This window comes from Streptomyces sp. NPDC030165 (genome assembly GCF_055573595.1).
The window spans coordinates 114,651-170,909 of sequence record NZ_JBVIBD010000011.1 but is presented as its reverse complement, the minus strand read 5'-3'; the positions used below and the strand labels follow the sequence as shown (position 1 = coordinate 170,909).

General features: G+C 73.1%; 48 protein-coding genes and 3 pseudogenes (2 of these 51 running past the window's edge). 27 read left to right on the top strand and 24 right to left on the bottom strand.

Annotation, left to right across the window (positions count from 1 at the left end):
- On the top strand, positions 1-959 hold the 3' portion of the coding sequence (locus ACZ4Z1_RS22165; protein ID WP_468488316.1) for a carboxylesterase/lipase family protein. The gene continues 634 nt to the left of window position 1, outside the view; the window shows 959 of its 1,593 coding nt (coding positions 635-1,593); its start codon lies beyond the left edge, outside the window; its stop codon occupies positions 957-959.
- A 226-nt stretch (positions 960-1,185) separates the two neighbouring features.
- Positions 1,186-2,055, top strand: a pseudogene (locus ACZ4Z1_RS22160) (alpha/beta fold hydrolase).
- 55 nt (positions 2,056-2,110) lie between these two features.
- On the opposite strand, the gene ACZ4Z1_RS22155 reads toward ACZ4Z1_RS22160, so the two are convergent.
- On the bottom strand, positions 2,111-2,854 hold the full coding sequence (locus tag ACZ4Z1_RS22155; RefSeq protein WP_468488315.1) for a hypothetical protein: 744 nt from the start codon (positions 2,852-2,854) through the stop codon (positions 2,111-2,113).
- Between the two features lie 249 nt (positions 2,855-3,103).
- Here ACZ4Z1_RS22155 and ggt point away from each other — a divergent pair, with 249 nt between their 5' ends.
- From ggt to ACZ4Z1_RS22130, 5 genes are all read left to right on the top strand, one after another.
- Positions 3,104-4,936, top strand: a complete 1,833-nt coding sequence (gene ggt / locus ACZ4Z1_RS22150; RefSeq protein ID WP_468488314.1) for a gamma-glutamyltransferase — start codon at positions 3,104-3,106, stop codon at positions 4,934-4,936.
- A gap of 142 nt (positions 4,937-5,078) precedes the next feature.
- Entirely contained in the window at positions 5,079-5,552 is a 474-nt protein-coding gene (locus tag ACZ4Z1_RS22145) for a MarR family winged helix-turn-helix transcriptional regulator (protein WP_468488313.1), read from the top strand.
- Positions 5,553-5,641: 89 nt separating this feature from the next.
- Entirely contained in the window at positions 5,642-7,210 is a 1,569-nt protein-coding gene (locus tag ACZ4Z1_RS22140) for an amidase (RefSeq protein WP_468488312.1), read from the top strand.
- 134 nt (positions 7,211-7,344) lie between these two features.
- A complete protein-coding gene (locus ACZ4Z1_RS22135; RefSeq protein ID WP_468488446.1) occupies positions 7,345-7,893 on the top strand; it encodes a TetR/AcrR family transcriptional regulator in 549 nt (182 codons plus the stop codon).
- A gap of 98 nt (positions 7,894-7,991) precedes the next feature.
- Positions 7,992-8,600 carry a hypothetical protein gene (locus tag ACZ4Z1_RS22130; RefSeq protein ID WP_468488311.1) on the top strand — a complete coding sequence of 203 codons (609 nt, stop codon included), beginning with the start codon at positions 7,992-7,994 and terminating at the stop codon, positions 8,598-8,600.
- Between the two features lie 218 nt (positions 8,601-8,818).
- On the opposite strand, the gene ACZ4Z1_RS22125 is transcribed toward ACZ4Z1_RS22130, so the two are convergent.
- On the bottom strand, positions 8,819-9,523 hold the full coding sequence (locus ACZ4Z1_RS22125; protein ID WP_468488310.1) for a beta-ketoacyl-ACP reductase: 705 nt from the start codon (positions 9,521-9,523) through the stop codon (positions 8,819-8,821).
- A gap of 333 nt (positions 9,524-9,856) precedes the next feature.
- Here ACZ4Z1_RS22125 and ACZ4Z1_RS22120 point away from each other — a divergent pair, with 333 nt between their 5' ends.
- On the top strand, positions 9,857-10,657 hold the full coding sequence (locus tag ACZ4Z1_RS22120) for an MmyB family transcriptional regulator (protein WP_468488309.1): 801 nt from the start codon (positions 9,857-9,859) through the stop codon (positions 10,655-10,657).
- Here the strand turns inward: ACZ4Z1_RS22120 and ACZ4Z1_RS22115 are convergent.
- The 4 genes from ACZ4Z1_RS22115 to ACZ4Z1_RS22100 form a co-directional block, all read right to left on the bottom strand.
- Positions 10,639-11,571: an MBL fold metallo-hydrolase gene (locus tag ACZ4Z1_RS22115; protein ID WP_468488308.1), complete on the bottom strand. Its 933-nt coding sequence runs from the start codon at positions 11,569-11,571 to the stop codon at positions 10,639-10,641. The two genes, ACZ4Z1_RS22120 and ACZ4Z1_RS22115, sit on opposite strands and share 19 nt — an antisense overlap.
- Positions 11,572-11,872: 301 nt before the next feature.
- Positions 11,873-13,492 carry a VWA domain-containing protein gene (locus ACZ4Z1_RS22110; protein WP_468488307.1) on the bottom strand — a complete coding sequence of 540 codons (1,620 nt, stop codon included), beginning with the start codon at positions 13,490-13,492 and terminating at the stop codon, positions 11,873-11,875.
- 12 nt (positions 13,493-13,504) lie between these two features.
- Entirely contained in the window at positions 13,505-14,704 is a 1,200-nt protein-coding gene (locus ACZ4Z1_RS22105) for an AAA family ATPase (protein ID WP_468488306.1), read from the bottom strand.
- 210 nt (positions 14,705-14,914) lie between these two features.
- Positions 14,915-16,450 carry an FAD-dependent oxidoreductase gene (locus ACZ4Z1_RS22100; protein WP_468488305.1) on the bottom strand — a complete coding sequence of 512 codons (1,536 nt, stop codon included), beginning with the start codon at positions 16,448-16,450 and terminating at the stop codon, positions 14,915-14,917.
- A 350-nt stretch (positions 16,451-16,800) separates the two neighbouring features.
- Here ACZ4Z1_RS22100 and ACZ4Z1_RS22095 point away from each other — a divergent pair, with 350 nt between their 5' ends.
- The 3 genes from ACZ4Z1_RS22095 to ACZ4Z1_RS22085 all read left to right on the top strand — a co-directional run bounded on the left by ACZ4Z1_RS22095 (position 16,801) and on the right by ACZ4Z1_RS22085 (position 20,607).
- A complete protein-coding gene (locus ACZ4Z1_RS22095) occupies positions 16,801-18,264 on the top strand; it encodes a hypothetical protein (RefSeq protein ID WP_468488304.1) in 1,464 nt (487 codons plus the stop codon).
- Positions 18,265-18,412: 148 nt separating this feature from the next.
- Positions 18,413-19,267, top strand: a complete 855-nt coding sequence (locus ACZ4Z1_RS22090) for a nitrilase-related carbon-nitrogen hydrolase (protein ID WP_468488303.1) — start codon at positions 18,413-18,415, stop codon at positions 19,265-19,267.
- Positions 19,264-20,607: an aspartate aminotransferase family protein gene (locus tag ACZ4Z1_RS22085; protein ID WP_468488302.1), complete on the top strand. Its 1,344-nt coding sequence runs from the start codon at positions 19,264-19,266 to the stop codon at positions 20,605-20,607. The genes ACZ4Z1_RS22090 and ACZ4Z1_RS22085 overlap by 4 nt, the downstream gene beginning before the upstream one ends.
- 247 nt (positions 20,608-20,854) lie before the next feature.
- On the opposite strand, the gene ACZ4Z1_RS22080 is transcribed toward ACZ4Z1_RS22085, so the two are convergent.
- Together ACZ4Z1_RS22080 and ACZ4Z1_RS22075 are read right to left on the bottom strand one after the other, a co-directional pair.
- A complete protein-coding gene (locus ACZ4Z1_RS22080; protein WP_030020385.1) occupies positions 20,855-21,058 on the bottom strand; it encodes a cold-shock protein in 204 nt (67 codons plus the stop codon).
- Positions 21,059-21,342: 284 nt separating this feature from the next.
- Positions 21,343-22,398: an NAD(P)-dependent alcohol dehydrogenase gene (locus ACZ4Z1_RS22075; RefSeq protein WP_468488301.1), complete on the bottom strand. Its 1,056-nt coding sequence runs from the start codon at positions 22,396-22,398 to the stop codon at positions 21,343-21,345.
- Positions 22,399-22,602: 204 nt separating this feature from the next.
- On the opposite strand from ACZ4Z1_RS22075, the gene ACZ4Z1_RS22070 reads away from it, so the two are divergent.
- Positions 22,603-23,526 (top strand): helix-turn-helix domain-containing protein, encoded by a 924-nt coding sequence (locus ACZ4Z1_RS22070; protein ID WP_468488300.1) that lies wholly within the window; start codon positions 22,603-22,605, stop codon positions 23,524-23,526.
- A 268-nt stretch (positions 23,527-23,794) separates the two neighbouring features.
- Positions 23,795-24,376 carry a TerD family protein gene (locus ACZ4Z1_RS22065; protein WP_468488299.1) on the top strand — a complete coding sequence of 194 codons (582 nt, stop codon included), beginning with the start codon at positions 23,795-23,797 and terminating at the stop codon, positions 24,374-24,376.
- 76 nt (positions 24,377-24,452) lie between these two features.
- Here ACZ4Z1_RS22065 and ACZ4Z1_RS22060 read toward each other — a convergent pair whose 3' ends face one another.
- Positions 24,453-25,031, bottom strand: a complete 579-nt coding sequence (locus ACZ4Z1_RS22060) for a TerD family protein (RefSeq protein WP_468488298.1) — start codon at positions 25,029-25,031, stop codon at positions 24,453-24,455.
- 342 nt (positions 25,032-25,373) lie between these two features.
- Here ACZ4Z1_RS22060 and hydA point away from each other — a divergent pair, with 342 nt between their 5' ends.
- The 4 genes from hydA to ACZ4Z1_RS22040 all read left to right on the top strand — a co-directional run bounded on the left by hydA (position 25,374) and on the right by ACZ4Z1_RS22040 (position 29,823).
- Positions 25,374-26,780, top strand: coding sequence for a dihydropyrimidinase (gene hydA, locus ACZ4Z1_RS22055; RefSeq protein ID WP_468488297.1), 1,407 nt, complete (start codon positions 25,374-25,376; stop codon positions 26,778-26,780).
- A 10-nt stretch (positions 26,781-26,790) separates the two neighbouring features.
- A complete protein-coding gene (locus ACZ4Z1_RS22050) occupies positions 26,791-27,792 on the top strand; it encodes a TIGR03842 family LLM class F420-dependent oxidoreductase (RefSeq protein WP_468488296.1) in 1,002 nt (333 codons plus the stop codon).
- Between the two features lie 25 nt (positions 27,793-27,817).
- Complete coding sequence (locus ACZ4Z1_RS22045; protein ID WP_468488295.1) at positions 27,818-28,924, top strand: NAD(P)/FAD-dependent oxidoreductase; 1,107 nt, start codon at positions 27,818-27,820, stop codon at positions 28,922-28,924.
- Positions 28,925-29,121: 197 nt separating this feature from the next.
- The gene (locus ACZ4Z1_RS22040; RefSeq protein WP_468488294.1) at positions 29,122-29,823 is read left to right on the top strand and encodes a hypothetical protein; all 702 of its coding nucleotides are present in this window, start codon (positions 29,122-29,124) and stop codon (positions 29,821-29,823) included.
- Positions 29,824-29,889: 66 nt separating this feature from the next.
- On the opposite strand, the gene ACZ4Z1_RS22035 is transcribed toward ACZ4Z1_RS22040, so the two are convergent.
- Together ACZ4Z1_RS22035 and ACZ4Z1_RS22030 are read right to left on the bottom strand one after the other, a co-directional pair.
- Entirely contained in the window at positions 29,890-30,957 is a 1,068-nt protein-coding gene (locus tag ACZ4Z1_RS22035) for a lipoate--protein ligase family protein (RefSeq protein ID WP_468488293.1), read from the bottom strand.
- 153 nt (positions 30,958-31,110) lie between these two features.
- A complete protein-coding gene (locus ACZ4Z1_RS22030; RefSeq protein WP_468488292.1) occupies positions 31,111-31,878 on the bottom strand; it encodes an SIR2 family NAD-dependent protein deacylase in 768 nt (255 codons plus the stop codon).
- A 166-nt stretch (positions 31,879-32,044) separates the two neighbouring features.
- Between ACZ4Z1_RS22030 and ACZ4Z1_RS22025 the strand changes: the two genes are divergently transcribed.
- The 4 genes from ACZ4Z1_RS22025 (at position 32,045) to ACZ4Z1_RS22010 (ending at position 37,306) form a co-directional block, all read left to right on the top strand.
- Entirely contained in the window at positions 32,045-33,895 is a 1,851-nt protein-coding gene (locus ACZ4Z1_RS22025; protein WP_468488291.1) for a gamma-glutamyltransferase family protein, read from the top strand.
- An 88-nt stretch (positions 33,896-33,983) separates the two neighbouring features.
- Positions 33,984-34,889, top strand: coding sequence for an inositol monophosphatase family protein (locus tag ACZ4Z1_RS22020; protein WP_468488290.1), 906 nt, complete (start codon positions 33,984-33,986; stop codon positions 34,887-34,889).
- A gap of 49 nt (positions 34,890-34,938) precedes the next feature.
- Positions 34,939-36,348, top strand: coding sequence for a phytoene desaturase family protein (locus tag ACZ4Z1_RS22015; protein WP_468488289.1), 1,410 nt, complete (start codon positions 34,939-34,941; stop codon positions 36,346-36,348).
- Positions 36,349-36,520: 172 nt separating this feature from the next.
- Positions 36,521-37,306, top strand: coding sequence for an ArsR/SmtB family transcription factor (locus ACZ4Z1_RS22010; protein WP_468488445.1), 786 nt, complete (start codon positions 36,521-36,523; stop codon positions 37,304-37,306).
- Positions 37,307-37,334: 28 nt separating this feature from the next.
- On the opposite strand, the gene ACZ4Z1_RS22005 is transcribed toward ACZ4Z1_RS22010, so the two are convergent.
- Together ACZ4Z1_RS22005 and ACZ4Z1_RS22000 are read right to left on the bottom strand one after the other, a co-directional pair.
- Positions 37,335-38,243, bottom strand: coding sequence for a PDR/VanB family oxidoreductase (locus ACZ4Z1_RS22005; RefSeq protein WP_468488288.1), 909 nt, complete (start codon positions 38,241-38,243; stop codon positions 37,335-37,337).
- Positions 38,244-38,266: 23 nt separating this feature from the next.
- On the bottom strand, positions 38,267-38,896 hold the full coding sequence (locus ACZ4Z1_RS22000; protein WP_468488287.1) for an MSMEG_1061 family FMN-dependent PPOX-type flavoprotein: 630 nt from the start codon (positions 38,894-38,896) through the stop codon (positions 38,267-38,269).
- A 173-nt stretch (positions 38,897-39,069) separates the two neighbouring features.
- Between ACZ4Z1_RS22000 and ACZ4Z1_RS21995 the strand changes: the two genes are divergently transcribed.
- The 3 genes and pseudogenes from ACZ4Z1_RS21995 to ACZ4Z1_RS21985 all read left to right on the top strand — a co-directional run bounded on the left by ACZ4Z1_RS21995 (position 39,070) and on the right by ACZ4Z1_RS21985 (position 40,843).
- Complete coding sequence (locus ACZ4Z1_RS21995; RefSeq protein WP_468488286.1) at positions 39,070-39,693, top strand: TetR/AcrR family transcriptional regulator; 624 nt, start codon at positions 39,070-39,072, stop codon at positions 39,691-39,693.
- A gap of 82 nt (positions 39,694-39,775) precedes the next feature.
- A pseudogene (locus tag ACZ4Z1_RS21990) lies at positions 39,776-40,204 on the top strand (GNAT family N-acetyltransferase); the annotation flags it as partial.
- A 105-nt stretch (positions 40,205-40,309) separates the two neighbouring features.
- Positions 40,310-40,843 (top strand): O-acetyl-ADP-ribose deacetylase, encoded by a 534-nt coding sequence (locus ACZ4Z1_RS21985; protein WP_468488444.1) that lies wholly within the window; start codon positions 40,310-40,312, stop codon positions 40,841-40,843.
- A 37-nt stretch (positions 40,844-40,880) separates the two neighbouring features.
- Here the strand turns inward: ACZ4Z1_RS21985 and ACZ4Z1_RS21980 are convergent, their stop codons facing one another.
- Positions 40,881-41,642, bottom strand: coding sequence for a GNAT family N-acetyltransferase (locus ACZ4Z1_RS21980; RefSeq protein WP_468488285.1), 762 nt, complete (start codon positions 41,640-41,642; stop codon positions 40,881-40,883).
- 358 nt (positions 41,643-42,000) lie between these two features.
- On the opposite strand from ACZ4Z1_RS21980, the gene ACZ4Z1_RS21975 reads away from it, so the two are divergent.
- Together ACZ4Z1_RS21975 and ACZ4Z1_RS21970 are read left to right on the top strand one after the other, a co-directional pair.
- Entirely contained in the window at positions 42,001-43,473 is a 1,473-nt protein-coding gene (locus tag ACZ4Z1_RS21975; RefSeq protein ID WP_468488284.1) for an AlkA N-terminal domain-containing protein, read from the top strand.
- 7 nt (positions 43,474-43,480) lie between these two features.
- Positions 43,481-44,053 carry a methylated-DNA--[protein]-cysteine S-methyltransferase gene (locus ACZ4Z1_RS21970; RefSeq protein ID WP_468488283.1) on the top strand — a complete coding sequence of 191 codons (573 nt, stop codon included), beginning with the start codon at positions 43,481-43,483 and terminating at the stop codon, positions 44,051-44,053.
- Between the two features lie 77 nt (positions 44,054-44,130).
- Here ACZ4Z1_RS21970 and ACZ4Z1_RS21965 read toward each other — a convergent pair whose 3' ends face one another.
- From ACZ4Z1_RS21965 to ACZ4Z1_RS21950, 4 genes are all read right to left on the bottom strand, one after another.
- Positions 44,131-44,997, bottom strand: a complete 867-nt coding sequence (locus tag ACZ4Z1_RS21965; protein WP_468488282.1) for a nucleotidyltransferase domain-containing protein — start codon at positions 44,995-44,997, stop codon at positions 44,131-44,133.
- A gap of 55 nt (positions 44,998-45,052) precedes the next feature.
- Positions 45,053-45,976 carry an LLM class flavin-dependent oxidoreductase gene (locus ACZ4Z1_RS21960; RefSeq protein ID WP_468488281.1) on the bottom strand — a complete coding sequence of 308 codons (924 nt, stop codon included), beginning with the start codon at positions 45,974-45,976 and terminating at the stop codon, positions 45,053-45,055.
- 65 nt (positions 45,977-46,041) lie between these two features.
- Entirely contained in the window at positions 46,042-47,316 is a 1,275-nt protein-coding gene (locus ACZ4Z1_RS21955; protein ID WP_468488280.1) for a tyrosinase family oxidase copper chaperone, read from the bottom strand.
- A gap of 146 nt (positions 47,317-47,462) precedes the next feature.
- A complete protein-coding gene (locus tag ACZ4Z1_RS21950; RefSeq protein WP_468488279.1) occupies positions 47,463-49,184 on the bottom strand; it encodes a BCCT family transporter in 1,722 nt (573 codons plus the stop codon).
- A gap of 188 nt (positions 49,185-49,372) precedes the next feature.
- On the opposite strand from ACZ4Z1_RS21950, the gene ACZ4Z1_RS21945 reads away from it, so the two are divergent.
- Positions 49,373-50,497, top strand: a complete 1,125-nt coding sequence (locus ACZ4Z1_RS21945; RefSeq protein ID WP_468488443.1) for a glycerate kinase — start codon at positions 49,373-49,375, stop codon at positions 50,495-50,497.
- 138 nt (positions 50,498-50,635) lie between these two features.
- On the opposite strand, the gene pssA is transcribed toward ACZ4Z1_RS21945, so the two are convergent.
- The 6 genes and pseudogenes from pssA to ACZ4Z1_RS21915 all read right to left on the bottom strand — a co-directional run.
- A complete protein-coding gene (pssA, locus tag ACZ4Z1_RS21940; protein ID WP_468488278.1) occupies positions 50,636-51,499 on the bottom strand; it encodes a CDP-diacylglycerol--serine O-phosphatidyltransferase in 864 nt (287 codons plus the stop codon).
- Complete coding sequence (locus ACZ4Z1_RS21935) at positions 51,486-52,133, bottom strand: phosphatidylserine decarboxylase (protein ID WP_468488277.1); 648 nt, start codon at positions 52,131-52,133, stop codon at positions 51,486-51,488. The genes pssA and ACZ4Z1_RS21935 overlap by 14 nt, the downstream gene beginning before the upstream one ends.
- Before the next feature lie 169 nt (positions 52,134-52,302).
- Positions 52,303-53,511: an acyl-CoA dehydrogenase family protein gene (locus ACZ4Z1_RS21930; RefSeq protein ID WP_468488276.1), complete on the bottom strand. Its 1,209-nt coding sequence runs from the start codon at positions 53,509-53,511 to the stop codon at positions 52,303-52,305.
- A gap of 1 nt (position 53,512) precedes the next feature.
- The gene (locus tag ACZ4Z1_RS21925; protein WP_468488442.1) at positions 53,513-54,034 is read right to left on the bottom strand and encodes a MaoC family dehydratase; all 522 of its coding nucleotides are present in this window, start codon (positions 54,032-54,034) and stop codon (positions 53,513-53,515) included.
- Positions 54,035-54,039: 5 nt separating this feature from the next.
- Positions 54,040-55,002, bottom strand: coding sequence for an HpcH/HpaI aldolase/citrate lyase family protein (locus ACZ4Z1_RS21920; protein ID WP_468488275.1), 963 nt, complete (start codon positions 55,000-55,002; stop codon positions 54,040-54,042).
- A pseudogene (locus ACZ4Z1_RS21915) lies at positions 54,999-56,259 on the bottom strand (protein meaA) (its annotated part continues 770 nt past the right edge of the window); the annotation flags it as partial. The pseudogene ACZ4Z1_RS21915 and the gene ACZ4Z1_RS21920, both read right to left, overlap by 4 nt.

Sequence of the window (56,259 nt, the reverse complement as noted above, 5' to 3'; positions counted from 1 at the left end):
CCGGCCGGGTCACCGTCGGCGGCCAGTCGGCGGGCGCGTACACGGCTCTGTCCCTCGCGGTCGCCCCCGGGACCCGCGGGCTGGTGCGCCGGGTCGTCGCGCAGAGCGGGCCGTGGGGGCTGCCGCCCCAGGACCCGGCCGCGGCCGCCGAGAGCACGGCGGACTTCCTGCGCCTGCTGGACGTGCCGGACAAGGCGGCCGTCCCCGGCAACGAGGCCGCCGTGCTGCGGGAGTTGCGCGCCCTGCCGGTGGAGCGGCTGCTCGCCGCGTACGCCCGGCTGGCGGCGGACCGCGCGCGCCCGGGCCGCCTCGCGCCGCCCCTGTACCCGGTGCTCGGCGGCGCCGCTCTGCCGGTCCCTCCCCGGCAGGCCGTGGCGGAAGGCGCCCTGGGAGGAACCGAGTTGCTGATCGGCACGGTACGGGACGAGATGACCGCGTTCCTGGCGTTCGACGCACGGGCCCGGGCGTGCACCCGGGACGACGTCCTGCGGATCATGCGCGAGGACGCCGGCGGCGACTTCCGGAGCGGCGGCCGGGACGAAGCGGCCGCCGCGTACGACGACCTGGCGCGCCTGCGGCCGGACGCGTCACCGGCGGACCTGCTGACCGAGGCGGCCACCGGCTGGATGTTCCGGGACGGCGCCACCCGCATCGCGGAGCAGCGCGCCGCGCAGGGGACACCCGCGTACGTCTACCGCTTCGACCGGTCTCCGGACGGCGACGACGGCAGGCTGGGCGCCACCCACTGCGCGGAGCTGCCGTTCCTCTTCGGGACGTTCGACGCCTACCCGGAGAGCCCGATGCTGGGACGCACCGGCCCGGAGGACCGCGGCCTGGCGCGCGCGTTCGGCGGCGCGCTGGCCGCCTTCGCGGCCACCGGCACACCCAACGGGCCGGGGCTCGCGGGCTGGCGGCCGTACCTCGGCGGACCCGCGCCCGAGGTGATGTACTTCGGGTGAGGCCGGGCGCGGGGCCGGGGCTCCGCGCGGCTGCTGCCGCCGTTCGGCTGTTCAGCGTGTCGGTTCCGTACGGCGTCGCGGGTGCCGGGGAGGAGCGGCGTACGGCCGCGTCCTCGGCGAAGCCGCTGAGCAGGCCCAGGACTGCGCGATCAGCGGACCGCGGTGTCTCGGGCCCAGGGGGCGGCCCGGCGTGCCGAGAGAAGCATGCCGAGTGGGGGAGGGGGCGGTGCACGAGGGCGCGAGGGGCGGGGCGTTCAACGAGGCGTACGAGGGGCTGCTCGCCGAGTGGGGCGGGCGCGTCGAACACCTCGACGTCCCCACGCCGTACGGCATCACCCGCGTCAACTGCGCCGGGCCGGAAGGAGCCCCGCCCCTGCTCCTGCTGCCCGGTGGCGGGGACACCTCCGCCAGTTGGTTCGCCGACGTCCCCGCGTAGTCCCGCACGCACCGGGTGCTCGCTGCCGGCCTGATCGGCGACCCAGGCCGCAGCCTCCCGGCCGAAGGGCGGCGGATCGGCAGCGTCGCCGGCCTCGGCCGGTGGCTCGACGCGCTGCTGGACGGCCTCGGGGTCGGACAGGCCGCCCTCGCCGGACACTCCTACGGTGCCTGGATCGCCCTCCACCACGCCCTGGCCTCGTCCCGGATCAGCCGCCTCGTCCTCATCGACCCGACCGGCTGCTTCGCCGGGTACCGGCCCGGATACCCGCTGCGGGCGCTGCCGACGCTGCTCGCGCCGAGCCCCGCACGCGTGCGCTCGTTCCTGCGCTGGGAGAGCGGCGGCGCGCCGCTCGACCCGGCCTGGCCGCGGTTGCAGGAGGCGGCGGCCGGTGTGGAGAAGGCCCGGCCCGTCACGGGCCCGCGACCTTCGGCGGCCGCTCTGCGCGCGCTCCGGACACCGGCGCTGATCCTGCCGGCCGGTCGCAGCCGCCCCCACGACGCCGGGCGGGTGGCGAGGGCCGCCGCGGCGCTGCTACCCGGTGCCGAGATCGCGGTGCTGCCCGGCAGCAGCCACCACGGGATGCAGCACCAGGCGGCAAGGGAACTCAACGACAGGGTGGGCGCGTTCATCGGCCGAGGGGCCCCGCCGCCCGGCTGACCACGGGGGCGGAACCGGCTCGCGTCCGCGCCCGACGGGACGGGCCCCGCCCGCCCTACACGCCGGCGCGGTGCCCCTTCGGCTCGGCCGGCGCCAGCGCGGCCTTCGTCACGTCCGCGACCAGTTCCATCACGTCGGGCCCGTACGCCTGCGAGTTGACGACCTTGAGCAGCAGGCAGAACTGCCCGTCGGTGCCGTACTTGCGGGCCAGCCGCGCCCGGTTGCGCACCAGGTGGCGTACGGCGGCGCGGTGGGTCACCGGGCGCTGCCCGGCCGCGAGGAAGACCGGCCGGCCGCTCTCGACGGCGGTGAGCCGGGCCAGCAGCACGTACTCCACCGCGCCGGGCTCCATCCGGTACGTCGAACCGCCCACGGCGAACGTCCCGCGCCCGATGCCGTGTTCGTCGCCGGGGTGGACGGCGACGCCCGGCAGCAGGTTCGCCAGGTGTGCCGCGAGGCGCCGGTGCGCGGTCGGGTCGCCCACGCAGAACTCGGTGCGGGCGCCGAACCCCTGGAGCCCGGTGTCGTGCGGCGCGACCTCCGCGTGCGCGCCGCAGGTCTCCACCACCGAGGCCAGTCCGAGCAGGGCGAGCGCGTCGTGCCGCGGGATGCTCCAGTGGGCCGACGTGCTGTCCCGGTGGGTGACCAGCACGCATTCCGATCCGTCGGGCAGCCCGAAGAAGCTCTGCTCGCGGCTCAGCTTGCGGCGCGCCACGGCGGTGTGCGCGGCCCAGCCGGCCGCGGCGCCCACGGCGAGGGCAGCCGCCGCCACGATCACGAGGAGCAGGGAGTCGTCCATGGCGGGGGAGCGTAGCGGCTGTCCGGGAGTGTGTTCGAACGCGGGGCGGGTGGTTGGGCTGCTCTGCCCGGGTCCGTACGGACATGGGAGCGGCGCCCGCGGTGCGGTGGCCCGTACCGTTGCGCCCCGGCGGGCCGCTCCGCCGTTCGCGCCCCTTTCGCGCCCCGCCCTCGCGCCCCCTGTCGCCCCCGTGATCACGCAGGTAGGCTCCGGCCCCTGCCGCCCGAACAGGCCAGGAGGGAACGCCGCATGACACCTGCCCGACGCCTTTCCGTGCTGGGGGTGGTCGCCGCACTCGCCGGTTCGCTGACCGCCGTCCCGGCCTCGGCCCAGTCACCGGCCGCCGCTCCGCCGTCCGCCCCGGCCGGGCCGCCCGCGAAGACCCCGCCGAAGGTGCCGGTCGCGACCGGATACGGCGGCGCGGTCTCCAGCGTGGACGCCGACGCCTCGGCCGCCGGTATCGAGGTGCTGCGCAAGGGCGGCAACGCGGTGGACGCCGCGGTCGCCACCGCGGCGGCCCTCGGCGTCACCGAGCCGTACTCCGCCGGTGTCGGAGGCGGCGGTTACTTCGTCTCGTACGACGCCAAGTCCCGCACCATACGCACGCTCGACGGCCGCGAGACCGCGCCGCTCAGCGCGGACAGCGGCCTCTTCCTGGAGAACGGCAAGCCGGTCCCGTTCGCCGAGGCGGTCACCAGCGGCCTGTCCGTCGGCACCCCCGGCACGCCCGCGACCTGGGACACCGCGCTGGAACGGTGGGGCACCCGCCCGCTGCGCGAACTCCTGGAGCCGGCGGAGAAACTGGCCCGCAACGGCTTCACGGTCGACGAGACGTTCCGCTCGCAGACCGCCGCCAACGAGGCGCGCTTCCGTGACTTCCCGGCCACCGCCCGTCTGTTCCTCCCCGGCGGCAAGCTGCCGGTCGTCGGCTCCACCCTCAAGAACCCCGACCTGGCCCGTACGTACAAGGAGCTGGGGGACAAGGGCGTCGACGCGCTGTACCACGGGCGGCTCGGCAAGGACGTCGTACGGACCGTCCAGCAGCCGCCGGTACGCCCCGGCTCCCCGCGCAAGGTGCGCCCCGGCGACCTGACGGCCAAGGACCTGCGGGAGTACGAGGTGCGCCGCCAGGCGCCGACCAGGACCCGCTACCGCGGCCTGGACGTGTACGGCATGGCGCCCTCCTCCTCCGGCGGCACCAGCATCGCCGAGGCGCTCAACATCCTGGAGCACAGCGACCTGTCGGAACTGAGCGAGAAGGACTACCTGCACCGCTACATCGAGGCCAGCCGCATCGCCTTCGCCGACCGCGGGCGCTGGGTCGGCGACCCGGAGTTCGAGGACGTGCCGACGCGCGGCCTGACCTCACAGCGCTTCGCCGACTCCCGGGCCTGCCTGATCAAGGACGACGCGGTGCTCACCAGCCCGCTGGCGCCCGGTGATCCGCGCGATCCGCAGCCCTGCGGGGCCGGTGGCCGGGCCGCCCCGACGACGTACGAGGGGGAGAACACCACCCACCTGACCGTCGCCGACAAGTGGGGCAACGTCGTCGCCTACACCCTCACCATCGAGCAGACCGGCGGCAGCGGCATCGTCGTACCGGGCCGCGGCTTCCTGCTCAACAACGAGCTGACGGACTTCTCCTTCGCCCCGGCGAACCCGGCCGTGCACGACCCGAACCTGCCGGGCCCCGGCAAGCGCCCGCGGTCCTCGATGTCCCCGACGGTCGTGCTGCGGGACGGCCGCCCGGTCGTGGCGATGGGCTCGCCCGGCGGCGCAACGATCATCACCACCGTCCTGCAGAGCCTGCTGAACCACCTCGACCGCGGAATGCCGCTGGTCGACGCCATCGCCGCGCCCCGTGCCAGCCAGCGCAACGCGGCCGCCACCGAGCTGGAACCCGGCCTGTGGGACAGCCCGGTCCGGGCACAGCTGGAGGCCATCGGCCACAAGTTCACCCGCAACCCGGAGATCGGCGCCGCGACCGGCGTGCAACGCCTCCCGGACGGCCGCTGGCTGGCGGCGGCGGAGAAGCAGCGGCGGGGAGGCGGGTCGGCGATGGTGGTACGGCCCAAGGGGTGAGGCCGCTGCCGTGAGCGGGAGGTACCGGGTCCGGTGGGTGACGCGTGGCTGCGCGTCGCCCACCGGACGCGGTCGCGTCCGCTCGAATCCGGACACAGCGGGAGCATAAGTGCATTAAATAACCGTACGATATGTTTTGCGGGTGAACGACGACCTGAACGACCACCCGCCACCCTCCCCGGACGGCGACCTGGACGTGGACGCCTTCGCCACCGCGGTCGAACACTTCAACCGCTTCTACGTCCGGCTGCCCACGCCGGAGAAACTGTCCCTCACCACCCTGTCGGTGCTGGACACCCTCGCGTACGCCGAAGGGCCCATGCGGCTCACCGAACTGACCAGGACCGAGCAGGTCAGCCAGCCCGGCATCACCCAACTGGTCACCCGGCTGGAGCGCGACGGACTCGTCGAACGCCGCCCCGACCCCAGTGACGGGCGCGCCGTCCTGGTCCGCATCACCGAGGCGGGACGGCGGATCGGCCGCTCCCGCCACACGCACCGGACGCGCCACCTGGAACCGCTGGTGGCCCAGCTGACCTCCGGGCAGCGGCAGGCGCTCGCCGACGCGCTGCCCGCCCTGACCCGCCTCGCGGAACTCGGCCGGCACCGGCCGTGACGCCTCGGGCGCGCCATTGAAGCGCGCGCGGCCCCCGGTTACCGTCGAAGTCGTTCGTTCGAACGAACAAGTGCCGGTGAGGGGGAGCCATGGGCCTACGGGACGACGGCACCAGGGAGTACGAAGGGCTGGCCGAGCAGGCCGCCGCGCTGGCGGCGGGACAGGTGTCCTCGGCCGAGCTGGTACGGCGGTCGCTGGAGCGCATCGAGGCCACCCAGGGCACGGTCAACGCCTTCCGGCGGGTACGCGCCGCGGCCGCGCCCGCCGAAGCCGCCGCGGCCGACCGGCGCCTGGCCGCGGGCGAGCGGCTGCCGCTGCTCGGCGTGCCGGTCGCCGTCAAGGACGACACCGACGTGGCCGGCGAGCCCACCGCCTTCGGATGCGCCGGGGAGTTCCCGCCCAAGCGGACGGACGCCGAGGCCGTACGGCGGCTGCGCGCGGCCGGTGCGGTCGTCGTCGGCAAGACCAACGCCTGCGAGCTGGGACAGTGGCCGTTCACCGAGGGCCCCGCCTTCGGCGACACCCGCAACCCCTGGAACCCCGGCCACACGCCCGGCGGTTCGTCGGGCGGCTCGGCCGCCGCCGTCGCCGCCGGCCTGGTGCCGGCCGCCCTCGGCACGGACGGCGCCGGCTCGGTCCGCATCCCCGCCGCCTGGACCCACCTCGTCGGCATCAAACCCCAGCGCGGCCGCATCTCCACCTGGCCCGACGCGGAGGCGTTCCAAGGCATCACGGTGCTGGGCCCGCTGGCCCGTACGGTCCGCGACGCGGCGCTGCTGCTCGACGCCGCCGCCGGCAACCACGACGGCGACCTGCACCGGCCCCGCCCGGTCGCGGCACGCGCCGCGGCCGACCGCGACCCGGGACGGCTGCGGATCGCCCTCTCCTGGAAACCGGCCTTCACCGGTACGCCCAAACCCCTCCATCCGGAGGTACGGTCCGCCGTCACCGCCCTCGCCCGCACCCTCGCCGGCCTCGGCCACCACGTCGAGGAGGCCGAACCGGACTACCGGCTCATCGGCCTCGCTTTCGTGCCCCGGGCGACGGCCGGCGTACGGGAATGGGCGGCGCGGGCGCCCGACCGCGCGCTGCTGGACCGCCGTACGCGCGCTGCGGCCCGGCTGGGACGGCTGCTCGGCGGCCCCGTGCTGCGCCGGGCGCGGGCGGCGGAGCGGCGGCAACACGGGCGCGTGGGCGCGCTGTTCGGCTCGTACGACGTCGTCCTGACGCCGACCACGGCCGCTCCGCCGCCGCGCATCGGCACGCTCGCGCGGATGAACGGCTGGCAGACGGACCGGGCGATGATCGCCGCGTGCCCGTACGCCTGGCCGTGGAACGTCCTCGGGTGGCCGGGCATCAGCGTCCCCGCCGGTTTCACCACGGGCGGGCTCCCCTTGGGCGCCCAACTCCTGGGCCCCTCCCACTCGGAACCGCTGCTGATCTCGCTGGCGGCCCAGCTGGAGGCGGAGTCGCGGTGGTACGAGCGGTGGCCTGAGGCGGCGGGGGAGAGCGCGGCAGCGGGGACGGGTGACGGTGGCGGGCGGGAGCGGTCTTCGACTCGGGGGCGTGGGCGTGAGCGGGTCCGAAGTCTGCTGGTGGTGGCCGACCGGCTCCGGACGGCGGGCGGGCCCGGCCCGGCGGATGCGGTGGACCGGTGACGGCGCGGAGAGCGGGGCTGCGGCGCACGGGAGCCGGACCGGCGGGGGAGACGGGCACCGGCCCCGGCTCCCTACCGGATCAGGAGCGCGGCCCCCGGACCGTACCGCACCACGCGGGCGACACCCGGCGCTGCATCATCGGCGCCGTGCTGCGCATCATCGGGCAGGACGGCATCGCCGCCGTCACCAACCGGCGCATCGCGAAGGAGGCAGGTGTCTCGCTGGGATCGGTGACGTACCATTTCGCGACCCAGCACGACCTGCTGCGGGAGAGCCTGCTGCGGTTCGTCGCCGAGGAGACCCGGCGGTTCACCGAACTGGCCGAGGACAGCCGCCTCGACCGGATCGGCCTGCCCGAGGCCGCCGCGCTGGTCGGCCAGGTCGCGGGCGGTACGGAGTTCGACAGTGAGCACATCGCGCCGTTCGACCTGTACGTCCAGGCGGGCCGCGACGAGCGGCTGCGGACCGCCGCGGCCGAGTGCTTCGCCGCGTACGACCGGCTCGCCGCCCGCATCCTGACGGCGCTGGGAGTCGCCGACGCGGAGCGGCTGGCGGGCACCGTCGTCGCCCTGGTCCTGGGCCTGCAACTGCGGCGCCTGGCCACCGGTTCGACCGCCGAGGACCTGGTCGATGCCCTGCTGCTCCTGGCCAGGGGCGCGGAAGCGGCGGCTCCCGCTTCCTGAGAACCGTCCCTATGAGTACGCGTACTCATGACCACCCCGGCGGGGATGGCGCACAATCTGTCCCTGTCCACCGTGTCCGAGCCGTATCGGAGTGCCCTGTGAAACGTCCGGCCGCGGCAGTAGCAGCCGCCGCCGCGCTGCTGACGCTGACCGGTTGCGGCACCGAACACGTCACCGCCGCCGGTGCCGGAGCCGGTGACACGGCTCCTGCGGCGTCCCCGCCCAGGACACCGGACCCCGAGAAGCAGGCGAAGGCCGACCGCGCGCTGCACGACCGCCTGTTCCGCGATGTCGCCACCCGTTGTGCGGGCTCTCCCACCAGCCGTCCGGCGGGTGAGCCGTCGGGCGGCGCGTCCCTGGGCCCCGAGGCTTCGCGGTACGCGGACAACCACGCGTACAAGAGGACGGCGCCACTCACGCCGGACCGCCGCTGCCGGGGCGCCGCGCACGCCGGACGCGTCACCGAGGCCCTGAAGAAGGCCGGACCGGCCGGTGTACGGAACGAGGATGACCTCGCGGCGCTGCTCGCGCGGCTCGCCTACCCGAAGGACGGCACCGACGTGTACCGCTCGGGCGGCTCCCTCGGTTTCACGCTGAGCCTCCCGGCGGGGCCGTGCGTCACCGGCCGCCTGGGACCGCCCCTCGAAGTCGAGGCGCACGGCGCGTACATGGAGGGCGGCTGTGCGGAGCCCCGGGGCGGTCACTGAACCCGCCCGCGCGCCGTGCCCGCCGTTCGTGGCCGTGCGCGCTGTGCCTGTGAGACGCCGGCGACCGGCGTCTCACAGGCTCCCCTCCTCCCCCCGGTGCGTGAGCGCCTGACCCCCGTCCAAGCACTCACGGCACCGCCCCTCGTGGGGGTGGGTCTGTCGGCCCGCGCCGGGGAGGGCGCGGGCGTGTGGTCGAAAGTGTGCGGCTGCCGTGGGGCTCAGTGGCCCATGCCGGCGCCGCCGTCCACCGGGACGACGGCCCCGGTGATGTACGAGGCGCCGTCGCCGGCCAGCCAGCGCACCGCCGCGGCGATGTCCTCGGGGCGGGCCATCCTGCCGAGGGGGATCTGCTCGACCATGGCGTCCAGGCGTTCCCGGGGGAGCGCCGCGGTCATGTCGGTCCGGGTGAGGCCAGGGGCGACCACGTTGGCGGTGATGTTGCGCGAGCCCAGTTCGCGGGCGAGGGAGCGGGCCAGGCCGACCAGTCCGGCCTTGGCCGCCGCGTAGTTCGCCTGGCCGGCTTCGCCGCGCAGGCCGACGGTCGAACCGACGAAGATCATGCGGCCCTTGCGGGCGCGCAGCATGCCGCGGGTGGCGCGCTTGGCCAGCCGGTACGCGGCCGTGAGGTTGGTCGTCACGACGTCGTCGAAGTCGTCCTCGGACATCCGCATCAGCAGGGAGTCACGGGTGATGCCGGCGTTGGCCACCAGGACCTCGACCGGGCCGTGCGCCTCCTCGATCCGCCGGAACGCCGCTTCGACCTGCTCCGGGTCGGTGATGTCGCACTTCACGCCCAGGACGCCGGCGGGCGGCTCGCCCGAGCGGTACGTGACGGCGACCTTGTCCCCGTCGGCGGCCATGGCTTCCGCGATCGCCAGGCCGATACCCCGGTTGCCACCGGTGATGAAGACGCTGCGGCTCATGGGACCTCTCGGTTGCTGCTGGTGTCGCCCGGCTCCTGCCGGTGGCGCGGTCGCGGTGCGCCCGCGGGGCGGCTGTTCTCGCGCGGTCAGTCACTCTGACACAAACCGACTGACCGTTCTCCTGCGGTGCCGGTCACATGGGGTGACCGGTACCGGGAGTTCCGGTAGGCGGCGTGCCGGTCCGGAGAGGGAAATGAGGCGAGTGGGAGGGTTCGAGGTGGTTTCTGGAGGGAGTGGGACGGGGAGGGGTGGGTCCGGTGCGTAGCGGCAACGGGCTAAAGTCGGCCGTAACTTTTCGATCCCTTTACCGAATCGCGGGGAGTTTGGCGACGAATGTCCAGTAAGCACCGGCTCGGTGACTTCCTGCGCGACTGGCGCGGCCGCCGGGACCCCCATCAGGTGCCCGGTTTCACCGCCAGATTCGGCCACCGGGACCGGCGCGGCATCACCCAGGCAGAGATGGCGGCGCTCACCGGCGTCACCGAAGGGTGGTACCGCAGGCTGGAGTCCGGCCGGATCGAACGGCCGAAGAGCGAGTGGCTGGAGCGCATCGTGCGCATCCTCGACCTCGACGAGGCCCAGCGGCACACCCTCTTCGTCTACGCGCGGGGGCAGGTGCCGCCGCCGCTGTACCGCCCGGCCGGCTCCGTGGACCCGTCCACGTCCGCGCTCATCCAGGTACAGCCCTGGCCGGCGTACCTGTCCGACGCGGCGTGGGACGTGCTGCTGTACAACGCGGCCTGCGAGCAGGACTGGCCGTGGATGAAGCACGGCGTCAACGTCATGATCTGGGCGCTGACCTACCCCGAGGCCCGCCTCCAGCTGATCGACTGGGAGGAGTCCTGGGCCAAGCCGATGGCGTCCCAGCTGCGGCTGGCCGCCGCCGAGCAGCCGGAGAACCACCGGCTGGCGGAGGTCGTCGAGGAGATCAAGGAGCGCGACCGGGTCGCGGCCCGGCTGCTCACCGACGACCTCACCACCGTCACCCACCCCGACGGTGACCGGCGCTGGCTGTACCTGCCCGGCCACGGCGACGAGGAGTTCGAGGTGACCTTCCGCTGCTTCGCGCCGCTCAGCGACCGTACGCAGCGGTTCATGCTGGTGGTGCCGTGCGACTACGTGGCGGCGAGCTGAGCCATGCCCTCGACCAGCTCGAACGTGGTGGACGGGACGTTCTGCGCGCCTGCCTCCCGGTAGGCCGCGGCGACCGCGGTGAACAGCCGCTCGGGGTGCGCCAGGCCGCCGGCGTACTCCTTCTTGACCAGGTGGGCCGCCTCGGCCAGCTCCGTACCCCTGCGGGCGTGGGCGGTGGCCGTGTCGAAGATCCGGGACAGCCCGTCGCGGAAGGCCGTGACGCCCGCCCGGTCGGTGATCCGGCCGTGGCCGGGCACGAAGGTCGTGGCGCCGGTGGCCAGGAGCGTGTCGCAGGCGGTGACGCAGGACGAGAGCGAGCCCGACCAGACGATCATGTGGCCGCCGTTGAACAGGGCGTCACCGGTGAAGACCACCCCGTCCTCGGGGACGTGCAGGGCGACGTCGCCCGCGCTGTGCCCGGGGCCGAGGTCGAGCAGCCGTACCGCCGCGCGGCCGACGGTGAGGTCCAGGCTGCCGGTGAAGGTCCTGGTCGGCGGGGTGACGGTGATGCCGCCGAAGTCGAAGACGCCGAAGTGCTCGACGGCGTAGGCGGCGACCGGGGTGGACGGCTCGCCGCGGCTCAGGGCCGTCAGCATGTCCGGGGTCATCTCCTGGCACAGGTGCGCGGCGGACGCCTCGGACGTGATGATCTCCGCGTCCGCGACCAGCTCGTTGCCCCAGGTGTGGTCACCGTTCTGGTGGCTGTTGACCACGGTGGTCACCGTCGCGTCCGGTACGGCGGCGGCGATCGCGTCCAGCAGCTCCCGGGTGTGCCGCAACGTGAACTGAGTGTCCATCAGGAGCGCTTCGCCGTCGGACGCCACGAGCCCGCAGTTGCTGTAACCCCAGGCGGTGCTGTCGTGCGTCCAGGCCCAGGTGGCCGGGGACAGCGGGACGAGGCGGGGCGTGCTCAAGGAAGATCCATTCTCTCGTGGGGGCGCTACCGCCGGCGGCGCGGCGTACGGACCTGCGGTGCGCCCCGACCCGACGGAAGAGGACACCCCGGCTCCGCAAGGGGCCAATCTACTCACCGCTTGCCGGGAACACCCACTCAAGATGGCTGATTGCTCGCGTTACGGCTGATAGTGCCGCCCTGCGTCGGGCCCGGCCCGAGCGACGGTGATCAGTCTCACCCCTCCGCGCGCCCGGGAGCGGGCCGCCGTGGCGGAGCCCGGTCAGGTCATACGGAACCCGGCCGGCCCGCGCGCAGCCCGGTCAGATCACGCGGAAGAGGTCGGCGGCGGCGTGCACGTCGGTGAGGTCCTCGATGGAGCGCAGGTTGTCGCACAGGGCCTCCAGGACCGAGCCGGACTCGGCGGCAGCCGGGGCGCCGATGGCCACGCCGAAGACGCGGAAGCCCAGCCGGTGCTTGGCGTCGTTCCAGGCGCGCGTCCAGTCCTCGGTGACCTCGCACTCGTCGTCGGTGAGCAGCACGATGTCGCCGCGTTTGCGGGCAGCGTCGTCGAACTCCTCCTCCAGCAGTTCGCGCGCTGCCGACAGGGGCGTCTGGTAGCTGGTGCCGCCGCCGAGGAACGTTTCCGCGAACTCGATCACCTGCCCGATGCCGGCGGGCTCACCGGCCGGGAAGCGGAAAACCTTGATCTTGTCGGCGGCGGAGAACAGGATGCCGACGAAGTCGCGCCCGGCATGGCGCGCCTGGTCCAGCAGCGCCAGGGCGCACGCCTTGGCCCACGCCTCACGGGTGCCGCCGCCGGCCCCTTCCGCGTACATGGAGTGCGAGGTGTCGATGCACGCGATGATCGCGCCCTGGCCGGTGCTCTGCTCCCCCTGACTGTCGTAGAGCATCAGCTCCCCGGCGGCGTAGCGCGCGGCGAACACCGCCCGCAACTCGGGCAGACCGAGATTGGCCAGTTCGGACGGGATGATGCGGGAGAGATCGTCGCCGAGCGTGACGCCGACCAGCTCCCCGGCCGTGTTCTCGACCTTGCGGGCGCGCTCACCGCTCGCCATCTGCCGGAAGCGGCCGATCAGCTCAGCCCACCGGGCGAGACGGCCGGTACGCAGCCGCTCCGCGAGCTGCGCCCGCTGGTCGAACGGCAGCCGCTCCAGCTCGCCGGAACCGACTCCCCACGCCCGCATCAGCGCGGCCTCCTCCCGTACGGTCCCGGCGGCCTGCACCACCGCCTTCCGCGCGGCGGCACGGACACCGGGGGCCGCCGCCGCGAGGGCCTGCGCGGCGCCTCGGGCAGCCCGCTGACCAGCGGCCTGGGCCGCTTCGGCAGCCTGCACCGCCTGTTGCACGGCATCGGCGTCCGGGCCCGCTACGGTGCCGTCCTCGGTGGCCCCTCCGGCGGCCTGCTGAAGCGCCTCGGCCACCGCGGCCGCCGCGCCGTCGGCGTCCTGCCGGGCCTTCGTCGCCTGGTCGGCCTGTGCCTGGGCGGCCCGGGAACGGTCCAGCATCCGGCGCAGGGCCGCGGCCTGGGCGAGTACGGCCATGGCGGCGGCGTACGGGTCGCCGACCGTCTCCCGGTGCAGCTCGGCGAACTCAGGTGACTCCACCAGCGAGGCGATGACCTGGTGGTTGACCAGCCGGGACGGAGCCATCTCGGCGCGCTCACGCAACCGCGGGCCCACCTTGTAGGCGGCCAGGAACACGTCGGTCAGGAGGTCGGCGGCGCACGCGTAGTGCTCGCTCAGCTCCTCCGCCAGCTCGCGCAGCCCGGCCGACTGCTCGTAGGTGTCGCGCCACGTGAACCGGTCGAACCGGTCCGCGACCACGGCCGTGGTGTGCTGCTCGGCAGCCGCCGCGGCCCGGCCCAGCCACGCCCCGGCCCGGCTCGCCAGCCCGTCCAGCCTGCTCGGTGTCCCGCCCATGGTCCTGCCTCCTCAGAGCTGGGCCTGCACCATGCTCGCGTCCACGCCGAGGGCCTCGGTGAGGACGCGGGCGCGTACGGCGCGCTGGCGGCCGGCGACCCGGTCGATGGCGGCGGTGGAACGGCCGGCGCCCGCCGCCTCCTCACGCAGCTTCTCCAGCCGCTGGCCCGCCCTGGCGAGCTTGTTGTGGGCGTTCTTGATGACCCACTCGCTCAGCGCCTCGCGGGACTGCCCGGCCATCGCGTCGAGCTGGGCCTCCAGCTCCGCGAGGGCGTCGGCCAGGTCGAGGGCTTCCTTGGCGTCGGGGTTGACCAGTTGCAGTACCTCGCGCTCGACGGCCGGGCGCTCGGCGGGGGAGTCCCACAGCACGTGCGTCAGCACCGAGAGGTCCATCTCGCCGACCGCCGGGCGGCCGTCGAGGTACGCGGACGCCTGGAGCAGCCGCACCGCCTGCCGCCACCGGCGGTCGGAGGCGATCAGTTCCTTGCGGCGCAGGGCGGCCCGCAGCGTGCACACCGCGTCCACGATCGCGTCCGGTACCTCCACGGCCGGAACCCCTTCGGCCACGGAGTGCTGCAGCGCGGCCAGCTCGACGGTGGTCCGGACCGGTGCCGCCGGGCGGCTGACGGCGGAGCGGACCAGTGCGGCGAAGTTCGACGGGTCTTCCAGGTACCCGACCTCGATCCGCACCAGCAGCCGGTCGTAGATCGCGGCCGTATCCTCCCCGCCGGGCAGTTCGTTGCTCGCCGTGATGGCACCGATCAGAGGGCAGCGGACCGGCTCGCCGCCGCTTTCCGGGTGGTAGATCCGCTCGTTGAGATAGCCCAGCGTCTCGTTGAGCGCCGCCGTGGAGCACTTGAAGATCTCGTCGATGAACGCTACGTGCGCGGTCGTGGCGCGGCCGTCGTAGACCTGGCGGTACTCGCCCCGGGCCAGCGCGGCGACGTCGACGGGACCGAACATCCTCGTCGGCGCGGTGAATTTGGACAGCAGGATCTCCCAGTAGGCCGCCCCCTCGATCCGGCCCGTGAGTTCCCGCGCCATTTCGGACTTCGCCGTCCCGGGCGGCCCCAGCACCAGCGAATGCTGCCCGGCCAACAGTGTCACCACCAGCGTCCGTACCACGTCGGCCCGCTCGTAGAAGCGGTCCGACAGCTCGTCGCTGATCGCCCGTAGCCTGCCGGCCGTGTCCAGCACGTTCTCCGCACCCATCCCCAACTCCCTGCCCACGGCGCCTTGCCGGGCTCACGAGACGGCCCTTCCCCCGGAGCTACGCGAAGCGACAGGCATCTGGGGGCGACAGCGGTGACGCTGGGCTGTTCCCGGAAACGGACCTTTGCCCGAGCAAGATACGGACCTTTGCCCGAGCAGGACAACGCGGAGACCGAGGAGGCCTCCCGGGGCCTCGGCCGGCCCGCCTGTTTACTCCGCGTCCCGCGGTTCCAGGGGCTCGGTGGCCGGACCTTGCAGGACCGAGCCGTCCGGCGCGAAACGGGAGCCGTGGCAGGGGCACTCCCAGGCCTTCTCCGCCGTGTTGAAGGCGACCAGGCAGCCCAGGTGGGTGCAGCGCGCCGACACGGCGCGGGTGGTCCCGCCCTCGTCGCGGTAGACCGCGCAGCGGCCGCCCCGCACCCGTACGACCGCGCCGGTGCCGGGGGCGATGTCCGCCACCGAGTCCGCGTACGAGGTACGCAGCCGGTCGCCGACGAAGTGCCGGGCGACCTCCGCCTGGTGTTTGAGGAAGGCGGGGGCCTCCCGTACGGCGCTCCACAGCCGGCGCGGGTCGTAGAGCCCGGCCCACGGCGGCGGGTCCCCGGCGATCAGGCCGGTCAGCAGGCGTCCGGCGGCCACACCGCCGCTCAGGCCCCAGCCGCCGAACCCGGTGGCGACGTAGGTGTGCCGCGCGCCCGGGTGGAAGGGGCCGATCAGCGGGACGGTGTCGGTGGCGTCGTTGTCCTGGGTCGCCCACCGGTACGCCACCTCCGTGCCGGGGAAGTGCCGGTGCGTCCAGGCGGTCAGTGTCGCGAACTTCTCGCCGGCGTCGGCCGTGCCCGGCTTGAACGTCTCGCCCGTGACGATGAGCAGCCGCCGCCCGTCACCGTACGGCGCGGTGCGCACGGACCGCTTGCCCTCCTCCTGTGTGATGAACATGCCGCCCGGGTCCCGGTCGGCGTCGATCGGGGCGGCCACCACCACCTCCCGACGCGGCGACAGGCGGGTGAACAGCAGGGCACGGTCGAAGACCGGGTAGTGGGTGGCCACCACGACGTCCTGCGAGGTCACGGTGGGGCCCGACTCCGTCGTCACCCGGCAGGGGGACCCCTCGTGCAGGCCGGTGGCGCGGGTGCGCTCGTGAATGACGCCGCCACGGGAGCGGAAGTCCTCCGCCAGCGCGAGCAGGTACTTGCGCGGATGGAACTGGGCCTGGTCCTCGACCCGCACGGCGCCCGCCACCGGGAACGGCAGCCCGGTCTCGGTGACGAAGGAGGCCGTCAGCCCGGCCTCGCGGGCGGCCTCCGCCTCCGCGCGCAGCTGCCCGGTGCTCTCCGGGTCGCGTACGTAGGTGAACGCGGGACCGCGCTCCAGGTCGCAGTCGACGCCGAGGAGCCCGGCTGTCTCGACGACGTGCTCGACGGCGCCCTGCTGCGACCGCGCGTAGTCGCGGGCGCCCTCGGGCCCGCGGGTGCTGCGCAGCCGGTCGTAGACCAGGGTGTGGAGCGCGGAGAGCTTGGCGGTCGTGCTGCCCGTGACCCCGGCCGCGATCCGGTCCGCCTCCAGCAGCACGACCCGGCGGCCGGTCCTGGCCAGCTCCCAGGCCGTGCTCAGCCCGGCGACCCCGCCGCCGATCACCGTCACATCGGTCTCGGAGTCCTCGGTGAGCGGCGGGTAGGACGTGCTGCTCGTGGTGGCGATCCAGTACGACTCGGCCAGGCCGGACAGTCCCTCGTTGTCGGTCATGCGACACGGGTGCCCCGCCGGGCCCGCCCGAAGCGCGGCCCCGTCCCGGCTCCCCCGGACGGGCCTGCGGAAAGCTGGTGGGCAGTGGGTCCGCGCCGGGCGCCGACACCGGCCCGACACCCGCTCCGGGCTCGCCGCGGTCGCCGTACCGCAGCGTCTCAGCCAGGTCCGCGGACCTGGCCCGACCACCGACGACGGCGGGCGGCCGTACCGCCCCGAGCGGGAGGACCGTGAAAACCACCCGTAGCACGGCCGTAATCCAGGCCGAAACACGGCTGGTGTCGAATGCGGGTCGGGCGTGAGGTGGGGACGGGCGGGGCGTACGGGGCCGGGGGAGGGGAGAGGGGAACGTGGCAGGGGAACAACCGGGCACGCCGGTGGAGGAGTTCGCGCGGTTCCTGCGCGCACTGGTCCGGCAGCTCGACGAGACGGCCGGGTGGTACGGGGTCTTCGCCCTCCGCGACCCCGAAGGGCTGCGGGCCTGCCTGGACGGGCGGGACGTACCGCCCTGGGACGTGGTGGAGTCGCTGCTGCACGACCTCGCGGAACGGCGCGGTGAACACACCGTACGCACCGCCGGGCCACGGGCGCGCCGGCTTCACGAGGAGGCGGTTGCGGCGTACGACGCCCGGCCGGGCGCCCCCGCCCGCCTGGAGGACCGGCTGGACGTGATGCTGCGCGAACGGCAGTACGCGGCACTGCGCGGCCGGGAACTGCTCGCCGCGCTGAGGACGGCCGCCGGCGGCCCCGAAACGGAACGGCTGACCGGCGAACTGGCCTGGGCCCGTGACGACCATGTACGGTCCGGGGCCCGGGCGCGCGAACTCCAGGTCCGTATCGACGCGTTGGCCGAACGGGCGGCGGTCCACCGGTTCCCGGGCGATGTGGCCGGTCCCGCGACGGACGTGGGGGCGGCGGAGGGCGCGGGAGCGACGACATCGCCGGAGACCTGGCGGCCCAGGGGCGCCCGATTCGCCGGGCTGGAGGTCCCGGAGGAGAGCGGGTACGCCGACGGGAGCACCACAGGGAATCCCGCCGGGGAGCCCGCGGCGGCGTCCCGCCCGGCACCGCGCGGGGCGCGCTACGCGGGCCTGGGCGAGGACGGACCGGCCGATGGCCCCGGCGATGATGAGGGCGCTGACGCAGGCGATGGCGTACGGAGGGGCCGCCGCGGCGGATTCCGTACGTCCGGCGCCCCGGCTCTGCCGCACCGATCCCCACCGCATCACACACCCCGCACACCCCAGCCACCCCACGAGCCCGCCCCGCCCCCGGCTCCCTCCACCTCTCGCACCCCCGCCGGCCCCACCAGCGCCGCCCGCCTGGCCCGGTTGCGGGCGGCCGGGCGCGGTGGTGAGGCGCACGCCCTGCTGTGCGCCGCCGCGCATGCGCATCCAGCACAACTGCCCTTACTCATAGGTGAGTTGGAGAGTGCCGGGCTGGTGGCGGAAGTGCCGACACTGCTCTGGGAGGCGGCCTGCCTGCCGCCCGCCAGGCTCGCCGCTGCCGCCGACGCGCTCGCCGCCGCCGGGCGCACGTCCGAGAGCGCGCGCCTGCTGCGCCAAGGCGTCGCCCGCCCCGTGGCGGAAGTGGCGCACACGGCGCTGGCGCTGCTCGGCGCGGGCCGCCCGGTCCAGGCCCGCGAGCTGTTCGCGGCGCTGGTCCGGGCCCGCACGCCCGAGGAGGCGGTGGAGGCGACCGTGAGCGCACCGGACGAGCTGACCCCGCTGCTCCTGGACGCGGCCGCCGGTGTCTCGCCGCACCGCCACCGCGACATCACCCATGCCCTGCGCGCCGGCGGCGCGGGCGGCTGACCCGGCCCGGTCCGTCCCGCCGGGCGGCCCGCCGTCCGCCGCCCCTCCGAGTGACGGTCTTGCCTCGCCGCTGCACGAGGCTTACGGTCGCCTCCACACGCGTAGATCCGCATGGCCCGTGGCCGACGGCTCGACGAAGGAGCAGCTCATGGCCGATGTTGTCCGTAACGTCGTACGCGCCGCACTGGTTCAGGCGTCCTGGACCGGCGACACCGATTCGATGATCGCGAAGCACGAGGAACACGCCAGGGCGGCGGCCGAGCAGGGCGCGCAGGTGATCGGCTTCCAAGAGGTCTTCAACGCCCCGTACTTCTGCCAGGTCCAGGAGCCGGAGCACTACCGCTGGGCCGAGCCGGTGCCGGACGGACCCACCACGCGCCGGATGCAGGAACTGGCCCGGGAGACCGGCATGGTGATCGTGGTGCCGGTCTTCGAGGTCGAGCAGTCCGGCTTCTACTACAACACCGCCGCCGTCATCGACGCCGACGGCACCGTGCTCGGCACCTACCGCAAGCACCACATCCCGCAGGTCAAGGGCTTCTGGGAGAAGTACTACTTCAAGCCGGGCAACCTCGGCTGGCCGGTCTTCGACACCGCGGTGGGCCGGATCGGCGTCTACATCTGCTACGACCGCCACTTCCCCGAGGGCTGGCGCCAGCTGGGCCTGAACGGCGCCCAGCTCGTCTACAACCCCTCCGCCACCTCCCGCGGCCTGTCCGCCTACCTGTGGCAGCTGGAACAGCCCGCCGCCGCGGTGGCGAACGAGTACTTCGTCGCGGCGATCAACCGCGTCGGCGTGGAGGAGTACGGCGACAACGACTTCTACGGGACGAGCTACTTCGTGGACCCGCGCGGTCAGTTCGTCGGCGACGTCGCCAGCGACACCAAGGAGGAGCTGGTCGTCCGCGACCTGGACTTCGGCCTGATCGACGAGGTGCGGCAGCAGTGGGCCTTCTACCGGGACCGCCGCCCCGACGCGTACGAGGGCCTGGTCCGGCCGTGACGGCCCCGCACCCGCCCCGGAGCGGCTCCGGGACCGCGGCGGCCGCGGACCTGCGCGCCCGGCACCGCGCCGTCCTGCCCGACTGGCTCACGCTGCTGTACGAGCGGCCCGTCGAGCTGACGCACGGCGAGGGCCGCCACGTCTGGGACGCGGACGGCAACCGCTACCTGGACTTCTTCGGCGGCATCCTCACCACCATGACCGCCCACGCGCTGCCGGAGGTGACCAAGGCGGTCGCCGAGCAGGCCGGCCGCATCCTGCACACCTCGACCCTCTACCTCTCCCGCCCCATGGTGGACCTGGCGGAGCGGATCGCCGGGCTCTCCGGCATCCCCGACGCCCGGGTCTTCTTCACCACCTCCGGGACGGAGGCCAACGACACCGCGCTCCTGCTGGCGACGGCGTACCGGCGCTCGAACCAGATCCTGGCGATGCGCAACAGCTACCACGGCCGGTCCTTCTCGGCCGTCGGTATCACCGGCAACGCCGGCTGGTCGCCGACCGGCCTCTCACCGCTCCAGACGCTGTACGTGCACGGGGGCGTGCGCAGCCGCGGCCCGTTCGCCGGGCTGTCCGACGCCGCGTACATCGACGCCTGCGTCGCCGACCTGGAGGACATGCTCGGCCAGACGGCGAACGTCGCCGCGCTGATCGCCGAGCCGGTGCAGGGCGTCGGCGGCTTCACCGCGCCGCCCGACGGGCTCTACGCGGCCTTCCGCGAGGTGCTGGACCGGCACGGCATCCTGTGGATCTCCGACGAGGTGCAGACCGGCTGGGGCCGGACCGGCGACCACTTCTGGGGCTGGCAGGCGCACGCCGGCAACGGCCCGCCGGATCTGCTCACCTTCGCCAAGGGCATCGGCAACGGCATGTCCGTCGGCGGCGTCGTCGCCCGGGCGGAGGTGATGAACTGCCTCGGCGCGAACTCCATCTCCACCTTCGGCGGCAGCCCGGTCACCATGGCGGCGGCCCTGGCCAACCTCAACCACCTGCTCGAACACGACCTCCAGGGCAATGCCCGGCGCGTCGGCGGTCTGCTCATCGAGCGGCTGCGGGCGGCCGGGGAGGGGCTGGGGACCGTACGGGAGGTACGCGGACGCGGCCTGATGATCGGCGTCGAACTGGCCGACCCGGCCACCGGCGAACCGGCACCGAGGGCGGCGAACCTCGTCGTGGAGGCCGCCCGTGAGCGCGGTCTGCTCATCGGCAAGGGCGGTCCGACGGGCGCCGTCCTGCGGATCGCGCCCCCGCTGTCCTTGACCGCCGAGGAGGCGGCGGAAGGCGCCGGCATCCTCGCGGCGGCCCTGCGGGAGGCCGAGCGCGGGCTGCCGTCCGGCTGAAGGCTCCGGCCTGGGCGATTCCCGGTGCGCGACCTTCCGCGGGCGCTGCGGCGGCGGGGAGGAAGGCCGGGAAAACGTTCGGAGAACGGCAGGGAGAGGGGCGCGGAAGCCGGAGCAAAAAGACGCGAGCCGGAAACCTACCCGTTCGGGTGATGTTCCGGCTCGCGGCTTACGCGGTCCTGCCGTCGCGGCCGGCGGTCGGTCGGACCGTACGGCCGTACGCGGCGGTGTCGCGTCGGTGTCTGCGTCAGGCGAGAACGATGTTCTCCGCCTGCGGGCCCTTCTGGCCCTGCGTGACGTCGAAGCTGACCTTCTGGCCCTCGACGAGCTCGCGGAAGCCCTGAGCCTGGATGTTGGAGTAGTGGGCGAAGACGTCGGCGCCGCCGCCGTCCTGCTCGATGAAGCCGAAGCCCTTTTCGGAGTTGAACCACTTCACGGTGCCGGTTGCCATGTCTTTATCCTTCGATCGAGGCAGTTGAGGAATCCGCACTGCGCGGTTTCCAGGGTCGCCGCAATTGAGCCCATCCGGATGTGACCGGCAGAAACAAAATGCGCCCGACGGTCACATACCGTCAGGCGCACATAACGTTTATGGGTACCAAAACTGCAACTGATTTGACGGTAGCACGGAACCTGTCGCCGGGACAGTACCGACGGTGATCCCCGGGTGTCGCCGGCGCGGCGGCACCCGGGGAACCCGGGCCCGGGAAGCGGGGCCCAGGGGGCCCGTGACCGTCAGATCGTCGCGGTGTCGATCACGAAGCGGTAGCGGACGTCGCTGGCGAGCACCCGCTCGTACGCCTCGTTGATCCGGTCCGCGGTGATCACCTCGATCTCCGAGGTGATGCCGTGCTCACCGCAGAAGTCCAGCATCTCCTGGGTCTCCTGGAGGCCGCCGATCAGCGAGCCGGCGAACGACCGGCGGTTGCCGATCAGGGCGAACGGCTCGACCGGCAGCGGGTGCTCCGGCACGCCGAGCTGCACGAGGGTGCCGTCGGTGCGCAGCAGGCCCAGGTAGGCGTTGAGGTCCAGCTGCGCGGAGACGGTGTTGACGATCAGGTCGAAGCTGTCCGCGAGCTTCTCGAAGGTCGCCGGGTCGGACGTGGCGTAGTAGTGGTCCGCGCCGAGCCGCAGGCCGTCCTCCTGCTTGCGCAGCGACTGGCTCAGTACGGTGACCTCGGCACCCATCGCGTGGGCGATCTTGACGCCCATGTGGCCGAGGCCGCCCAGACCCACGACGGCGACCTTCTTGCCGGGGCCGGCCTTCCAGTGCGCCAGCGGCGAGTACAGCGTGATGCCGGCGCACAGCAGCGGCGCGGCGGCGTCCAGCGGCAGGCTGTCCGGAATGCGCAGCGCGTAGTTCTCGTCGATGACGAGGTGGGTGGAGTAACCGCCCTGGGTGGGCAGGCCGTCGCGGCCGACGGCGTTGTACGTGCCGACCTGGCCCAGCTCGCCGGTGCAGTACTGCTGGAGACCGGCCAGACAGTTCTCGCACTCGCGGCAGGAGTCGACGAAGCAGCCGACGCCGACCCGGTCGCCGACCGCGTACCGGGTCACCTCGGGGCCGACCTCGCTGACCACGCCCGCGATCTCGTGGCCGGGCACGACGGGGAAGTGCCCGCCGTCGCCCCACTCCGCCCGCACGGTGTGGATGTCGGAATGGCAGATGCCCGAGAACTTGATGTCGATGAGGATGTCGTGCGCGCCCAGCTCGCGGCGCTCGATGGTGGTGCGCTCCAGCGGAGCCTTCGGGGCGGGTGCTGCGTATGCGGGGACAGAGGTGCGGTTCATGCCCCCAGCCTGCACTTGCATGCTCGGGGCAACCAGTGCCCTGCTGAACCTACGCTCGGCGTTCCTACTACCGGCAGGACCACCCTGGCCGTACGGCGTCGAGCGCCCCTGGCCGTACGGCGGTGCGGCGCCCCCCGGCGTACCGCAGCGGCGCCCGGCCGCCCTCGGCGCCGCCGCCCGGGCGGCGCGCGTCATAATTCAGGGATGGACCAGCGCACCGAACTGAGCGAATTCCTCCGCTCCCGCCGCGCCAGGCTCCAGCCCGAGGACGTCGGCCTGGCCCCCCACGGCGGGCGGCGCAGGGTGCCCGGCCTGCGGCGGGAGGAACTGGCGCAGCTGGCGGGGGTCAGCGTGGCGTACTACATACGGCTCGAACAAGGGCGGGGGCAGAACGTCTCCGCGGCGGTGCTGGACTCGATCTCGGACGTGCTGCGGCTCACCCGGGCCGAGCGGTCCCACCTGTCCCACCTGGTCAGGCCGGCTTCCCGGCGCCGGCGCCCCGCTCCCCGGCCGCAGCGGATGCGTCCTGCCGTCCAGGACCTGATCGACGCGATGGACGGTGTCCCCGCGTACGTGGTCGGCCGGCGGCTGGACATCCTCGGCTGGAACCGGCTCGCCCGCGCGCTCCTCGGGGACTTCGCCGCGATGCATCCGGACGAGCGCAACATGGCCTGGCAGCTCTTCCGCGCCCCGGCGACGCGCGAGCTGTACGCCGACTGGGAGGAGAAGGCGTCGCACGTCGTCGCCCAGCTGCGGCGTGACGTCGGCCGGTTCCCGGGCGACCCGAAGCTGTGCGCGCTGATCGGTGAGCTGTCCGCGGAGAGCGCCGATTTCCGGCGGATCTGGGCGGCGCACGACGTCCAGGACAAGGGCTTCGGCCGGAAGCGGCTGACACACCCGGTGGTGGGGCCGCTGTCGCTCGCGTACGAGACGCTCGCCCTGCCGGCCGACCCGGACCAGCAGCTGGTCACGTACCACGCCGAGCCCGGATCGGCCTCGGCACGGGCGCTCCGCCGCCTGGCGGAACAGGCGGCGGAACAGGCGGCGGAGCCGGCGGCCCGCCTCGCGGAAGAGCCGGATGCCCGCCCCGCGGAGCACTCGGCGGAACGGACGTCCGCGATGCCGTGAAACGGCGACGCGGTCTGTTGTACGGGCGCCCGGCTGGGTACCGTACGACTGGGCCCCGCTGTGAGCATTCCGGCGGGGCCCGCCAAGCGCCGGACGCCCGGTGTCCGCTGTCCGTGACGTTCCGACGGGTGTCCTTGTTCCATCCGCCCCACGTCGAGTCTTTACTTCTCCATTACCTCTACAGTGCTGTAGATTTACGGTTCCCGGCCGGTGGCGGCGGCCGCCGCCCTGCCCAAGGCACGCCATCCCGACGCAGGAGTGACAGCACATGACCGTGAACCTGGACAAGGGTCAGAAGATCAGTCTGAGCAAGTCCGGCGGAGGCGAGCTCAGCGTCGTACGGATGGGACTCGGCTGGCAGGCCGCCGCCCGCAAGGGCTTCCTCGCCAAGCTGATGGCCCGCGAGATCGACCTGGACGCCTCGGCCGTGCTCTTCGCCGGCCAGGAGCCCGTCGACGTCGTCTTCTTCCAGCACCTGGTCAGCGACGACGGCTCCGTACGCCACACCGGTGACAACCTGGTGGGCGGCGCGGGGCAGGGCGGCGACGACGAGGCGATCCTCGTCGACCTCCAGCGGGTGCCCGCCCGTGTCGACCAGATCGTCTTCACGGTGAACTCCTTCACCGGACAGACCTTCGCCGAGGTGCAGAACGCGTTCTGCCGCCTGGTCGACGAGACCAACGGCCAGGAGCTGGCCCGCTACACCCTGACCGGCGGCGGCTCGTACACCGCGCAGATCATGGCCAAGGTCCGCCGCTCCGGCGGCGGCTGGGAGATGGCCGCCATCGGCGAGCCCGCGAACGGCCGCACCTTCCAGGACCTGATGCCGGCCATCGCCTCGCATCTGTAAGGACCGGTGAGGGCATACGGAAGGGCGCGCCGCGCGGGCGCGCCCTTCCGTATGCCGCCGGCCGGTGTCCCGCCGGTCAGCCGACGTTGACGCCGTAGTCCTTGGCGATTCCGGCCAGCCCCGACGCGTACCCCTGGCCGATGGCCCGGAACTTCCACTCGCCGCCGCGCCGGTAGAGAGCGCCGAAGACCATCGCCGTCTCGCCCGCGGCGTCGTACGACAGCTCGTAGCGGCACATCTCGCGGCCCGTCAGGTTGTCGACGACGCGGATGTACGCGTCCTGGACCTGGCCGAAGCTCTGGCCGCGCTGTTCGGCGTCGTGGATGGAGACGGTGAAGACGACCTGGCCGGTCTGCTCGCCGAGGCGGTCCAGGTCGACGAGGAGCTGCTCGTCGTCGCCGTCGCCCTCGCCGGTGAGGTTGTCGCCGGTGTGCCGGACCGCGCCGTCCGGGCTGGTGAGGTTGTTGTAGAAGACGAAGTGCGCGTCGGACAGGACGCGTTGGTCGGTGCCGCAGACGACCGCCGAGGCGTCCAGGTCGAAGTCGGCGCCGGCGCTGGGCCGGGCGTCCCAGCCCAGGCCGACGGTGACGTCCGCGAGGGGAGTGCCGTCCTGGTTGAGGACGACGTTCTGGCCCTTGCTGAGGCTGACGCCCATGGTGCTGTGTCTCCTGTTGCGTGTGCGTGCGGTCCGGTGTGTCGCGTTTCCCCCACCGGGGAACGCGGCGGAGCACAGCAGGGTTCCCGAGTTGCGCAATCAATGAAATAAGAGCGGCGGCAGCGCCCGGCAGCCCACCAGTTCCCCCTGAACCGCGGTCATGGTGTTGCCACGGTGGGTGACATGCTTCTACGGTCTGCTGCACGGCCGCGCTCTACGGGTGTAGACCGGCCATGACGCGGCGTCACCCGGTGCGGGCCGCCCGGACGGCAGAGCGCGCCGGGCCGTGTCCCTTCCGGCGCCGCCGAGCACCACTGGTGTGTGGAAGGGAGAGCCGGAAGCATGACCCGTACAGTCATCCGCGGCGGCCTGGTCGTCACCGCCGCCGATGAGATCCATGCCGATGTCCTGGTCGAGGACGGCAGGATCGCCGCCCTCGCCGCGCACGGCACGACCACCGCCGAGAGCTGGGCCGAGGGCGCCGACCGCACCATCGACGCCACCGGGAAGTACGTCATCCCGGGCGGCGTGGACGCCCACACCCACATGGACTTCCCGTTCGGCGGGACGTTCTCCTCCGACACCTTCGAGACCGGCACCCGGGCCGCGGCCTGGGGCGGTACGACCACGATCGTGGACTTCGCCGTCCAGACGCGCGGCCAGGCGCTGCGCGAGGGCCTGGACACCTGGCACGCCAAGGCCGACGCCCAGTGCGCCGTGGACTACGCCTTCCACATGATCCTCTCCGACGTGGACGAGCACTCGCTCAAGGAGCTGGACCTGCTGGTCGAGGAGGGCGTGACCTCCTTCAAACTGTTCACCGCCTACCCCGGCGTCTTCTACAGCGACGACGGCCAGATCCTGCGCGCCATGCAGCGTTCGGCGGGCAACGGCGGACTCGTCATGATGCACGCCGAGAACGGCATCGCCATCGACGTCCTGGTCGAACAGGCTCTGGCCGAGGGCCGGACCGACCCGCGCTACCACGGCGAGGTGCGCAGGGAACTGCTGGAGGCCGAGGCCACCCACCGTACGATCCAGCTCGCCCGGGTCGCCGGCGCGCCGCTGTACGTCGTGCACGTCTCGGCCGAGGAAGCCGTCGCCGAGCTGGCGCAGGCCCGCGACAAGGGCCTGAACGTGTTCGGCGAGACCTGCCCGCAGTACCTCTTCCTGTCCACCGACAACCTGGCCGAGCCGGACTTCGAGGGCGCCAAGTACGTGTGCAGCACACCGCTGCGGCCGAAGGAGCACCAGGCGGCGCTCTGGCGCGGGCTGCGCACCAACGACCTCCAGGTGGTCTCCACCGACCACTGCCCGTTCTGCTTCAAGGGCCAGAAGGAGCTGGGCCGCGGCGACTTCTCCAAGATCCCCAACGGGATGCCGGGCGTCGAACACCGCATGGACCTGCTCCACCAGGGCGTCGTGGACGGGCACATCAGCCGCCGCCGCTGGATCGAGATCGCCTGCGCCACCCCGGCCCGGATGTTCGGCCTCTACCCGAAGAAGGGCACCATCGCGCCCGGCTCGGACGCGGACATCGTCCTCTACGACCCGGCCGCCGAGCAGGTCATCTCGGCCGCCACCCACCACATGAACGTCGACTACTCGGCGTACGAGGGGCGCACCGTCACCGGCCGCGTGGAGACCGTCCTCTCGCGCGGCGAGACCGTCATCGACGAGCGGCGTTACACCGGGCGCGCGGGCCACGGCCAGTACACCCCGCGCGGCACCTGCCAGTACCTGAACTGAGGAGGCCGAGATGGACTTCGGAGTCGTCCTGCAGACCGACCCGCCCGCATCCGACGTCGTCGCCACCATGCGCCGCGCCGAGCAGCAAGGCTTCCGCTACGGCTGGACCTTCGACTCCTCCGTACTGTGGCAGGAGCCGTTCGTCATCTACAGCCGCATCCTCGAACACACCGAACGCCTGATCGTCGGCCCGATGGTCACCAACCCCTCCACCCGCACCCCGGAGGTCACCGCCTCCACCTTCGCCACCCTCAACGACATGTACGGCAACCGCACCGTCTGCGGCATCGGACGCGGCGACTCGGCGATGCGGGTGGCCGGCCGCGCCCCCAACACCCTCGCCCGCCTCGGCGACTCGATCCGGATCATCCGCGACCTCGCGGAGGGCCGGGAGGCCGACGTGGGCGGCCACGCACTGCGCATCCCGTGGGTGCGCGACGGGCGGCTGCCGGTGTGGATGGCCGCGTACGGGCCCAAGGCCCTGAAGATGACCGGGGAGCTGGCGGACGGCTTCATCCTCCAGCTCGCCGACCCGTTCCTGACCGAATGGATGGTCAAGGCGGTCCGGGACGCCGCCGCGGCGGCCGGCCGCGACCCGTCGGACGTGAAGATCTGCGTCGCCGCGCCCGCGTACGTCGGAGACGACCTCGCGCACGCGCGCGAGCAGTGCCGCTGGTTCGGCGGCATGGTCGGCAACCACGTCGCGGACCTGGTCAGCCGCTACGGCGAGCACTCCGGCATGGTGCCAGAGGCGCTCACCGCGTACATCAAGGAGCGCGCGGGGTACGACTACGCCCACCACGGGCGTTCGGGCAACCCGGACACCGCCTTCGTGCCGGACGAGATCGTGGACCGCTTCTGCCTGCTCGGGCCGCCCGAGGCACAGATGGAGAAGCTGCGCCGGCTGCGGGAGCTGGGCGTGGACCAGTTCGCGCTGTACGCGATGCACGACGCGAAGGACGCCACGATCGACGCGTACGGCGAACGGATCATTCCGCAACTGGCGGGCTGACCGCCCGCAGAAGAAGGGGGGCGGCATGCGCGTCGCCGTGGTCGGTTCGGGCATCGTCGGCGCGAGTGCCGCCTGGCACGCCGCCGGGCTCGGCGCGGACGTGGTGCTGGCCGGGCGCGCCCAGCCGGGCGAGGCGACCGCGGCCGGCGCGGGCATCGTCTGCCCCTGGGCCTCCGCACACGACGACGCGGACTGGTTCCGTGCCGCCGCGGAGGGAGCCCGGTACTACCCCGGGCTGGTCGCCGAACTCGCCGAGGCGGGGGAGCGCGGCCTCGGGTACCGGGCCGTCGGCGCGCTCGCCCTGGCCGCCGACGACGCGGACCTGTACCGCATCCGCCGACGGGTGCTCGAACGGCGGCGCGGCGCCACGGACACCGGCGAGGTGGACCTGCTCGGCGAGTCCGAGGTGCGCGCGCTGTTCCCGCCGCTCGGAACCGGCTGCCGGGCCGTACACATGGCCGCCGGCGCGCGCGTCGACGGTGGCCGGCTGCGCGACGCGCTGCTGCGCCAGGCGCGGCTGCGGGGCGTCGGACTGCGCACCGGGCGCGCGGCGCTGCTGCGTACGGCGGACCGCGTCACCGGCATCGAGGTGGACGGCGAGCACATCGCCGCGGACGCGGTCGTCGTCGCGGCCGGGGCCTGGGCACCGGAACTGCTGGCGCCGGCGGGCGTCACCGTACGGGTCGCACCGCAGCGCGGCCAGATCGTCCACCTCTCCCTGCCCGGCGCGGACACCGGGCACTGGCCCGTCGTCATGCCCCGCGCCACCGGGCACTACCTCGTCCCGTTCGACGGCTCGCGGATCGTGGCGGGCGCCACCCGGGAGTCCGGCACGGGGTTCGACCACCGGGTGACGGCCGCGGGCCTGGCCGAGGTGCTGACCGAGGCCCTGGCCGTCGCGCCCGGGCTGGCGGGCGCCACCCACCTGGAGACCCGCGTCGGCTTCCGCCCCGTCGGCCCGGACATCCGGCCGCTGCTCGGCCGGGTCCCCCCACTGGGCGGCCTGGTCGTCGCCGACGGGCTCGGCCCGACCGGACTGACCATCGGCCCGTGGGCGGGGCGGATCGCCGCGCTGCTGGCGACGGGCGGCGACCCGGGGCTGGACCTGACGCCGTACGACCCGGTGCGCTGACCCGAGGCCGGCCACGGGGCGGCACCACTTGGTGCGCCGACCCGGCGCACGGTCCCGGCGGGGGCGCACAGGACGCGCGGCGGCGCGCGGGGGCGCGCACCAACTCAGCCGTCCCATCCCACTCTTTGCCCACTCCTGATGCTCCCCATACGGGGCGGCCTTGGAGCCGCAGGCCCGATGCGAGGACCATGGACCGTATGAGGCGCCCCCCTACGGAGTCACCCATCGGTTCTGATGTCCGTACGACGACGGTTCCGGCCGGCCGGCTTTCCCACGTGCGGTGGATCGCCGGCGGCACCGGAGCGGGCAAGAGCACACTGGCGATAATCCTGGCCCGGCGCCACGGCGCCGTGATCTACCGCGGCGACCTGGCCCAGCACACCTGGCTGCCCCGCTGCTCCCCACGGGAGCACCCGCACTTCCACGCGGCCCGCGACGAGCCGCCCGGCTCCCTGTGGGACAGCCGCAGCCCCGACGAGGCGTGCGGCTTCGCGCAGCGCGTGGTCGCCGAGACCTTCGCCTTCGAGGTCGAGGACCTCCTCGCGATGCCCACCGACCGGCCCGTCCTGGTGGACTGGTTCGGCAACCTGCCGCGCCAGATCGCGCCCCTGCTCACCCGCCCCGACCAGGCGGTCTTCCTGCTCCCCACACCGGAGTTCCGGATGGCGGCGCTGCGCGCCCGCCGCAGCGTCCCGGTGCGGTCCCTGGTCAGCTGGGGCAGCCGGGCGCCGGAAGCCACCCTGGCCAAACGGCTGGCCCGGGACGAACTGTGGGACGCCGAGGTCCGCCGCCAGGCCGCTGTCCACGGCAACACGGTGATCACCATGGACGGCACCCGCCCGGCCGGCGAACTCGCCGACGAGGTGGCAGTCCGCTTCCGGCTGGGGACGGCGGCGTAGGGGGCGGGAGGCGCGGGCGTACGCAGCCCCGGCGGCGCAGGTGTCAGTGGGGCCTGGCGGCGCGTCCTACGGCACCCGAGCCGTCCACTCCGGCGAACTGAACTTCCCGCCCGCCAGCTCCTGAGCCCGCGTCATCTCCTCCTCGGAGACCTTGCCCTCGCTGCCGCCGTACCGCGCGCGGAACGATCCGATCATCCGCTCGATGACCTCGGCCCGCGGCAGCCCGGTCTGCCGGCGCAGCGGGTCCACCCGCTTCTTCGCGCTGCGGGTGCCCTTGTCCGACAGCTTCTCCTTGCCGATCCGCAGCACCTCGACCATCTTGTCCGCGTCGATGTCGTACGACATGGTCACGTGGTGCAGCACCGCCCCGTCGCCCGCCACCATGCGCTTCTGCGCGGCACCGGCGATCTTCCCGGCGTCGGTGGCGATGTCGTTGAGCGGCTTGTACCAGGCGTTGATGCCCATGTCGCCGAGGGCGGTCAGCACCCAGTCGTCCAGGTAGGCGTAGCTCTCGGCGAAGGTCAGCCCTTGTACGAGCGAGGCGGGCACGCACAGGGAGTACGTGATCGTGTTGCCCGGCTCGACGAACATCGCGCCGCCGCCGCTGATGCGCCGTACGACCGTCACGCCGTGCCGCGCGGCGCCCTGCGGGTCCACCTCGTTGGCCAGTGACTGGAAGCTGCCGATGATGACCGCCGGGCGGTCCCACTCCCACACCCGCAGCGTCGGTGGCCGCCGTCCGGCGGCCACCTCGGCGGTCAGTACCTCGTCCAGTGCCATGTGCAGCGCGGGCGGTTGCGGCTCCTCGTGGATGATCTGCCAGTCGAAGTCCGTCCAGTCGGTGGCCTGCGCGACCGCGCGGCGTACCGCGATGCCCACCGCCTCCGCCGTGAAGCCGAACAGCACCGCGCCGGACGGCAGCGCCGCCTCGATCCGGGCGGCCAGCCCGCGCGCGTCGGTGTCGGCGGGCGCGCCCTCCAGCGCCGCGTTGATGGCGCCGAGCGCCTCGTCCGGCTCCAGGAAGAAGTCTCCCGCGACCCGTACGTCGCGCAGCACCCCGCCCGTCACGTCGAGATCGACGACCACCAGCTTGCCGCCCGGCACCTTGTACTCACCGTGGTGCTTGCCCTGCACGGCGCATCCTCCCGCTGTTCTGTTCCCGGCGCACGGCCCGGCGGCCGGCAGCCGGGTCAACCGTAGCGCCGCCGGTGGCATTCCTGGCAAAGGGGGCGGTTTCGAGGGCGTCTCCCCAGGGCGCCGGACGGGGCGGTCCCACGGCCGGGCTCCTCAGGGCATGAGGGTGGCGAGGAGGTCCGGGAGGGCGGTGCCTATGGGGGCGCGAATCGTTTCCGCGGCCAGGTCGTCGTACGGGGTGGGCTCCGCGTTCACGATGACCAGCCGGGCGCCGTGCCCGGCGGCCACCCCGGCCAGCGAGGCGGCGGGCTGCACCTGAAGGCTCGTTCCCACCGCGATGAAAACGTCGGCGGCCTTGGCCACGCTCATCGCCGTACCGAGCACCTCAGGGTCGAGCCGCTCACCGAACATCACCGTCGCCGACTTCAGGATGCCGCCGCACTCCGCGCACGCCGGGTCCGGGTCGCCCGCGGCCACTCGTGCGACGGCCTCGGACATCGGCGACCGGGCGTGGCAGCGGGTGCAGACGACGAAGCGGCCCGTGCCGTGCAGTTCCAGGACCTTGCGGTCCGGGACGCCCGAGAGCTGGTGCAGCCCGTCGACGTTCTGCGTGATGACCCGGACCGGTACACCGGACCGCTCCAGCCGGGCGATCGCCTCGTGGGCCGCGTTGGGCCGGGCCCGCAGGGCCGGGCTGTCCTGTCGCACCCGCCAGGCACGGCGCCGGATCTCCGGGTCGTTCATGTAGTACTCGTACGTCACGAGCTTCTCCGCCTCGGGATCCTGCCGCCACACCCCCTTGGGCCCGCGGTAGTCCGGGATGCCGGAGTCGGTGGAGATCCCGGCGCCGCTGAGGATGGCCACCAGGGGGCGCCGGGAGGAGTCGTCGGTGGTGGGGCGGGCGGGGCCGGTAGTGGTCATGCCACGAGCCTACGGAGGGAGCGGCCGGGGCGGCGAGCCGGTTTCGGGGTGCCCGCGGCCCGGCGAATGTGATCAATAAGGGGTCCGGGGCGGGCATTTCCGGACGCGGTACGGGGGAAGGGGCGGAAAGAGACCGCCCGACCGTCCGCACGATGCGAGGAGACCCGTGTTCACCACCCGTCCGACCCTCCAGGGAACCTTCGGTATGGCCGCGACCACGCACTGGCTGGCTTCCCAGTCGGCGATGGCCGTACTGGAGGACGGGGGGAACGCCTTCGACGCGGCGGTGGCCGCCGGGTTCGTGCTGCACGTCGTCGAGCCGCATCTGAACGGGCCGGCGGGTGAGGTGCCGGTCATCGTGGCGCCCGCCGAGGGGCCGGTGCGGGTGCTGTGCGGCCAGGGCCCCGCGCCTGCCGGGGCGAGCGTGGCGCACTACACCTCGCTCGGGCTGGGCCTGGTGCCCGGTACCGGCCCGCTCGCCGCCGCCGTGCCCGGTGCTTTCGACGCCTGGATGCTGCTGCTCCGGGATTACGGCACCAAGTCCCTGGAGGAGGTGCTGAAGTACGCCGTCGGGTACGCGGAGTACGGGCACCCGGCCGTGGAGAGAGTGGGGGAGACGGTCGCGACGGTCCGGGAGCTGTTCGAGACGGAGTGGATATCGTCCGCCGAGATCTACCTGCCGGAGGGACGGCCGGTCGCGCCCGGCGGGCTGCTGCGGAACCGGCCGCTGGCGGCCACCTGGCGCCGTCTGATCAGTGAGTCCGAGGCCGCGTCGGCGGACCGGGAGGCGCAGATCGACGCGGCCCGGCGGATCTGGCGCGAGGGCTTCATCGGGGAGGCGCTGGCCGCCTTCGCGGCCCGTCCCGCCATGGACACCTCCGGCGAACGGCACGCCGGCACGCTCACGGGCGACGATCTGGCGGCCTTCTCCGCGACGTACGAGGACCCGGTCACGTACGACTGGAACGGCTGGACCGTGGCGAAGGCGGGCGGCTGGTCGCAGGGGCCGGTGCTGCTCCAGCAGCTGGCCCTGCTGCCGCCGGAGCTGCCCGCGTACGGGAGCGCCGAGTACGTCCACCTGCTGATCGAGGGCTGCAAGCTGGCCATGGCCGACCGCGAGGCCTGGTACGGCGACGCGGCCGAGGTGCCGGTCGGGACGCTGCTGAGCGAGGACTACAACGCGGCGCGGCGGGCGCTGATCGGGGAGCACGCCTCGTACGAGCTGCGGCCCGGCAGCCCGGACGGCCGTACGCCCCGGCTGAGCAAGCACGCGCTGGCCGTCGCGGCGGGGGAGGCGGCGGCCGACGTGCCGGGGGCCGTGGGCCGGGGCGCGGGGGAGCCCACCGTGGCCACGCCCGCGACCCCCGGCGCGGCTCCCGTCATCGCGCCCGAGGTCGACCGGAGCGGCGCCACACGGGGCGACACCTGCCACATCGACATCGTGGACCGCTGGGGCAACATGGTCTCCGCGACGCCCTCCGGCGGCTGGCTCCAGTCGAACCCGGTGGTCCCCGCGCTCGGCTTCCCGCTCGGTACGCGCCTGCAGATGGCCTGGCTGGAGGAAGGGCTGCCCAACACCCTCACGCCGGGGCGCCGGCCGCGCACCACCCTCACGCCCTCCCTGGCGCTGCGCGACGGCGTGCCGGTGATGGCCTTCGGCACCCCCGGCGGCGACCAGCAGGACCAGTGGCAGTTGCACTTTCTCCTCGCGGCGGCCCTGCGCGCACCGGTGCGCGGCGGCCTCGACCTCCAGGGCGCCATCGACGCGCCGAACTGGCACAACGACTCCTTCCCGGGCTCGTTCTTCCCACGTGCCATGCGGCCGGGCGGCGTCACCGTCGAGTCCCGGACCGGTGCGGACGTGATCGGAGAGCTGCGGCGGCGCGGGCACGCGGTGACGGTCGGCGACGCCTGGTCGGAGGGGCGGCTGTCGGCGGTGGCGCGGGACCCGGAGACGGGCGTGCTGTCGGCCGCGGCGAACCCCCGGGGGATGCAGGGGTACGCGGTCGGGCGGTAGGAGACGGCTCTGCCCGGGCCCGGCCCCGGCATTCGGAGTTCACCTCCTGTCCAGGCCCCGTGTCAGTGGGGCGTGGTTCGATGGAGTCATGATCGAAGCGATTCGTACGGATACGGGAGACACGACGGAAGAGACGGGCGCGGCCACCGGTGCCTCGGCGCACACGGCGGATCAGGTGCTGCGGGCGGTCGGCACGGCGGCGGTCGAGGAAGCCGTCCGCAAGGCCGCGGCGGCCGAGATCATGCCGCGGTTCCGGCAGCTCGCCGCCCACGAGGTGCTGGAGAAGAACGGCCCGCACGACCTCGTCACGGTCGCCGACCGGCTGGCCGAGGAGCAGCTGACCGCCGCCCTGACGAGCCTGCTGCCCGGCTCGCTGGTGGTCGGCGAGGAGGCGGTGCACGCCGATCCGGCCGTGCTCGACGCGCTGCACGGCGACGCGCCGGTGTGGATCGTCGACCCGGTCGACGGCACCCGCCAGTTCGTGCACGGCGACCCGGGCTTCGCCACGCTCGTCACCCTGGCGCTGCGCGGCGAGCCGCTAGCCTCCTGGACGTACGCGCCCGCCCTGGACCTGATGGCCACCGCCCGCCGCGGCGCCGGCGCCGAGCTGAACGGGGAGCCGCTGCGCCCGGCGCCCCCGGCGCCCGGCGCGGTGCTGGACGTGGCGATATCGCACTACGACTTCACCACCGACGAGCAGAAGCGGGTGCTGGCGGCCCTGGAGACCGACGGCGTCGCCCCGCGCCCCTGCGGCTCGGCGGGTCTGGAATACCTCCACATCGCCCGTGGCCGGCTCGACGCGGTGGCCTTCAGCTGGGAGAACGCCTGGGACCACGCGGCGGGACTGCTTTTGGTCCACGAGACGGGAGGGGCGAGCGGTACGGTCGCCGGCGAGCCGTTCCGTATCGCCGGCGGCAACGCGCTGCCCTTCACCGCGGCTCGGGACGAGCAGACCGCCCGGCGTATCCTCGGACTGCTGGCGGCCGCCAACTGATCCTCAACGGCGAGGGTCGCAGACGAGGGGAGTGGCGCAGGTGCCGACGATGCTCGATGCCGTGGTGATCGGAGCGGGCCCCAACGGGCTGACCGCGGCCGTCGAACTGGCCCGCCGCGGCATGTCCGTCGAGGTCTTCGAGGCCCGTGCCACCATCGGCGGCGGCGCCCGTACGGAGGAGCTGACCCTCCCCGGCTTCCGGCACGACCCCTGCTCGGCGGTGCACCCGCTCGCCGCGGGCTCGCCCGCTTTCAGCGCCATGGACCTGGAGCGGTACGGCCTGAGCTGGCTGCATCCGGACCTGCCGTTGGCCCATCCCTTTCCCGACGGTACGGCCGCGGTGCTCTCCCGCTCCGTCGGTGAGACGGCGATGTCCCTCGGCGTGCACGACGCCGGCACGTACCGCCGCCTGCTCGCGCCCTTCCACGGCAAGTGGGACACCCTCGCCGCGGACTTCCTGCGCACCCAGTGGCTCGGTCTGCCGCGCGACCCGGTGACGTACGCCCGGTTCGGCCTGGCCGCGGCCCAGCCGGCCGCCCTGCTCAACCGGCGCTTTCGGGACCAGAAGGCGCGCGGCCTGTTCGCCGGTCTCGCCGCGCACGTCATCGCCCCGCTCAGCAGCCCCGGGACCGGCGGCGCGGCCCTGATGTTCGCCCTCGCCGCGCACGCGAACGGCTGGCCGATCCCGCGCGGCGGCTCCCAGGCCATCCCCGACGCGCTGGCCGCGCTGCTGCGCCGGCACGGCGGTGCGGTGCACACGGGGTACGAGGTCAAGCGGCTGGACGACCTGCCCCCGGCCCGGGCGTACGTCTTCGACACCTCGCCGACCGCCCTCGCCCGGATCGCGGGGCTCGGCAACGCCTACCGCGGCGTGCGGTACGGACCCGGCGTCTTCAAGATCGACTATGCGCTCTCCGGACCGGTGCCGTGGACCTCGGCCGCGGCCCGCCGGGCGGGCACCGTGCATCTCGGCCCCACCAGCGGCGAGATCGGCACCGCGCTGCGTGCCGCCGTCGACGGCCGCGCCCCTTCCGTACCGTTCCTGATCACCTCGCAGCCGAGTCTGATCGACCCCACCCGCGCCCCCGAGGGCCGGCACACCTTCTGGGTGTACGGGCACGTCCCGCACGGCTGGGAGGGCGACGCCACGGAGGCGGTCGAACGGCAACTGGAGCGCTTCGCGCCCGGGTTCCGCGACCTGGTCCTGGCCCGCGCCGTCGCCGGGCCGCCCCAACTGGCCGCCCGCAACGCCAATTATGTGGGCGGGGACATCGGCACGGGGTCGGCGGCGGGTCTCGGCCTGGTCATCCGCCCGAAACTGGCCCGCGTCCCGTACACCACCGCCCATCCGGCGGTTTTCCTGTGCTCCCAGTCCACCCCGCCCGGACCCGGTGTGCACGGCATGTCCGGCCACCACGCCGCCCGGGCGGTCTGGTCCCGGCTCCGGCCCACCCGCTGACCGGGGCGCGGGCCGTTCGCGCCGGGGCTCGCGTCCGGACGCGGAGACCTCGTGGCCGTACGGTCCGGGGCTGACCGCGACGGGCTCACACGCCTGATGTCCGCTCGGGGCCGCCTGCCGGGTTGACGCGCAACCAAACGGTTGCCAATCTGGTGGAGAGGGGGTGGACGCCATGGATGAGGTGTTCAAGGCGCTCGCGGACGCGAGCCGCAGGCGACTGCTGGACCGGCTGAACGAGCGGGCCGGGCAGAGCCTGCGCGAGCTGTGCGCCGGGCTGGAGATGACCAGACAGGCGGTGTCCAAGCACCTGGCGGTGCTGGAGGGCGCGGGCCTGGTCACGACGGTCCGGCACGGCCGGGAGAGGCTGCACTACCTCAACCCTGTGCCCATCCACGATCTCGCCGACCGGTGGATCGGCCAGTACGAGCGGAGCCGGATGGCCGCGCTCGGCAACCTGAAGCATGCCCTGGAGGGAACGGCGATGAGCAAGCCCGAGTACGTCTACACGATCTACATCCACACCACGCCCGAGAAGCTCTGGGAGGGGCTGACCAGCCCGGAGTTCCTGAAGCAGTACCACGGCGGCTGGGCGCCCTCCTCCGACTGGAAGGTCGGCTCGAAGGTGCTGTGGCCGGTCGAGGACGGCGGCGAGCCGCAGGACCTCGGCCAGGTCGTCACCGAGTCGGAGCCCGGCAAGCGGCTCGCCTACACCTGGCACACACTGCAGCCGATGCATCAGGAGATGTTCGGCATGAGCGACGCGGAATTCGCCGAGGCGGCGAAGGAACGCTCGAAGGTCTCCTTCGACATCGAGCCGGCCGAGGAGCCGGAGCGGGGCGTGAAACTGACCATCACCCACGACGGCTTCACCTCGGCCGACTCCAAGATGCTGGAGGGTGTCAGCGGCGGCTGGACCATGATGCTGTCGGAGCTCAAGACGATCCTCGAAAAGGCCTGACCCGCCGCTCGGCGCAGACGCGGAGTCCTCAGAGATCCAGCACCAGCCGCGGCCCCAGCGCCCGGGACACACACGCGTACATCCGGCCCTCGGGAGCGCCGATGCCGTCCCGGTGCTCGATCTCCCCGTCGAGGACGGTGATCTCGCAACTGCCGCAGACGCCTTCGCGGCAACCGGAGGGAAGGGCGTGTCCGGCGTGGTTCAGGGCGTCCAGCAGCGACTCGTCGGCGTCCACCCGGACCGTACGCCCCGACCGGGCGCACGCGGCCTCGAACGCCGTGTCCGGAGCGAACACCTTGGGCTCCGGCCGGAACCGCTCCGAGCGCAGCTGCCCGGCCGGGAAGGCGGCCTCCGCCGCCGCGAGCATGGAGGCCGGGCCGCAGCAGTAGACCAGGGTGCCGGGTTCCATCTCCGCCGCCAGCGCGCCGAAGTCCGGCCTGCCGTGCTCCCGGGTGGTGACGATGCGTACGGCGTTCCCGTAGGCGGCGCGCAGTTCACCGGCGAACGGCATGGCGGCGGCCGACGGACCCGCGTACACGAGTGAGGCCGGCACCCCCGCGGCGGTCGCCGCGCGCAGCATCGGCAGGACGGGAGTGATGCCGATCCCGCCGGCGAGGAAGAGATAGCGCGGTGCGGGCAGCAGGGGGAAGTGGTTGCGCGGCAGCGACACGTCGAGCGTGCGGCCCGGACGCAGGAAACGGTGGATGTACTCGGAGCCGCCCCGGCTGAGCCGGTCGTGCCGTACGGCGACGCGGTACGTCTCGCGGTCCGCGGGGTCGCCGCACAGGGAGTACTGCCGGGTCAGCCAGTTCGGCAGGGCCACGTCGACATGGGCGCCCGGCTCCCAGGGCGCCAGGGGGCCGTCGGCGCCGCGCAGGACGAGGGAGACGACGTCGTCGGCGACCGGTTCGATGCGGTCGAGAAGGGTCCGCTGCATCGGTATGTCCCTTTCCTGAGCGGTCAGTAGAGCTTCCGGTAGGCCTCTTCGAGGACCGCGTCGAACTGCTCCGGCGCGAAGTCGGACCCGAACTGCGCGGCGGCGATCTCGCCGGCCGAGGGGATCTCCTCGGCGAGGGCCTGGCTCGCCGGATCCCACAGCCGCGACCGCAGCAGCGCACGGCCGCAGTGGAAGTACGCCTCGGTCACCTCGACGATGATGGCCAGCACCGGCTCCTTGGCCTCGGTGCGCATCCGGGCGAGCACGTCGGGCTCGTCGGTGGGGTAGGCGCAGCCGTTGACCCGCAGCGTCTCCCGCACGCCGGGGACCAGGAAGAGCAGTCCGACCCCGTCGTTCTCCGCGATGTTGCGGAAGGAGTCGGCGATCCTGTTGCCCGGCCGGTCGGGTATCGCGAGCGTGTGCTCGTCGAGAACCTTCACGAATCCCGGGTAGTCGCCGCGCGGCGAGCAGTCGGCACGTCCGGCCGCGTCCGCCGTGGCCAGCGACAGGAAGGGCGAGTGCGCGATGAAGCGGCGGGCGTACTCGTCGATGTGGCCGATCTTCTTGTTCTCCAGCATGGCTTCGGGTTCGCCGAGCCGGGCACGGACCTCGTCCGGGGACAGCCGCCGGGGGCGGGCCAGGGTGTGCGTCATGAAGGCTCCTTACGGGAGGGCGGCACGGCGGACGGGCGAGGGCGGCGTCACCGGCCCCTCACCGCAGCACTCACGGCAGCGGCAAGAACCGCTCCGCCGCAGCTCATGCCATCATTGTGAGTAATTACTCAGGTCTACGCCACTCGCTTTCGAGGGGGCGTCCAGGAGGCGTCATGACAGCGGACCGCCGCGGACTTCAGCCACGTAAACAGCCACGCCAGGCCCGTGCCGAAGCCACCCGGCAGCGCATCCTGGCCGCCGCTGCTCACGTTTTCGCCGAGTACGGCTATGCCGCGGGGACCACGAACCGCATCGCCGAACGGGCGCGGGTGTCCATCGGCTCGCTGTACCAGTACTACCCGAACAAGGACGCCATCCTGGTGGAGCTGCTGATCCGGCACCTCGACGCCGGGGCCGCCGCCGTCCGCGACCGGCTGGGCGGGCGGCTGCCGGAATCCATCGAAGAGACCGTCCGGCTCTTCGTGCGCGCCTCGATCGACAACCACCTGGACGACCCGCAACTGCTCCGCGTCATGGCCGAACAGGGCCCCCGGACCCCCGAACTGATCGACCGGATCTCCCGGGAACACCGGGCGCGGGTCGCCTTCGTCCAAGAGCTGTTCGAGCGCCATCCGCAGGTCCGGGTGGCGGACACGCACACCGCCGCCCGGCTCGTCGTGGCCACGACCGAACTCGTCGTCCACCAGCTCATCGCCGCACCGGACCCCATAGACATCACCCGGTTCGAGAACGAGCTCGTCGCCATGCTCACCGGCTACCTCACGACGTCCCGCTGACCCGTACGGGTGCTCGCGGCGCCGGGGCCGCGGCCGGAAACTCCCGTGCGGCCCGCGCACCGCGCGTGGTACTTCCCCTGCCATGAGCGATCTTCAGACAGCGCGGCTGGTGCTCCACCCCCTGAGCCCCGCCGAGGCCGAGCGGCTGGTGGCGCGTACCCCGGCGGACGGGGACCGGTGGGCGCCCGGATACCCGACGGACGGCGACGTGGAGTCCGCGACCGACTTCCTCGGGCACTGCGCGGCCACCGGCGACCCGCGGCCGTTCGGCGACTACGAGATACGCCGCCGGGAGGACGGGCTGGTCATCGGCAGCCTCGGCTTCAACCGGCCGCCCGACGCGGCGGGCACCGTGACGATCGGCTACGGCCTGGTCCCCGGGGCACGCGGCCACGGCTACGCGGCCGAGGCCCTGCGCGGGCTGCTGCGCCTCGCCGCGCAACGCGGCATCACCTGCGTCAAAGGCGACGCCGACCACGGCAACACCGCGTCCCAGCACGTCATGGCCGCCGCCGGGATGCGGCTGGTGGGCGAGGACGAGCGGGTGAAGTACTTCGAGATCAGGTGGCCCGCCCCGGAAGCGGCGGGCACCGGCCGCGCGGGCCATGATGGCCGTATGACCGCGCAACCGCCCGCCCGACCGCCCGCCCTCACGCTCGTCGCGGGCGACATCACCGAGCAGACGGCCGACGCCGTCGTGAACGCCGCCAACTCCTCGCTGCTGGGCGGCGGGGGAGTGGACGGCGCGATCCACCGGCGCGGCGGCCCGGAGATCCTGGCCGAGTGCCGCGCGCTGCGCGCCTCGCACTACGGCAAGGGCCTGGCCACCGGGCAGGCCGTGGCGACCACGGCGGGCCGGCTGCCGGCCCGCTGGGTGATCCACACCGTCGGCCCCGTCTGGTCGGAGTCCGAGGACCGATCGGACCTGCTCGCCTCCTGCTACCGCGAGTCGCTGCGGGTCGCCGACGAGCTGGGCGCCCGCACCGTCGCCTTCCCGGCGGTCTCCGCCGGGATCTACCGCTGGCCGCTCGACGACGCGGCCCGTATCGCCGTCGAGACGGTACGGGCCGCGAAGACGGCGGTGGAGGAGGTGCGCTTCGTGCTGTTCGACGAGCGGGCCTACGAGGCGTTCGCCGCGCGGGTGCGCTGAACGGCCGTACGGCGGTACGGGAGCCGCCCGGCGCAGCTCAGTGCCAGGCGAACCGTGCCGAGACGCACGGGTCCTCGTTGCGGTACCCGAGCCGGGTGTAGAGCCGTTCGGCGGGCGCGTTCTCGGCCAGCTGCCACAGCGTGCAGAACCCGTGCCGCCGTACGGTGTGCCGGGTCAGCCACGAGGTCAGCGCGGCGCCGAGGCCCTGGCCGCGCTGCGCGACGTCGGTGGCGACGGACGCCATCAGCGGCGCGCCGCTGTCCCGCAGGCTGCTCATCGCGCCGCACGCCACCAGCCGCCCGTCCGCGCCGCGGATACCTGCCCAGAGGCTGACGTCCGCGGAGCCGGGACCGGTCGAGTGGGCCGGACTGTGCTCGTTGAGGAAGGCGAGCAGCTCCCCGTGGTGGCGCTCGTCGAGTGCCACCACCCGGTCCTCCGCCGGGTGGACGGGCGGTTCCTCCAGCGTCCAGCGGAAGACCCACTCGACGACGTCGGACACCGCCAGGTGCCGGCCGACCAGCGTCTCGGTGCCACGCGGCCCGGTGAACTCCCGTACCCGGTCGGGGAAGCCCTGCGCGGCACGCAGCACGAGACCGGCGGCGGCATCCGCCTCGCCGACGCTCCACACGTGTCCGCGGGCGGCGTCGAGCCAGGCGACAGCACCGGTGTTGCACCAACTGCTCCGGTCGGCGGGCCGCTGCCGCGCGGCGCCGAAACGCAGGAGGGCGGCGCCCTCCTGGAGCTCCAGGCCCTGGGTGAACAGGTCCTCGGTCCGGGGGAGAAGAGTCGTTGCCTGCATCACTCTCTGAAAAGGACGTAGGGACGGGAACGACTCCGGGCACGCCGGAGGCGCGGCCGGAACCGTTCGTCTGAAGTAGGGGGTCCCGGCAGCGGCTGCGCACCCGTGCGCGCCCGGCCGACCGGGTGGTCAACTCTCGCACACCGCCCCCGGCCCGGCGCAAATCCTCGGCGGGTGCCGTATGCCACGCCGCGCGGTACGGATCCGGCACCCGGCGCGGTACGGGACCGTGCACTCGGCGCGGTACGGATACGGCACGCGACCGTCGCGCGGTCGGCTGTCGGGCCGCCCCTGGTCACTGGACGCTGATGTCGGAAAACCGCCAGCTCCGTCCTCCTGGCTGCCGGATCCTGGAGTCATGCACACCGACTTCGAGCGCTGTCTGCGCGCCGTACAGTCCAAGGACGCCAGGTTCGACGGCTGGTTCTACACAGCGGTGCGCACCACGCGTATCTACTGTCGTCCCAGCTGCCCGGTGGTGCCGCCCAAGCCGGAGAACATGACCTTCTACCCGAGCGCCGCCGCCGCACAGCAGGCCGGCTACCGCGCCTGCAAACGCTGCCGCCCGGACGCCAGCCCCGGCTCACCGCAGTGGGACGAGCGCGCCGACCTCGTGGCGCGCGCCATGCGGCTGATCGCCGACGGCGTCATCGACCGCGAAGGCGTACCGGGCCTGGCCGCCCGGCTCGGCTACAGCACCCGACAGGTCGAACGGCAGCTGCTGGCCGAACTGGGTGCCGGGCCGCTCGCCCTGGCCCGCGCGCAGCGCGCCCAGACCGCGCGGCTGCTCATCGAGACCACCGAACTGCCCATGGCCGACGTGGCGTTCGCCGCCGGGTTCGCCAGCATCCGGACCTTCAACGACACGGTACGGGAGGTGTTCGCGCTCGCGCCCACCGAGCTGCGGCGGCGCGCCCGGCCGGGTGCCGCCGCTGCCCTGCCCGGCGCACTCGCCCTGCGGCTCCCCTTCCGGCAGCCGCTGTGCCCGGACAACCTCTTCGGCCACCTGGCCGCGACCGCCGTACCGGGCGTCGAGGAGTGGCGGGACGGAGCGTACCGGCGCACGCTCGCGCTCCCGTACGGCCACGGCATCGTCGCCCTGTCCCCGCGCCCCGACCACATCGACTGCCGGCTGTCCCTCACCGACCTGCGCGATCTCGCCGGGGCCATCGCCCGCTGCCGCCGGATGCTCGACCTGGACGCCGACCCCGAGGCGGTCGACGGCCTGCTGGCCGAAGATCCCGTACTCGCCCCGCTCGTCCGCAAGGCGCCGGGACGGCGGGTGCCGCGCACCGCGGACGCGGACGAGTTCGCGGTACGGGCCGTACTGGGCCAGCAGGTGTCCACCGCCGCGGCCCGTACGCACGCGGGCCGGCTGGTCACCGCGCACGGCCGGAAGATCGACGACCCGGCGGGCGGCCTGACCCGCCTCTTCCCGAGCGCCGCCGAACTGGCCGGGCTGGACCCCGAGACGCTCGCCATGCCCCGCACCCGGCGCGCCACCCTCACCGGAATGATCACGGCTCTCGCCGGCGGTGCCGTACAGCTCGGCGTCGGCAGCGACCGCGAGCGGGCCCGCGCCCAGCTCGCGGAGCTGCCCGGCGTGGGCCCCTGGACCGTCGAGTGCATCGCCATGCGCGCCCTCGGCGACCCCGACGCCTTCACCCCCACCGACCTGGGCCTGCGCCGCGCCGCCGCCCACCTCGGCCTGCCGGCCACCCCGGCGGCGCTCGTACGGCACTCGGCGCGCTGGCGCCCGTGGCGCGCGTACGCCGTCCAGTACTTGTGGGCCACCGACGATCACCCCATCAACCACCTCCCCACCGACTGAGGCGACCATGTCCGATCCCCTGCCCACCCGTACCGGTGGCGAGCGCTGCCACGCCGTCCTGACCGACACCCCGTACGGCCCGCTGACCCTGGTGGCCGAGGGCGACGCCCTCGCCGGCCTGTACATGACCGGCCAGCGGCACCGCCCGCCCCAGGAGTCCTTCGGCCCGCCGGAGGACCTGGCGGCCCCGCCGTTCGCGGCGGCCGTACGGCAGCTGCGCGCCTACTTCGATGGCACCCTCACCGCCTTCGACCTGCCCCTGGCGCCCCGGGGAACGCCCTTCCAGCGCCGCGTCTGGGCCGCCCTGTGCGAGATCCCGTACGGCGGCACCCTCTCGTACGGGCAGCTCGCCGACCGCCTCGGCCGGCCCTCCGCCGCCCGGGCCGTGGGCCTCGCCAACGGCAAGAACCCGATCGGCATCATCATCCCCTGCCACCGTGTCATCGGGGCGAGCGGCAGCCTCACGGGTTACGGCGGTGGCCTCGACCGCAAGCGCCGCCTGCTGGACTTCGAACGGGGCGGCGCCGGGCAGGGGCGGGTGGCCGCGGACCCGGGCGGGCAGCAGGCTCTCTTCGGGTGAAGCCGTTGAAGCCTTCGCCTGAAGTGAGGGGGCGCCGCTCGGCCCGGCGTTGCGGCGTTGCTGAAGCGCCGAGGCGTTCAGGCATCGCCCTCCACCACCGCACGCACATCCGCGACCAGCAGCTCCGCAGCCTTCAGTGACCGCGCCAACTCCGCTTCGGTACGGCCGAGTTCACCCAGCAGGGCACTCGCCCGCTCCGCGAACCCGGGCGGCGTTCCGGGCATCCCCGCCGCGGCGGCGAGCGCGCCCTTCTCGTTGATGCACCAGGTCCGGTGGTGGGCGTGCAGCGCCTGGGTCAGGTCGCCCACCGCCCGGGCCAGGCAGAGGGCCACGTACAGCGTGTCCGCGGACGCCTGGGACTTGCCCGCGACGGTCACGGAGAATCCGGCGTCCCAGACCGCCGTTCCGGTCAGCGCGGCGCGCAGCGGTTCCGGGTACTCCCGCATCTCCTCCTTGAGGCGGCCCAGCTCGCCGGTGGGGTCGGCCAGTACCCGCGACAGGGCCAGTTCCCCGGCGTACGCGGGGGACCAGAAGCCCAGCGGGTGCCCCACCTGGGCACCGATCTCGAACCGGCCCGCCCGGCACTCCCGCCACACCCGTTCCACCCGGTCGGCATCCCGCAGGAGCCAGTCCACGGGGGTACCGTCCGGCATCACCAGCCACGCCCCGCCGTTGACCCACGCACCCCACGCGCCCGGCGGGTGGATCTCCACCGGCGCCCCGGTGATCTCGGCGGCCAGGTCCGCCAGGCCCGCGAGGCCGACCTCGCCGCGGTAGTAGACCCCCAAGTCCCAGTCGGAGTCCGGCCGGTGCGTACCCCGGGCCCGGCTGCCGCCGAGCGTCACGCCGACCACGCCGGGCACCTCGGCCAGAGCGGCCGCGCCACTCTCCGCCCAGTAGTCCTCGTGAGCCCCGTCCGCCCCTGTGGTCGCTGTCTTCTCCATACGGGAAAGCCTAGAGTGCCCGCTGCCCGCCTACGACAGGGGGCGGCCGGGCCCGTCAGCGCAGCAAGTCCCGTACGTCTGCCAGCAGTTCCACCTGATGGCGCCAGTCGCCGCCCGCGATGTCCATCAGGACGCGGGTGACTCCCGCGCCGCAGTACCGGTGCAGGCGCTCCGCCGCCTCCCGGGGGCCGCCCGTCACGGGGGCGCCCGCGAAGCGTCCGGGCGGGGCGCGGTGGGCGGTGGCGAGGTCCGCGCCGGTGGGCAGGCCGGGTTCCGTACCGAGTACGCCGGTGGTGCCGACGATGACGGCCGGAGCCGGGCGGCCGAGCGCGGCGGAGAGTTCGGCGAGGTGCACGGCGCCTTCGGCCACCTGGACGGGCGGCGCCAAGGAAGGGAACCAGCCGTCACCCAGGAGCGCGGCCCGTCGCACCGCGGTGCGCGAGGTGCCGGCGATCCAGACCGGTGGCATCGGCACGGCGGACTCCGGCTCCACCACCGGGTGTCCGGGCCCGTACGGCAGCGGCACCCGCTCGCCCGCGAGCAGGCGGGGCAGCAGCCGCAGTACCGCGTCGGTCCGGCGCTCCCGCTCCTCGTACGGAACGCCCGCGGCCGTCCACCGCTCCCGGCCGCCGCCCGTCCCCACCCCCAGCACCAGCCGCCCGGCCGCGACGTGCTGGAGGCCGGCTATCTGTTCGGCGGCCTGGGCCGGCGGCCGGAGCCCCGGCGTGTACACCGCGCCGACGACGGTGATCCGCTCGGTCGCCGCGGCCACCGCCGCCAGGACCACCGCGGTGTCCAGGGCCGGTGCGCCGGCCGCGGGCCGGTCCCCGTACGCGACGAGGTCCAGCCCCGCCAGTTCCGCGTGCCGGGCCGCCTCGGTGAGCGGAAGCTTCTGCTCCCGCCGCACGGCGGGCGGCGGCAGTACCGCGCCCACGGCCAGGCGGCCGGGCCGGACCGCGGAATCCGGGGGAAACGTCATACGGTGACGATGCAACTTCAAGGGGACTTGAGGTCAAGGGGCGGCGAGCGCGTCCCCTCGCTGCCTCAGACGTCGTAGCGGTAGAACGGGGTGTGGTCGAGAAGGTCGGCGGGTGTCATCGTGTGCCAGGGGGACAGCGGGGTGTGCAGGCCGGGTACGCCCTGGGCGGGCTCCAGCGGGAGGTAGTGCGGTACGCCGGGATGGCGGCGCTGCCAGTCGGCCCAGATCTTGTCGATGAAGCAGTGGTGGAGGAAGAACACCGGATCGTTGGGCGAGGCGAGGAAGTCCATGTGGCCGCCGACGAAGACATGGGCGGAGCCGTGCAGCTTGCCCCAGGCCCGCTCCCACGGGAACTTCGCGTAGCCCTCCAGGTGGTTGCGGAAGCTGGGGTACGGCGGATCCTCGCCACTCAGGTGGTTCCACGGAGGGCAGTCGTAGACGGGCAGCGCGAGGGCGGCCGCCAGCTGACGGGCTGTGGAGAGGGTGCCGGGCGGGCGCAGCGCGCGGGTGAGGAAGTCCCGGTCGTCCTGGGTGTAGTAGCCGTTGGCCCACTTCACGTCGTTGCCGGTGGGCCGGACGTTGACCCGCAGCCGCCAGCCGTTGCGCCGGGCGAAGGGGCCCGAGGTCACCTGCCGGTCGCCGGGTCGCCCGTTACCGCCCATGAAGTCGTCGGCCCACAGCGGCGAGTCCCGGCCGCGGTCGCTCGTCCAGTCCCAGTACGGCAGGGTGATGGCGGGGTCGATGGCGCGCAGCGCCTGTTCGAAGTACAGCAGGAACTGCCGGTGCCAGGGGAGCAGCGAAGGGGTCAGGTGCGCGGTGCGGTACCCGTGGTCCCGGTGGATGTAGTCGTGGGAGTTCGCCCGGACGTGGACGGCGACCAGCGTGTCGTACACGCCGCTGCGCTTGGCCTCCAGGACGGCCCGCACGAAGCGGCGCCTCTCCTGCGTGGTCAGGGCCAGATGGTTCTGGCGGACGTGCGGGCGGCCCGGGGCGACGGGACCGGACGGCACGACGGGATCCGGCCACGACCGCGGCGGCGGGGCCGGCAGCAACCGGGCGCCGCGCAGCCGCCGTACGGCGCGGCGCGCGGCCGCCAGCGGGGTCCGGTCGAACCCGTAATGGCACAGCGGGGACAGGTAGGCTTCCTCGCCCATCCGTATCAGTTGCAGCTCACGGCCGTCGATCGTCACCCGGGCGCGGCCCTGTGGTGCGTCGATCCGGATCGTCCGGCCGTGGTACCGCTCGGTGTACGGTCGCGGGCCGCGCGAGTCGGCCGCCACCGGCAGCAGCGCCACCGCACCGGCTGCCGTCGCGGCCATGAACACATCGCGCCGTCGCACCAGACCCCCTCACCCGGCCCGCCTCACCCTTGTCCGGAGCATCACCCCGGCCGGGGCTCCGGACGCCTTCCCCGGCCGAATGCACTCGAACGGGTGAGCCCCCGCTCGTCCCTGCGCCCGTCACCGCGCTCGTTCCTGCGCCGTTCCTACGTCCCCGTCGGCCCCTGCCCGGACGGTCCCGGGTCGTCCCCCACCCGCTTGGCGTCCGCCGCCCGCCGCAGCCGCGGATGCCGGGTCGGCCCCTGTTCGGTGATCGTCTCGCCGACGATGGCGCGGACCGCGCTGCGCAGCCCGTGCATCGCGTGGTGCCGCGCCGGCCCGGCGCCCGGGTCCTCGCGCAGCTCCTTCAGCAGCGCCCAGCACAGCGCCAGCATCACGAACACGAACGGCAGCGCGACCAGGATCGTCGCCGTCTGGAGCGCGCCGAGCCCGCCGGCCACCAGCAGCACCGCGGCGACCGCGGCCATCAGGATGCCCCAGGTGACCACCAGCCACGTCCGCGGGTGCAGCGCGCCCCGGCTGGTCAGCGAGCCCATGACCAGGGACGCGGAGTCGGCGCTGGTGATGAAGTACGTCATCACCAGGATCATCGCCACCCAGGAGGTGACGGTTCCGGCCGGCAGCGCGGCCAGCATCCCGAACAGCGACGTCTCCGCGTCCTTCGCGTTTCGCGCGAGGTCGGCCAGGCCGCTGGCGTCCAGCCGGATCGCGCTGCCGCCCATCACGCAGAACCAGATCATCGTCGCGCCGCTGGGCACCAGCAGGACGCCGATCAGGAACTCCCGGACGGTGCGTCCGTGCGAGATGCGGGCGATGAACGTGCCGACGAACGGGGCCCAGGACAGCCACCACGCCCAGTAGAAGATCGTCCAGACGCCGAGCCAGCCCGCGTCGGTGAACGCGCCGGTCCGTGAGGCCATCGGCAGCAGATCGTCGAGGTAGCCGCCCACGCTCGCCGGGATGCTGTCCAGGACGTACACCGTCGGGCCGAGCACGAAGACGAACAGCATCAGCAGCGCGGCCAGCACGATGTTCAGGGTGGACAGCCACTTGACGCCCTTGTGCAGGCCGGAGAAGGCCGACGCCACGAAGGCGGCGGACAGCGCGGCGATGATGACCAGCTGCACGGCCGTGCTGTCCGCCGTGCCGGTGGTGAGATTGAGGCCCTTGCTGACCTGGAGGGCGCCGAGGCCCAGGCTGGTGGCCGTGCCGAAGACGGTCGCGAAGACGGCCAGCAGGTCGATCAGGTGCCCCAGCCGCCCGCCGGCCCGCCGCTCGCCGACCAGCGGGACGAAGGCGGAGCTGAGCCGGTTGCTGCGGCCCTTGCGGAAGCCCGCGTACGCCAGGGCCAGGCCGACGATGCCGTAGATGGCCCAGGGGGTCAGGGTCCAGTGGAAGAACGAGTACTCCAGGGCGGTACGTGCCGCGGCGCCGCTGTGCGGGGTGACGCCGCTGGAGGGCGGCGGGGAGACGTAGTGCTGGAGCGGTTCCCCCACGCCGTAGAACATCAGGCCGATTCCCATGCCGGCGCTGAACATCATCGCGATCCACGCCAGATTGCCGAATTCCGGCTCCGCGTCGTCCTTGCCGAGCCGGATGCGGCCGAAACGGCTGAAAGCGATGAGGACGCACAGGACGAGAAAGACATCGGCGGCCACCACGAACAGCCAGCCGAAATTCCCCAGCACCCAATTCAGCGCGGTGTCGGTGACCGATTCGAAATTCTTTTTTCCCAGCGCCGCCCAGGCCACCACCGCGAGCACCGCGGCCACACCGAGCCCGACCAGGGTCAGATCGGGCGGCGAATCGTGCTCCGCACGCGGCGGCACGGAATTCGGCGTCGGTTCCTCGGACGGCTGCACGCTCATGGCGTCCCACTATGGCCGGAAAAGCAATGCTTCGCCGGGTTGGCGCGCCGTCCGGCACGGCTGCTCCCTGTTCGCCGGAGCCCGCGCCGGATAAGGTCGCAGCGGCGCGACTGCCAGTTCGAAAGCAAGGGGAAACAGTGGCGGACGCAGCAAGGACACCGGCGGCAGACCAGGACCGGACACCGCGGGTGCTGGTCGCCGCGGACAAATTCAAGGGCTCCCTCACGGCCACCGAGGTCGCCCGGCACGTCTCGGCCGGGCTGCGCCGGGCCGTCCCCGGCCTGGCGGTGGAGTCCGTCCCGGTCGCGGACGGCGGCGACGGCACGGTCGCGGCCGCCCTGGCGGCGGGCTTCGCCCGGCACGAGGTCCGGGTCACCGGCCCGGTCGGCGACCCGGTCACGGCCACCTTCGCGCTCCACGCGGACGGCACGGCCGTGGTGGAGATGGCGGAGGCGTCCGGGCTCCAGCACCTGCCGAAGGGCGTCTTCGCACCGCTCACGGCCACCACGTACGGCACCGGCGAGCTGCTGCGCGCGGCGCTTGACGCAGGCGCCGCCACCATCGTTTTCGGCGTCGGCGGCAGCGCCACGACCGACGGCGGCGCGGGCATGCTCGCCGCCCTCGGCGCCCGCTTCCTGGACGCCGCGGGCACGCCGCTCGCACCGGGCGGCGGGCCGCTGCGCGACCTGGCCACCGCCGACCTCTCGGGCCTGGACCCGCGTCTGGCCCGTACGGAGGTGGTCCTCGCCAGCGACGTGGACAACCCGCTGACCGGCCCCAAGGGCGCACCCGCCGTGTACGGGCCGCAGAAGGGCGCGAGCGCGCAGGACGTCGAAGCGCTGGACGCGGCCCTGGCCCACTACGCCAAGGTCCTGGAGACCGCGGTGGGGCCGCGCGCCGCCGAGTACGCCAGCGCGCCCGGCGCGGGTGCGGCGGGCGGCATCGGCTACGGCGCCCTCGTCGGCCTGGGCGCCGCCTTCCGGCCGGGCATCGACGTCATGCTGGAGGTGCTGGGCTTCGGCCCGGCGCTGGCCCGCGCCACCTTCGTCGTCACCGGCGAGGGCTCGCTGGACGAGCAGACCCTGCACGGCAAGGCCCCGGCCGGCGTCGCGGCCGCGGCCCGCGCCGCGGGCCTGGAGGTGGCGGCGGTCTGCGGCCGGCTGGCCCTCCCGCCGGAGGCCCTGGGCCGGGCCGGCATCCGCCGCGCCTACCCGCTGACCGACCTGGAGCCGGACCCGGCCCGCTGCATGGCCGAGGCGGGCCCGCTCCTGGAGCGGGCCGCGGAAGCCCTGGGGCGGGACTTCCTGCTGTGACGGTGCGGCGCTGAACCCGGGAGCGCAGGGGCGCACCCGGCGCGCTCCCTGCGCCTCGGTGCTTCCGGATACGACAGAAGGCCCCCGCCGCGCTCATGCGCCCGGCGGGGGCCTTCATGGTCCGTGGACCGCAAACCGCTACGGAATCTGCTGTACCTGCGCGCTGCGCGCCTCGCGGCGGTTGTCGCGGAAGGCGTTGACCCGGCGGGCCGTCGCAAAGACCGGGATCATCGCGCCCAGCACGATCTGCAGGGAGCAGCCGGTCTGCAGGAGCGTCTGGCCGCCGGGGGCGTCCAGCGCCCAGGCCGCCAGCATCCCCATGCTCAGCACGATCCAGCTGAGCATCGCCACCGCCAGCCGTCCCCGCGGCTTCGGGTACTCCACCCGGCTCACCATCAGCCAGGCCACCCCGATGATCGCCAGCAGCGTCGGTACGAACGGCAGCTCCAGCAGCACGATCGCGACGACGGTCAGCGCGCCGAACGGGCTCGGCATGCCCTGGAAGATGCCGTCCCGCAGCGTCACACAGGAGAACCGGGCCAGGCGCAGGATCACCGCCAGCAGCACCACCACCGCCGCGACCACCGACACCCGCTGGTGCGAGTCCGGCGCGACCATCCCCCAGGTGACGACGAAGTACGCCGGCGCCAGCCCGAAGCTGATCAGGTCGGAGAGGTTGTCGAGCTCGGCCCCCATCGCCGAGGCGCGCAGCTTGCGCGCGACGAGCCCGTCGAACAGGTCGAAGATGGAGGCCAGCAGCATCAGGATCACCGCCATGGCGGCGCTGTGCCGCGCCATCCCGCCGTCGTCGTTGCCCGTCAGGTGCGGGATCAGGACGCCGGTGGTGGTGAAGTACACGGCCATGAAGCCGCAGATCGCGTTGCCGAGGGTGAGCGTGTCCGCTATCGACAGCCGCGTCGACAGCGGCATGTCGTCGGCGACGTCCTCCTCGTCGACGTCCGCGACCCAGCCGGGCTGTGTGTCGGGATCAATCACGGTCAAGGCGTGTCACCCCCGCGGTGGTGGCCTGGCCGACCTCGACCGCGGCCTCGACACCCGCCGGGAGGTAGACGTCGACGCGCGACCCGAAGCGGATCAGGCCGATGCGCTCGCCCTGCTCCACCTTCGAGCCCTGGGGCACGTAGGGGACGATCCGGCGGGCCACGGCACCGGCGATCTGCACCATCTCGATGTCGCCGAGCTCGGTGTCGAAGTGCCAGACCACCCGCTCGTTGTGCTCGCTCTCCTTGTTGAACGCCGGGACGTACCCGCCGGGGATGTGCTCCACGGACGTCACCGTGCCGGCCAGCGGCGCGCGGTTGACGTGGACGTTCAGCGGGCTCATGAAGATCGCGACGCGGGTGCGCCCGTCCTTCCACGGCATGATGCTCTGCACCACGCCGTCGGCCGGGGAGATGACCCGGCCCTGAGCGATCTCCCGCTCAGGGTCGCGGAAGAACCACAGCATGCCCGCCGCCAGGGCGGTGGCGGGCACGGCGACGGCGGCCCAGCGTCCCGAGCGACGGGACCGGGCCAGGCTGACCGCTGCCGTCGCGACGGTCGGCAGAAGCCACGGCGACGCTCCGCGCGCGAGGCGGACACGACCGCGTTGTGCAGAGGATTGGCTGTGGGGCATGGATGACCTTCGTAGCGGAGGATGCCGCATATGCAATGGGGGACGGCGGCTTTCCCGGGATGGTATCGGTTGCGAGCGGCAACTGGCCAAGAGCCAGAGCCAATCCGTGGCCGAAGGGCGATGACGGGGTGTGATCTTCGTCCTGAACAAAACACCCCAAATCGGGCGTTCACCCCTGGATTCGGTACTCCTCCAGTAGCCGTCGGCCGATGATCATTTTCTGGATCTCGGCGGTACCTTCGCCGATGAGGAGCATCGGCGCCTCCCGGTAGAGGCGCTCGATCTCGTACTCCTTGGAGAAGCCGTAGCCGCCGTGGATGCGGAACGCATCCTCCACCACCTCCTTGCAGTACTCGGAGGCCAGGTACTTGGCCATGCCCGCTTCAAGGTCGTTTCGCTGCCCGGAGTCCTTTTTGCGTGCGGCGTTGACCATCATCGCATGGGCCGCCTCCACCTTTGTTGCCATTTCGGCAAGTTTGAACTGGATTGCCTGGTGCTGGGCGATCGGCTTGCCGAAGGTGTGCCGCTGCTGCGCGTACGAAACGCCCAGCTCGAAGGCGCGCTGCGCCACCCCGCAGCCCCGCGCCGCCACGTTCACCCGGCCGACCTCGACGCCGTCCATCATGTGATAGAAGCCACGTCCGGTCTCGCCGCCGAGGACCCGGTCGGCGGGGATGCGCAGCCCGTCCATGATCAGCTCGGTGGTGTCGACACCCTTGTAACCCATCTTGTCGATCTTGCCGGGGATGGTCAGCCCCGGCCGGACCTCGCCGAAGCCGGCCTCCTTCTCGACGAGGAAGGTGGTCATCGACTTGTGCGGCGCGGTGCCCTCCGGATGGCCCTCGTCCGTACGGCACAGGACGGCGACCAGAGTTGACGAACCGCCGTTGGTCAGCCACATCTTCTGACCGGTCAGTACATAATCTGCCCCGTCCCGCACCCCCTTGGACGTGATGGCCGAGACGTCCGAGCCGAGCGCCGGCTCCGACATCGAGAAGGCGCCGCGGATCTCACCCGCCGCCATCCTCGGCAGGAAATAGTCCTTCTGCTCCTGGGTGCCGTGCTGCTTGAGCATGTACGCCACGATGAAGTGCGTGTTGATGATGCCCGAAACGCTCATCCAGCCGCGGGCGATCTCCTCCACCGTCAGCGCGTACGTCAGCAGCGACTCGCCGAGGCCGCCGTACTCCTCGGGAATCATCAGCCCGAAGACGCCGAGTTCCTTCAGTCCTTCGACTATCTGCGTCGGGTACTCGTCGCGGTGCTCCAGCTCGGTGGCGACCGGCAGAATCTCTTTGTCGACGAAGTCACGGACCGTCGAGAGGATTTCCCGCTGGATGTCCGTCAGGCCCTCGGTCTGCGCGAGGCGTCCGCTCATCTCACTTCTCCTTACCGGCCGGTTCCCGCAGCTCGGGGCGGCCCGGCTGCTCCCCGCCGCGCTCCTTGACGTACGTGGCGGTGGGCACCATCACCTTGCGCCGGAAGACGCACACCAGGGTGCCGTCCTGCTTGTAGCCCTTGGTCTCCACGTACACGATCCCGCGGTCGCCCTTGGACTTCGACGGCGTCTTGTCCAGCACCGTCGTCTCGCCGTAGAGCGTGTCCCCGTGGAAAGTGGGCGCCACGTGCTTCAGCGACTCGATTTCCAGATTCGCGATCGCCTTGCCCGATACATCCGGGACCGACATGCCCAGCAACAGCGAGTAGATGTAGTTCCCGACGACGACATTCCTGCCGAAGTCGGTGGTCCGCTCCGCGTAGTTGCTGTCCATGTGCAACGGATGGTGATTCATCGTGAGCAGACAGAAGAGGTGGTCGTCGTATTCCGTGACCGTCTTTCCCGGCCAGTGCTTGTAGACGTCCCCGACGGTGAATTCCTCATAGGTACGGCCGAACTGCATCGCGCTCACGCCTCCGGGGCTTCGAACTTCGAGGTACGGGTCATGCCGGCGGCGCGGCCCTTTCCGCTGACGACGAGCGCCATCTTGCGGCTGGCCTCGTCGATCATCTCGTCACCGAGCATCGCGGAACCCTTCTTGCCGCCCGCCTCGGAGGTGTGCCACTCGTACGCGTCGAGGATCAGCTCGGCGCGGTCGTAGTCCTCCTGTGACGGCGAGAACACCTCGTTGGCGGCCTCGACCTGACCGGGATGCAGCACCCACTTGCCGTCGAAGCCCAGCGCTGCGGCGCGCCCGGCGACCTCCTTGTAGCCGTCCACGTTCTTGATCTGGAGGTAGGGGCCGTCGATCGCCTGGAGGTCGTTGGCGCGGGCCGCCATCAGGATGCGCATGAGGATGTAGTGGTACGCGTCGGCGCCGTACCCGGGCGGCTGCTCGCCCACGACCAGCGTCTTCATGTTGATGGAGGCCATGAAGTCGGCCGGGCCGAAGATGATGGTCTCCAGGCGCGGCGACGCGGTGGCGATGGCGTCCACGTTCACCAGACCCTTGGCGTTCTCGATCTGCGCCTCGATGCCGATCCGGCCCGCCTCGAAGCCCATCGTCGTCTCGATCTGGGTGAGCAGCAGGTCCAGCGCGACGATCTGCTGGGCGTCCTGCACCTTGGGCAGCATGATGCAGTCCAGGTTCTGCCCGGCGCCCTCGACGACGGTGATGACGTCCCGGTACGTCCAGTGCGTGGTCCAGTCGTTGACCCGCACGACACGGGTCTTGCCGGACCAGTCGCCGTTGTTCAGCGCGTCCACGATGGTGTGCCGGGCGCCTTCCTTGGCCAGCGGCGCGCAGGCGTCCTCCAGGTCCAGGAAGACCTGGTCGGCGGGGAGACCCTGGGCCTTCTCCAGGAAGCGCGGGTTGCTGCCGGGGACGGCGAGGCAGGAACGGCGGGGGCGAAGGCGGTTGACGCCACTCATGCGGGGACCTCCAGAGGGTCGAGCTTGTTCGCGGTACGGATCTCGTCGACGATACGGCCGATGATCTCCGTGATACCGAAGTCCTTCGGGGTGAACACGGCCGCCACTCCGGCTTCCCGAAGGGCCGCCGCGTCGGCGTTGGGGATGATGCCGCCGACGATGACGGGGATGTCGTGGCCGCCGCTCTCGCGCAGCCGCCGCAGTACGTCCGGCACCAGTTCGGCGTGCGAGCCGGACAGGATCGACAGGCCCACGCAGTGCACGTCCTCGGCGACGGCCGCCGTGACGATCTGCTCGGGCGTCAGCCGGATGCCCTGGTAGACCACCTCGAAGCCGGCGTCCCTGGCCCGTACGGCGATCTGCTCGGCGCCGTTGCTGTGGCCGTCCAGCCCCGGCTTGCCGACCAGCAGCCGCAGCCGACCGGTGCCCAGGTCGGCGGCGGTCCGCTCGACCTTGGCACGGACCGCGGCGAGCGGGGTGCCCGCCTCGGCGGTGACGGCGAGCGGCGCGCCCGAGACGCCGGTCGGTGCCCGGAACTCGCCGAACACGTCCCGCAGGGCCCAGGCCCACTCGCCGGTCGTGACGCCGGCGCGGGCGCATTCGAGCGTCGCGGCGAACAGGTTCGTGGTCCCGGCCGCGGCCTTCTTCAGCGCCGACAGGGACTCCTGCGCCCGGGCTTCGTCGCGGTTGTCCCGCCACTGGTGCAGCGCGCGCACCACACCCGCCTCGTTGTCCGGGTCGACGGTCATGATGGCCGTGTCCAGGTCGGCGGTGAGCGGGTTCGGCTCGGTCGACTCGTAGCAGTTGACGCCGACGATCTTCTCCTCGCCCGCCTCGATCCGGGCCCGCCGCTCGGCGTGCGAGGAGACCAGCTGCGACTTCAGGTAGCCGGATTCGACGGCCGCCATCGCGCCGCCCATCTCCTCGATCCGGGCCATCTCCGCCAGGCAGTCCTCGACCAGGGCCGCGACCTTGGCCTCGATGACGTGCGACCCGGCGAAGATGTCGTCGTACTCCAGCAGGTCCGACTCGTGGGCCAGCACCTGCTGGATGCGCAGCGACCACTGCTGGTCCCACGGCCGCGGCAGGCCCAGCGCCTCGTTCCAGGCCGGGAGCTGGACCGCGCGGGCGCGGGCGTCCTTGGAGAGGGTGACGGCCAGCATCTCCAGGACGATCCGCTGGACATTGTTCTCCGGCTGCGCCTCGGTCAGGCCGAGGGAGTTGACCTGCACGCCGTAACGGAAGCGCCGCTGCTTG

Coding starts and splice junctions, on each gene's coding strand:
- ACZ4Z1_RS21980 (WP_468488285.1), bottom strand. CDS start 41,642: ATGCAGGCAACGACTCTTCTCCCCCGGACCGAGGACCTGTTCACCCAG.
- ACZ4Z1_RS22045 (WP_468488295.1), top strand. CDS start 27,818: ATGCGCGTCGCCGTGGTCGGTTCGGGCATCGTCGGCGCGAGTGCCGCC.
- ACZ4Z1_RS21965 (WP_468488282.1), bottom strand. CDS start 44,997: ATGGAGAAGACAGCGACCACAGGGGCGGACGGGGCTCACGAGGACTAC.
- ACZ4Z1_RS22120 (WP_468488309.1), top strand. CDS start 9,857: ATGTCCAGTAAGCACCGGCTCGGTGACTTCCTGCGCGACTGGCGCGGC.
- ACZ4Z1_RS22105 (WP_468488306.1), bottom strand. CDS start 14,704: ATGGGTGCGGAGAACGTGCTGGACACGGCCGGCAGGCTACGGGCGATC.
- ACZ4Z1_RS21920 (WP_468488275.1), bottom strand. CDS start 55,002: ATGAGTGGCGTCAACCGCCTTCGCCCCCGCCGTTCCTGCCTCGCCGTC.
- ACZ4Z1_RS22075 (WP_468488301.1), bottom strand. CDS start 22,398: ATGAACCGCACCTCTGTCCCCGCATACGCAGCACCCGCCCCGAAGGCT.
- ACZ4Z1_RS21970 (WP_468488283.1), top strand. CDS start 43,481: ATGTCCGATCCCCTGCCCACCCGTACCGGTGGCGAGCGCTGCCACGCC.
- ACZ4Z1_RS21950 (WP_468488279.1), bottom strand. CDS start 49,184: ATGAGCGTGCAGCCGTCCGAGGAACCGACGCCGAATTCCGTGCCGCCG.
- ACZ4Z1_RS21930 (WP_468488276.1), bottom strand. CDS start 53,511: ATGAGCGGACGCCTCGCGCAGACCGAGGGCCTGACGGACATCCAGCGG.
- ACZ4Z1_RS22040 (WP_468488294.1), top strand. CDS start 29,122: ATGAGGCGCCCCCCTACGGAGTCACCCATCGGTTCTGATGTCCGTACG.
- ACZ4Z1_RS21985 (WP_468488444.1), top strand. CDS start 40,310: ATGACCGCGCAACCGCCCGCCCGACCGCCCGCCCTCACGCTCGTCGCG.
- ACZ4Z1_RS22050 (WP_468488296.1), top strand. CDS start 26,791: ATGGACTTCGGAGTCGTCCTGCAGACCGACCCGCCCGCATCCGACGTC.
- ACZ4Z1_RS22070 (WP_468488300.1), top strand. CDS start 22,603: ATGGACCAGCGCACCGAACTGAGCGAATTCCTCCGCTCCCGCCGCGCC.
- ACZ4Z1_RS21935 (WP_468488277.1), bottom strand. CDS start 52,133: ATGCCCCACAGCCAATCCTCTGCACAACGCGGTCGTGTCCGCCTCGCG.
- hydA (WP_468488297.1), top strand. CDS start 25,374: ATGACCCGTACAGTCATCCGCGGCGGCCTGGTCGTCACCGCCGCCGAT.
- ACZ4Z1_RS22065 (WP_468488299.1), top strand. CDS start 23,795: ATGACCGTGAACCTGGACAAGGGTCAGAAGATCAGTCTGAGCAAGTCC.
- ACZ4Z1_RS21925 (WP_468488442.1), bottom strand. CDS start 54,034: ATGCAGTTCGGCCGTACCTATGAGGAATTCACCGTCGGGGACGTCTAC.
- ACZ4Z1_RS22125 (WP_468488310.1), bottom strand. CDS start 9,523: ATGAGCCGCAGCGTCTTCATCACCGGTGGCAACCGGGGTATCGGCCTG.
- ACZ4Z1_RS22080 (WP_030020385.1), bottom strand. CDS start 21,058: ATGGCAACCGGCACCGTGAAGTGGTTCAACTCCGAAAAGGGCTTCGGC.
- ACZ4Z1_RS22140 (WP_468488312.1), top strand. CDS start 5,642: ATGGGCCTACGGGACGACGGCACCAGGGAGTACGAAGGGCTGGCCGAG.
- ACZ4Z1_RS22090 (WP_468488303.1), top strand. CDS start 18,413: ATGGCCGATGTTGTCCGTAACGTCGTACGCGCCGCACTGGTTCAGGCG.
- ACZ4Z1_RS22060 (WP_468488298.1), bottom strand. CDS start 25,031: ATGGGCGTCAGCCTCAGCAAGGGCCAGAACGTCGTCCTCAACCAGGAC.
- ACZ4Z1_RS22110 (WP_468488307.1), bottom strand. CDS start 13,492: ATGGGCGGGACACCGAGCAGGCTGGACGGGCTGGCGAGCCGGGCCGGG.
- ACZ4Z1_RS22000 (WP_468488287.1), bottom strand. CDS start 38,896: ATGACGCACACCCTGGCCCGCCCCCGGCGGCTGTCCCCGGACGAGGTC.
- ACZ4Z1_RS22015 (WP_468488289.1), top strand. CDS start 34,939: ATGCTCGATGCCGTGGTGATCGGAGCGGGCCCCAACGGGCTGACCGCG.
- ACZ4Z1_RS22100 (WP_468488305.1), bottom strand. CDS start 16,450: ATGACCGACAACGAGGGACTGTCCGGCCTGGCCGAGTCGTACTGGATC.
- ACZ4Z1_RS21960 (WP_468488281.1), bottom strand. CDS start 45,976: ATGACGTTTCCCCCGGATTCCGCGGTCCGGCCCGGCCGCCTGGCCGTG.
- ACZ4Z1_RS22005 (WP_468488288.1), bottom strand. CDS start 38,243: ATGCAGCGGACCCTTCTCGACCGCATCGAACCGGTCGCCGACGACGTC.
- ACZ4Z1_RS21975 (WP_468488284.1), top strand. CDS start 42,001: ATGCACACCGACTTCGAGCGCTGTCTGCGCGCCGTACAGTCCAAGGAC.
- ACZ4Z1_RS22030 (WP_468488292.1), bottom strand. CDS start 31,878: ATGACCACTACCGGCCCCGCCCGCCCCACCACCGACGACTCCTCCCGG.
- ACZ4Z1_RS22155 (WP_468488315.1), bottom strand. CDS start 2,854: ATGGACGACTCCCTGCTCCTCGTGATCGTGGCGGCGGCTGCCCTCGCC.
- ACZ4Z1_RS21995 (WP_468488286.1), top strand. CDS start 39,070: ATGACAGCGGACCGCCGCGGACTTCAGCCACGTAAACAGCCACGCCAG.
- ACZ4Z1_RS22020 (WP_468488290.1), top strand. CDS start 33,984: ATGATCGAAGCGATTCGTACGGATACGGGAGACACGACGGAAGAGACG.
- ACZ4Z1_RS22010 (WP_468488445.1), top strand. CDS start 36,521: ATGGATGAGGTGTTCAAGGCGCTCGCGGACGCGAGCCGCAGGCGACTG.
- ggt (WP_468488314.1), top strand. CDS start 3,104: ATGACACCTGCCCGACGCCTTTCCGTGCTGGGGGTGGTCGCCGCACTC.